This is a genomic window from Pseudomonas sp. 22490 (assembly GCF_052044465.1).
Taxonomy (GTDB): Bacteria; Pseudomonadota; Gammaproteobacteria; order Pseudomonadales; family Pseudomonadaceae; genus Pseudomonas; species Pseudomonas aeruginosa.
In genome coordinates this window covers 1-45,261 of record NZ_JBQENS010000048.1, presented here as the reverse complement: position 1 = coordinate 45,261, position 45,261 = coordinate 1, and the positions used below count along the sequence as shown (strand labels likewise).

At 67.0% G+C, this 45,261-nt stretch carries 43 protein-coding genes; 27 read left to right on the top strand and 16 right to left on the bottom strand.

Annotated elements, in window-relative coordinates; all coding sequences use genetic code 11:
- Nucleotides 1-222, bottom strand: a 222-nt coding sequence (locus ACTJJX_RS32370; RefSeq protein ID WP_440782048.1) for a hypothetical protein, incomplete at its 3' end; no start/stop codon positions are given.
- Here ACTJJX_RS32370 and ACTJJX_RS32365 point away from each other — a divergent pair.
- Both ACTJJX_RS32365 and ACTJJX_RS32360 read left to right on the top strand, forming a co-directional pair.
- Nucleotides 211-771 carry a recombinase family protein gene (locus ACTJJX_RS32365; RefSeq protein ID WP_023082279.1) on the top strand — a complete coding sequence of 187 codons (561 nt, stop codon included), beginning with the start codon at nt 211-213 and terminating at the stop codon, nt 769-771. The genes ACTJJX_RS32370 and ACTJJX_RS32365 overlap by 12 nt on opposite strands.
- Nucleotides 772-774: 3 nt before the next feature.
- The gene (locus tag ACTJJX_RS32360; protein WP_023082280.1) at nt 775-3,741 is read left to right on the top strand and encodes a Tn3-like element TnAs1 family transposase; all 2,967 of its coding nucleotides are present in this window, start codon (nt 775-777) and stop codon (nt 3,739-3,741) included.
- 250 nt (nt 3,742-3,991) lie between these two features.
- On the opposite strand, the gene ACTJJX_RS32355 is transcribed toward ACTJJX_RS32360, so the two are convergent.
- Both ACTJJX_RS32355 and ACTJJX_RS32350 read right to left on the bottom strand, forming a co-directional pair.
- A complete protein-coding gene (locus ACTJJX_RS32355; protein WP_003088982.1) occupies nt 3,992-4,339 on the bottom strand; it encodes a hypothetical protein in 348 nt (115 codons plus the stop codon).
- Between the two features lie 12 nt (nt 4,340-4,351).
- On the bottom strand, nt 4,352-4,942 hold the full coding sequence (locus ACTJJX_RS32350) for a hypothetical protein (RefSeq protein ID WP_003088985.1): 591 nt from the start codon (nt 4,940-4,942) through the stop codon (nt 4,352-4,354).
- A 229-nt stretch (nt 4,943-5,171) separates the two neighbouring features.
- Here ACTJJX_RS32350 and ACTJJX_RS32345 point away from each other — a divergent pair, with 229 nt between their 5' ends.
- Nucleotides 5,172-7,124 (top strand): hybrid sensor histidine kinase/response regulator, encoded by a 1,953-nt coding sequence (locus ACTJJX_RS32345; RefSeq protein ID WP_003088988.1) that lies wholly within the window; start codon nt 5,172-5,174, stop codon nt 7,122-7,124.
- A 3-nt stretch (nt 7,125-7,127) separates the two neighbouring features.
- Here ACTJJX_RS32345 and ACTJJX_RS32340 read toward each other — a convergent pair whose 3' ends face one another.
- Nucleotides 7,128-7,736, bottom strand: coding sequence for a Yip1 family protein (locus ACTJJX_RS32340; RefSeq protein ID WP_003123473.1), 609 nt, complete (start codon nt 7,734-7,736; stop codon nt 7,128-7,130).
- Between the two features lie 147 nt (nt 7,737-7,883).
- Between ACTJJX_RS32340 and ACTJJX_RS32335 the strand changes: the two genes are divergently transcribed.
- The gene (locus tag ACTJJX_RS32335; protein ID WP_016851660.1) at nt 7,884-8,114 is read left to right on the top strand and encodes a hypothetical protein; all 231 of its coding nucleotides are present in this window, start codon (nt 7,884-7,886) and stop codon (nt 8,112-8,114) included.
- On the opposite strand, the gene ACTJJX_RS32330 is transcribed toward ACTJJX_RS32335, so the two are convergent.
- Together ACTJJX_RS32330 and ACTJJX_RS32325 are read right to left on the bottom strand one after the other, a co-directional pair.
- Nucleotides 8,098-9,048 (bottom strand): methyltransferase, encoded by a 951-nt coding sequence (locus tag ACTJJX_RS32330; RefSeq protein WP_016851659.1) that lies wholly within the window; start codon nt 9,046-9,048, stop codon nt 8,098-8,100. The two genes, ACTJJX_RS32335 and ACTJJX_RS32330, sit on opposite strands and share 17 nt — an antisense overlap.
- Nucleotides 9,032-10,408 (bottom strand): iron-containing redox enzyme family protein, encoded by a 1,377-nt coding sequence (locus ACTJJX_RS32325; protein WP_016851698.1) that lies wholly within the window; start codon nt 10,406-10,408, stop codon nt 9,032-9,034. Before ACTJJX_RS32325 ends, ACTJJX_RS32330 begins: the two co-directional genes overlap by 17 nt.
- Before the next feature lie 185 nt (nt 10,409-10,593).
- On the opposite strand from ACTJJX_RS32325, the gene ACTJJX_RS32320 reads away from it, so the two are divergent.
- From ACTJJX_RS32320 to ACTJJX_RS32310, 3 genes are all read left to right on the top strand, one after another.
- Nucleotides 10,594-11,808, top strand: a complete 1,215-nt coding sequence (locus ACTJJX_RS32320) for a carboxylate-amine ligase (protein WP_016851658.1) — start codon at nt 10,594-10,596, stop codon at nt 11,806-11,808.
- Nucleotides 11,809-11,835: 27 nt separating this feature from the next.
- Nucleotides 11,836-12,258, top strand: coding sequence for a low affinity iron permease family protein (locus ACTJJX_RS32315; protein WP_003089012.1), 423 nt, complete (start codon nt 11,836-11,838; stop codon nt 12,256-12,258).
- A gap of 156 nt (nt 12,259-12,414) precedes the next feature.
- Nucleotides 12,415-12,969, top strand: a complete 555-nt coding sequence (locus ACTJJX_RS32310; RefSeq protein WP_003113679.1) for a ClpP family protease — start codon at nt 12,415-12,417, stop codon at nt 12,967-12,969.
- A gap of 104 nt (nt 12,970-13,073) precedes the next feature.
- Here ACTJJX_RS32310 and exoY read toward each other — a convergent pair whose 3' ends face one another.
- Entirely contained in the window at nt 13,074-14,210 is a 1,137-nt protein-coding gene (gene exoY, locus ACTJJX_RS32305; RefSeq protein ID WP_016263503.1) for a type III secretion system adenylate cyclase effector ExoY, read from the bottom strand.
- A gap of 228 nt (nt 14,211-14,438) precedes the next feature.
- Between exoY and ACTJJX_RS32300 the strand changes: the two genes are divergently transcribed.
- The gene (locus ACTJJX_RS32300) at nt 14,439-14,852 is read left to right on the top strand and encodes a CBS domain-containing protein (protein ID WP_003158711.1); all 414 of its coding nucleotides are present in this window, start codon (nt 14,439-14,441) and stop codon (nt 14,850-14,852) included.
- Here the strand turns inward: ACTJJX_RS32300 and ACTJJX_RS32295 are convergent.
- Complete coding sequence (locus tag ACTJJX_RS32295) at nt 14,812-15,078, bottom strand: alpha-amylase family glycosyl hydrolase (protein ID WP_003147575.1); 267 nt, start codon at nt 15,076-15,078, stop codon at nt 14,812-14,814. The two genes, ACTJJX_RS32300 and ACTJJX_RS32295, sit on opposite strands and share 41 nt — an antisense overlap.
- 197 nt (nt 15,079-15,275) lie before the next feature.
- Between ACTJJX_RS32295 and hcnA the strand changes: the two genes are divergently transcribed.
- From hcnA to ACTJJX_RS32250, 9 genes are all read left to right on the top strand, one after another.
- Entirely contained in the window at nt 15,276-15,590 is a 315-nt protein-coding gene (gene hcnA, locus ACTJJX_RS32290; RefSeq protein ID WP_003113684.1) for a cyanide-forming glycine dehydrogenase subunit HcnA, read from the top strand.
- On the top strand, nt 15,587-16,981 hold the full coding sequence (gene hcnB / locus ACTJJX_RS32285; RefSeq protein ID WP_016851656.1) for a cyanide-forming glycine dehydrogenase subunit HcnB: 1,395 nt from the start codon (nt 15,587-15,589) through the stop codon (nt 16,979-16,981). The genes hcnA and hcnB overlap by 4 nt, the downstream gene beginning before the upstream one ends.
- A 2-nt stretch (nt 16,982-16,983) precedes the next feature.
- Nucleotides 16,984-18,237 (top strand): cyanide-forming glycine dehydrogenase subunit HcnC, encoded by a 1,254-nt coding sequence (gene hcnC, locus ACTJJX_RS32280; RefSeq protein WP_003113686.1) that lies wholly within the window; start codon nt 16,984-16,986, stop codon nt 18,235-18,237.
- Nucleotides 18,238-18,390: 153 nt separating this feature from the next.
- Complete coding sequence (locus ACTJJX_RS32275) at nt 18,391-18,975, top strand: TetR/AcrR family transcriptional regulator (RefSeq protein ID WP_003113688.1); 585 nt, start codon at nt 18,391-18,393, stop codon at nt 18,973-18,975.
- A 130-nt stretch (nt 18,976-19,105) separates the two neighbouring features.
- Nucleotides 19,106-20,143, top strand: a complete 1,038-nt coding sequence (locus ACTJJX_RS32270) for an NADP-dependent oxidoreductase (protein ID WP_016851655.1) — start codon at nt 19,106-19,108, stop codon at nt 20,141-20,143.
- Nucleotides 20,140-20,484 (top strand): putative quinol monooxygenase, encoded by a 345-nt coding sequence (locus ACTJJX_RS32265; RefSeq protein ID WP_016851654.1) that lies wholly within the window; start codon nt 20,140-20,142, stop codon nt 20,482-20,484. Before ACTJJX_RS32270 ends, ACTJJX_RS32265 begins: the two co-directional genes overlap by 4 nt.
- Before the next feature lie 5 nt (nt 20,485-20,489).
- Complete coding sequence (locus tag ACTJJX_RS32260; RefSeq protein ID WP_003113691.1) at nt 20,490-21,365, top strand: NAD(P)-dependent oxidoreductase; 876 nt, start codon at nt 20,490-20,492, stop codon at nt 21,363-21,365.
- 87 nt (nt 21,366-21,452) lie between these two features.
- Nucleotides 21,453-23,048, top strand: a complete 1,596-nt coding sequence (locus ACTJJX_RS32255; protein WP_016851653.1) for an EAL domain-containing protein — start codon at nt 21,453-21,455, stop codon at nt 23,046-23,048.
- A gap of 124 nt (nt 23,049-23,172) precedes the next feature.
- The gene (locus tag ACTJJX_RS32250; RefSeq protein ID WP_003113693.1) at nt 23,173-24,057 is read left to right on the top strand and encodes a DUF1911 domain-containing protein; all 885 of its coding nucleotides are present in this window, start codon (nt 23,173-23,175) and stop codon (nt 24,055-24,057) included.
- 15 nt (nt 24,058-24,072) lie between these two features.
- On the opposite strand, the gene ACTJJX_RS32245 is transcribed toward ACTJJX_RS32250, so the two are convergent.
- The 8 genes from ACTJJX_RS32245 to ACTJJX_RS32210 all read right to left on the bottom strand — a co-directional run bounded on the left by ACTJJX_RS32245 (nt 24,073) and on the right by ACTJJX_RS32210 (nt 31,315).
- A complete protein-coding gene (locus tag ACTJJX_RS32245; RefSeq protein WP_003113694.1) occupies nt 24,073-24,750 on the bottom strand; it encodes an amino acid ABC transporter permease in 678 nt (225 codons plus the stop codon).
- A gap of 1 nt (nt 24,751) precedes the next feature.
- On the bottom strand, nt 24,752-25,468 hold the full coding sequence (locus tag ACTJJX_RS32240; protein ID WP_016851652.1) for an amino acid ABC transporter permease: 717 nt from the start codon (nt 25,466-25,468) through the stop codon (nt 24,752-24,754).
- An 80-nt stretch (nt 25,469-25,548) separates the two neighbouring features.
- Nucleotides 25,549-26,355, bottom strand: coding sequence for an ABC transporter substrate-binding protein (locus tag ACTJJX_RS32235; RefSeq protein WP_003089047.1), 807 nt, complete (start codon nt 26,353-26,355; stop codon nt 25,549-25,551).
- 298 nt (nt 26,356-26,653) lie between these two features.
- Nucleotides 26,654-27,130 (bottom strand): hypothetical protein, encoded by a 477-nt coding sequence (locus tag ACTJJX_RS32230; protein ID WP_003089049.1) that lies wholly within the window; start codon nt 27,128-27,130, stop codon nt 26,654-26,656.
- An 81-nt stretch (nt 27,131-27,211) separates the two neighbouring features.
- Complete coding sequence (locus ACTJJX_RS32225) at nt 27,212-28,159, bottom strand: LysR family transcriptional regulator (protein ID WP_003089050.1); 948 nt, start codon at nt 28,157-28,159, stop codon at nt 27,212-27,214.
- A 67-nt stretch (nt 28,160-28,226) separates the two neighbouring features.
- Complete coding sequence (locus ACTJJX_RS32220; protein WP_003144247.1) at nt 28,227-29,747, bottom strand: tripartite tricarboxylate transporter permease; 1,521 nt, start codon at nt 29,745-29,747, stop codon at nt 28,227-28,229.
- A complete protein-coding gene (locus ACTJJX_RS32215) occupies nt 29,744-30,274 on the bottom strand; it encodes a tripartite tricarboxylate transporter TctB family protein (RefSeq protein ID WP_003113696.1) in 531 nt (176 codons plus the stop codon). The genes ACTJJX_RS32220 and ACTJJX_RS32215 overlap by 4 nt, the downstream gene beginning before the upstream one ends.
- A gap of 27 nt (nt 30,275-30,301) precedes the next feature.
- Nucleotides 30,302-31,315 carry a Bug family tripartite tricarboxylate transporter substrate binding protein gene (locus ACTJJX_RS32210; protein ID WP_003089055.1) on the bottom strand — a complete coding sequence of 338 codons (1,014 nt, stop codon included), beginning with the start codon at nt 31,313-31,315 and terminating at the stop codon, nt 30,302-30,304.
- A gap of 266 nt (nt 31,316-31,581) precedes the next feature.
- Between ACTJJX_RS32210 and ACTJJX_RS32205 the strand changes: the two genes are divergently transcribed.
- The 10 genes from ACTJJX_RS32205 to ACTJJX_RS32160 all read left to right on the top strand — a co-directional run.
- Nucleotides 31,582-32,907: an MFS transporter gene (locus ACTJJX_RS32205; RefSeq protein ID WP_003117133.1), complete on the top strand. Its 1,326-nt coding sequence runs from the start codon at nt 31,582-31,584 to the stop codon at nt 32,905-32,907.
- Nucleotides 32,900-33,859, top strand: a complete 960-nt coding sequence (locus tag ACTJJX_RS32200) for an amidohydrolase family protein (protein ID WP_003113699.1) — start codon at nt 32,900-32,902, stop codon at nt 33,857-33,859. Before ACTJJX_RS32205 ends, ACTJJX_RS32200 begins: the two co-directional genes overlap by 8 nt.
- Nucleotides 33,856-34,869 carry a 4-hydroxythreonine-4-phosphate dehydrogenase PdxA gene (locus tag ACTJJX_RS32195; RefSeq protein ID WP_003123450.1) on the top strand — a complete coding sequence of 338 codons (1,014 nt, stop codon included), beginning with the start codon at nt 33,856-33,858 and terminating at the stop codon, nt 34,867-34,869. The genes ACTJJX_RS32200 and ACTJJX_RS32195 overlap by 4 nt, the downstream gene beginning before the upstream one ends.
- 172 nt (nt 34,870-35,041) lie before the next feature.
- Entirely contained in the window at nt 35,042-36,292 is a 1,251-nt protein-coding gene (locus ACTJJX_RS32190) for an OprD family porin (RefSeq protein WP_016851650.1), read from the top strand.
- Nucleotides 36,293-36,477: 185 nt separating this feature from the next.
- Nucleotides 36,478-37,800, top strand: a complete 1,323-nt coding sequence (locus ACTJJX_RS32185; RefSeq protein WP_016851649.1) for an MFS transporter — start codon at nt 36,478-36,480, stop codon at nt 37,798-37,800.
- Between the two features lie 30 nt (nt 37,801-37,830).
- Nucleotides 37,831-39,006 carry an L-lyxonate dehydratase gene (locus ACTJJX_RS32180; protein WP_003113703.1) on the top strand — a complete coding sequence of 392 codons (1,176 nt, stop codon included), beginning with the start codon at nt 37,831-37,833 and terminating at the stop codon, nt 39,004-39,006.
- A 27-nt stretch (nt 39,007-39,033) separates the two neighbouring features.
- Nucleotides 39,034-40,029, top strand: coding sequence for an AraD1 family protein (araD1, locus tag ACTJJX_RS32175; RefSeq protein WP_003123447.1), 996 nt, complete (start codon nt 39,034-39,036; stop codon nt 40,027-40,029).
- Between the two features lie 128 nt (nt 40,030-40,157).
- Nucleotides 40,158-41,741 (top strand): aldehyde dehydrogenase (NADP(+)), encoded by a 1,584-nt coding sequence (locus ACTJJX_RS32170; RefSeq protein WP_016851648.1) that lies wholly within the window; start codon nt 40,158-40,160, stop codon nt 41,739-41,741.
- A 648-nt stretch (nt 41,742-42,389) separates the two neighbouring features.
- Nucleotides 42,390-43,010 (top strand): paraquat-inducible protein A, encoded by a 621-nt coding sequence (locus ACTJJX_RS32165; RefSeq protein ID WP_003089139.1) that lies wholly within the window; start codon nt 42,390-42,392, stop codon nt 43,008-43,010.
- Nucleotides 43,003-45,261 (top strand): PqiB family protein (locus ACTJJX_RS32160; RefSeq protein ID WP_134232227.1); only part of this gene is annotated, 2,259 nt, incomplete at its 3' end. The genes ACTJJX_RS32165 and ACTJJX_RS32160, both read left to right, overlap by 8 nt.

Below are 45,261 nucleotides of genomic sequence, written 5' to 3'. Positions count from 1 at the left end.
TCCGCTGCTATAGTGCAGTCGGCTTCTGACGTTCAGTGCAGCCGTCTTCTGAAAACGACAAAGGCCGCGCCGCTTCGTCAGAATAGAGTCATCTTTCGCATTGTTTGACACATGCCCGCGAAGGTTATAGATTTCAGCCTGACAGAAACGGGGTTTGAGGCGCAACGGAACAGAAAGTGCACATAAGCCGCCTTCAACCAAGGAGACATCGTGCAGGGGCACCGCATCGGCTACGTCCGGGTCAGCAGCTTCGACCAGAACCCGGAACGCCAACTGGAACAGACCCAGGTGAGCAAGGTGTTCACCGACAAGGCATCCGGCAAGGACACCCAGCGCCCCCAGCTCGAAGCGCTGCTGAGCTTCGTCCGCGAGGGCGACACGGTGGTGGTGCACAGCATGGATCGCCTGGCCCGCAACCTCGACGACCTGCGCCGCTTGGTGCAGAAGCTGACCCAGCGCGGCGTACGCATCGAGTTCTTGAAGGAGGGGCTGGTATTCACCGGCGAGGACTCGCCGATGGCCAACCTGATGCTGTCGGTAATGGGGGCCTTCGCTGAGTTCGAGCGCGCTCTGATCCGTGAGCGGCAGCGCGAGGGTATCGCCCTGGCCAAGCAGCGCGGCGCGTACCGGGGCCGCAAGAAGGCCCTGTCCGACGAGCAGACTGTTACCCTGCGGCAGCGGGCGGCGGCAGGTGAGTCCAAGGCGCAGCTCGCCCGCGAGTTCAACATCAGCCGCGAAACTCTCTACCAGTACCTCCGCACGGACGACTGACACATGCCGCGTCGCTTGATCCTCTCGGCCACGGAGCGGGACACCCTGCTCGCGCTGCCGGAAAGCCAGGATGACCTGATCCGCTACTACACCTTCAACGATTCCGACCTGTCACTGATCCGCCAGCGGCGCGGCGACGCCAACCGTCTGGGCTTTGCGGTGCAACTCTGCCTGCTGCGCTACCCCGGCTATGCGTTGGGCACTGACAGCGAGCTGCCCGAACCGGTCATCCTGTGGGTGGCCAAGCAAGTCCAGACCGATCCGGCGAGTTGGACGAAGTACGGCGAGCGCGATGTGACCCGTCGCGAGCACGCCCAGGAACTGCGCACCTACCTTCAACTGGCCCCGTTCGGCCTGTCCGACTTCCGCGCCCTGGTGCGCGAGCTGACCGAACTGGCCCAGCAGACCGACAAGGGCTTGCTGCTGGCCGGCCAGGCGCTGGAGAGCCTGCGGCAGAAGCGACGCATCCTGCCGGCGTTGAGCGTGATCGACCGGGCTTGCTCGGAGGCCATTGCACGGGCCAATCGGCGGGTCTACCGCGCCCTGGTCGAACCTCTCACCGACTCGCATCGGGCCAAGCTGGACAAGTTGCTTAAGCTCAAGGCCGGCAGCAGCATCACCTGGTTGACCTGGCTGCGGCAGGCACCGCTGAAACCCAACTCCCGCCACATGCTTGAGCACATCGAACGGCTGAAGACATTTCAGCTGGTGGACTTGCCCGAAGGCCTTGGCCGGCACATCCACCAGAACCGCCTGCTCAAGCTGGCCCGCGAGGGTGGGCAGATGACGCCCAAAGACCTTGGCAAGTTCGAGCCGCAGCGACGTTATGCGACCCTGGCCGCCGTGGTACTGGAGAGCACTGCAACCGTGATTGATGAGCTGGTGGATCTGCACGACCGCATCCTGGTCAAGCTGTTCAGCGGCGCGAAACACAAGCATCAGCAGCAGTTCCAGAAGCAGGGCAAGGCGATCAATGACAAAGTGCGCCTGTACTCCAAGATCGGCCAGGCGCTGCTGGAAGCAAAGGAAAGCGGCAGCGATCCCTACGCCGCCATCGAGGCGGTGATTCCCTGGGACGAGTTCACCGAGAGCGTCAGTGAGGCCGAGCTGCTGGCCCGGCCGGAGGGCTTCGACCACCTGCACCTGGTCGGCGAGAACTTCGCCACCCTGCGCCGCTACACGCCGGCCCTGCTGGAGGTACTGGAGCTGCGCGCCGCCCCGGCCGCGCAAGGCGTGCTGGCAGCCGTGCAGACCCTGCGCGAGATGAACGCCGACAACCTGCGCAAGGTGCCGGCCGATGCCCCCACTGCCTTCATCAAGCCGCGCTGGAAGCCGCTGGTGATCACCCCGGAAGGCCTCGACCGGCGCTTCTACGAAATCTGCGCGCTGTCCGAGCTGAAGAACGCCCTGCGCTCCGGCGACATCTGGGTCAAGGGCTCGCGGCAGTTCCGCGACTTCGACGACTACCTGTTGCCGGCCGAGAAGTTCGCCGCGCTCAAGCGGGAACAGGCCCTGCCGAAGGCGATCAACCCGAACAGCGACCAGTACCTGGAAGAGCGCTTGCAGCTGCTGGACGAGCAGTTGGCCACTGTCGCCCGCCTGGCCAAGGACAACGAGCTGCCCGATGCCATCCTCACCGAGTCCGGCCTGAAAATCACCCCGCTAGATGCGGCGGTGCCGGATCGGGCGCAGGCGCTGATCGACCAGACCAGTCAGTTACTGCCGCGCATCAAGATCACCGAACTGCTGATGGACGTGGACGATTGGACGGGCTTCAGCCGCCACTTCACCCACTTGAAGGACGGGGCCGAGGCCAAAGACCGGACGTTGCTGCTGTCCGCGATCCTCGGTGATGCAATCAACCTCGGACTGACCAAGATGGCCGAGTCGAGCCCCGGCCTGACCTACGCCAAGCTGTCCTGGCTACAAGCCTGGCATATCCGCGATGAAACCTATTCGGCGGCCTTGGCCGAGCTGGTCAATCACCAGTACCGCCATGCCTTCGCTGCCCATTGGGGCGACGGCACCACCTCATCCTCCGATGGCCAGCGCTTCCGCGCTGGCGGCCGGGGTGAGAGCACCGGGCACGTCAACCCGAAGTACGGCAGCGAGCCAGGACGGCTGTTCTACACCCACATCTCCGACCAATACGCGCCGTTCAGCACACGCGTGGTGAATGTCGGCGTCCGAGATTCCACCTATGTGCTCGACGGCCTGCTGTATCACGAGTCCGACCTGCGGATCGAGGAGCACTACACCGACACGGCCGGTTTCACCGATCACGTCTTCGCCCTGATGCACCTGCTGGGCTTCCGCTTCGCGCCACGCATCCGCGACCTCGGCGAAACCAAACTGTACGTGCCGCAGGGCGTGCAGGCCTACCCGACGCTGCGCCCGCTGATCGGTGGCACCCTGAACATCAAGCACGTGCGCGCTCATTGGGACGACATCCTGCGCCTGGCCAGCTCGATCAAGCAGGGCACCGTTACCGCCTCGCTGATGCTGCGCAAGCTCGGCAGCTATCCGCGTCAGAACGGCCTGGCTGTCGCCCTGCGCGAACTGGGCCGGATCGAACGCACGCTGTTCATCCTGGACTGGCTGCAAAGTGTTGAACTGCGCCGCCGCGTGCATGCCGGCCTGAACAAAGGTGAGGCGCGCAACTCGCTGGCCAGGGCGGTGTTCTTCAACCGCCTTGGGGAAATCAGGGATCGGAGCTTCGAGCAGCAGCGCTACCGGGCCAGCGGCCTCAACCTGGTGACGGCGGCTATCGTGCTGTGGAACACGGTGTACCTGGAGCGCGCCATCCAGGGGTTGGTCGAGGCCGGCAAGCCGGTGGACGGCGAGCTGCTGCAATTCCTGTCGCCGCTGGGCTGGGAGCACATCAACCTAACCGGCGATTACGTCTGGCGGCAGAGCCGCAGACTGGAAGACGGGAAGTTTCGGCCCCTACGGATGCCCGGAAAACCTTAGCGTACGATTTTTTCCGAATTCTGCGGGCTCCCCACTATAGGCGCCGCGCCGATGAAATACCGGCCACATCCAGAATCTGCGGGATAAGCTGTATCCCGCATGAGGCGCGGGATGCAGAATGCAAGAAGTCGTGCAGAACGCTCATGTCGGAGTGCGATCATGACGGGCGAAAAGCCCGTTCGGCGCTCCTTATGGGCATTCGAAAGAACTTTTCGCCCATATGGTTATATGGATTTTCTTGATATTTCCTCTAGGAACCTCGCCGGCTCGTTGGCGAAGAAGCCGATCTTTTTTGCCGGGTTTCCCGCATCGCCCGCCGCAATCCCCTTGCCACCCCGTAGCCAAGCAGGCAGCCGAGCAGGGTAGCGCCGACCTGCAAGACCAACCCCAGGGCATTGGCCAGGCTCGGCGAGCGTGCGAGTACGCCGGCTTCGGGCCAGAACGCCAGCCATACCGCGACGAAGGCGAGCACCAGGTCGTACCAGGCGCCGCTGACCCCGCCCGGGCGGTAGCCGCGAACGAAAACGATGAAGGCGCTGAAGGCCAGGGCCAGCAGCAGGGTGCCGAAGGCCTGGCTGAGGGTATCGGGGCCGGACATGGTGGGTACTCCTCAGGGCGCCAGGCGCAGGCACTGGCGCTTGTGCAGGCCGAGACGGACTTCGTCGAGCAGCGCTTCGGCGCAGGCGAACACCCTGGCGGCCTCCACTTCCGCGACGTCGCCGGCGCGACTGAAATCGTCGATGCGCAGGCCGGCGGGCAGGCTCGGGACCTCCACCAGCGTCCAGTCCAGGCCGCTGACCGTGAGGCTGCGCTCGAGCCCGGCACCCAATTGCTCCTCGCCGGCATCGCGCGGCGCCACCAGCCATTGCCAATGGCCAAGCAGGAACAGGCGCGGTACCTCGGCGCGCAGGGCGCCATCGATCAGCGCGGCGCAGATCGGCGGCAAGGCTTCGGCGGCGTAGTCGGACAACGGCGCGAACAGCAGGTCGAGACCGGCCGCCGCCTGGCTGACCTCGATCGACGACGCCAGGCTGGCTGGCTTGCAGCGCAGCCCGGGGCGCGCCTGCAGGCTGTTGAGGTCGGCTTGCAAGGCGCTGACTTCGATCTGCCGCTGCAGGGCGGCGGCGATCAGCGCCTGGCTCAGGCTGTCGTGGGGATGGAATATCCCCAGCTTCAGGGTTGCGGTTTCCAGATTGCGCATGGGAACTCCGGGGTCGGTGCGGTGGAAAGGAGATGTCCCTACCTGCATATCGAAAGCCATACTCCGGACAAGGTTCCGGCGAATGGAATTCGCCGGCCGCGCCGGGGTCTTCCGAAAGGTCGGCCAAGTTCCTGGGGCGAGCCAGCGAGCGGCCGGAAGACGTTCTTCGTACTACCTTGCTGGGTGTGCCTTGCAGCCCGGGTCGAGCAGCCGACGAGTGAACACGTCCATGAAAACCACAAGAAAACCGAAAGTCCCCTTGAACCAGGCCACGCGCAACCGCCTGCTCGACGAAGCGGTCGACGACTACGCGATCCACACCCTGGACAGCGCTGGCCGTATCGCCAGCTGGAGCGCCGGCGCGGCGCGCCTGTTCGGCCACGACGCGAGCGAGATCCTCGGCCGCGACTACGCCTGCTTTCATACCCGCAAGGACCGCGACGCCGGCGTTCCGCAACAGGCGCTGCGCCAGGCGGATGCCGAGGGCCGCTTCGAGACCGAGGGCTGGCGGGTGCGCAGCAACGGCAAGCGCTTCTGGGCGCAGGTGGTGATCGACGCCATCCGCGACAGCCAGGGCCAGTTGCTCGGCTTCGCCCAGCTGATCCACGACCTCAGCGAAGGGCGCGCAGCCAAGGAGGCGCTGCGGCGCAGCCAGGAGCAGTTCCGCCTGCTGGTGCAGAGCGTTACCGACTACGCCATCTACATGCTCGACCACCGCGGGCGGATCACCAACTGGAACCTCGGCGCCCAGCGGATCAAGGGCTACCTGCCGGAAGAGGTGATCGGCCGGCACTTCTCCTGCTTCTACACCCCCGAAGACCGCGAGGCCGGCGAGCCGGCCCGCGGCCTGGCCGCCGCCGAACGCGAAGGGCGTTTCGAGAAGGAAGGCTGGCGGGTGCGCAAGGACGGCAGTCGCTTCTGGGCCAACGTGGTGATCGATCCGATCCGCGACAGCGATGGCCGGCTGATCGGCTTCGCCAAGGTAACCCGTGACATCACCCACCGGATCGAAGCCGAACGCGAACTGGAACGGGCCCGCCAGGAGCTGTTCCAGGCCCAGAAGATGGAGTCCCTGGGGCACCTCACCGGCGGCGTGGCCCACGACTTCAACAACCTGCTGACGGTGATCATCGGCAGCCTCGGGCTGCTGAAGAAACGCCTGCCCGGCGACCAGCGCACCGCCGACCTCTTGCAGAACGCCCTGGAGGCCGCCCAGCGCGGCGCCAACCTGACCCAGCGGATGCTTTCCTTCGCCCGCAAGCAACGTCTCGATCCGCAGCCCTGCGCGATCCCCGACCTGTTGCGCGGGATGACCGACCTGCTGATCCATTCCCTGGGACCGAGCGTATCGATCGAGACGCGCTTTCCCCTGGATCTCGACCTCGGCCTGACCGACGCCAACCAGCTCGAACTGTCCATCATCAACCTTGCCACCAACGCCCGCGACGCCATGCCCAACGGCGGGCGCATCGTCTTTTCCGCGAGCAACCAGCGGGTGCCGGCGGACAATCCCCATCGCCTCGCACCGGGCAACTATATCTGCCTGAGCATCAGCGACACCGGCAGCGGCATGGACGAGGAAACCCTGCGCCGTGCGGTGGAACCCTTCTACACCACCAAGGGAATTGGGCGTGGCACCGGGCTGGGCCTGTCGATCGTCGACGGCCTCGCCGAGCAGCTCGGCGGCCGGCTCACCCTGGAGAGCCAGCCGGGCGTCGGCACCACCGCGAACATCTGGATACCCGCCGTCCCGCGAACCCCGGAAAGCGCCCGTACGGGCAATGGCGCGACGCCGCAGCCGCCCAGCGAAAGCGAGCGGGTGCGCTTGTCCTGTCGGGTACTGGTGGTGGACGACGACCCGCTGGTGTTGAACAACACCGCGGCGATGCTGGAGGACCTCGGTTGCTCGGTACTCAAGGCCGACTCCGGCAGCCTGGCCCTGGAGATTCTCACGGCGACGCCGGAGCTGGACATCCTCCTGACCGACCAGGCGATGCCACGGATGAACGGCAGCCAGTTGGTGGAGCGGGTCATGGCCCAGGGCAGGCCGCTGAAGATGGCCCTGGCCACCGGCTTCGCGGAAAAGATCGAAGGCGCGGCGGCACAGTTGCCCAAGCTGGCCAAGCCGTTCGGCCAGGAAGAGTTGTACCTGTTCCTGACCGGCACGCTGAAGGCCGGCTGAGCCTCAGCGCAGGTACTCGCCGCTGCCGGCCAGGCTTTGCCCCCAGAACTCGATGAAGATGAAGGCGGTGGTCAGCAGGGTCAGGAAGCCGACGCCGAGGATGCAGAAGGCGTAGAACAATGTCTGCCGCTCCTGCATGCGCATGAACAGCGGCAGGCCGGTGAACAGCAGGCGTACCGAGTAGGCGCAGGCAGCCGCCGCGGCCAGCAGCAGGAGGATCCGCCAGGGCACCAGGGCGACGATCCCGGCGAGCATCAAGGGCACGGCGATCGCCGTGGTGAAGGTCAGGCTGCCCGGTACGCTGGGGCGCGACGGCGTGCGGAACAGCACCCAGCGTACGAAGAAGCCCATGATCACCACGCCGGCGACGAAGCCCAGGTAACACATCGTCGCCAGCAGCAGGGCGCTGCCGCTGGAGAGGTGTTGCACGCTGTCGTTGCCCGGCAGCGACCAGCCGACCTGGGTAGTGCCGATGAACAGGCAGGCCGCCGGCAGTAGCGGCAATAGCAACAGCGGAACGAGGAAGGCGAAAGGGTGATGGTCGTAGTCCTGGCGCAGACGAGGCCAGGCATTGGAGGGACTGATCAGTAGCCGAGCCATTTCGCGGGTCATGACGGGCACCTCTTTTCTGTGGCGTTCAGGAGTCTGGACCGGCCCGGCGCGAGGGGGTTCAGGTGGCGTGCCNGCCCATCCAGGGCCTTGAACCGGAAGACGCGGGGAGCGCCGAAAGACAAACGTCCCTGTCTTCCGGAGGAGCCCATGACCACCTACGAAATCCAGCACATGCGCGGCTGGCGGCGTTTCGCCCGCACCGTGCGCGCCGCCAGCCGGGCCGAGGCGGAACGCCTGTGCCTGCCCTGGGAGTGGGTGGATGGCGAGGTCCTCGCGGTGATTCCGGCCGAGGCCGAGGTGGCCGAGCGCTGGCAGCGCCTGAACGAGGATCTGGTGGGGAGCCTGGAAGGCCTGGAGCGCCTCAGGCGGGACGAGTGACCCGCAGGCCGACCACGGCGATCCGCTCGGCTTCGCGGTAGGCGGGGCTGTCCAACTCTTCGGCGAACACGTCCGGGTCCAGTTCCTGGTAGTCCCAGCCCCACTCCCGAGACGCCAGGCGTTCGCGGATGCGGGCGAGGAACGGATCGCCGCCTTCGACCATCGCCACCCCGGTATACAACAGCAGGCTGCCGCCGGCTTCCAGGCGCTCGAGGGCGGCATCGACGATTGCCAGCGAGAGCCCGGCGCCGAGCATCCCGCCACCATGCCGGTAGGCGCGCTCCGAGGCATCCAGGAGATAGGGCGGGTTGGCCACGATCAGGTCGAAGCGACCGGGCGCCTGGCTCAGCAGGTCGCTACGCGCCAGGGTCAGGTTACCGACCCCCGCCAGCGCCGCGTTGACCCGCGCCAGGTCGAGCGCCGCCGGATTGATATCCAGCCCGTGTACTTCGGCGTCCGGGCAGGCCATGGCGATGCGGATCGCGCCGGGGCCGGCGCCGCAGCCGATATCCGCCGCACGGCGGATGCGTGCCGGATCGGACGATGCCAGGTGGCTGCGGATCAGCCGGTCGAAGCGGTAGGTGTCGGGGCCGAAGAACACCGCGTCGGCGGCCAGGGTAGGGAAGGCCGAATGGACGAACAGTTGCTCGCCGAGGCTGGAGACGCGCACCTGGCTGCGCCAGCCGTCCGCCTCGCGGCGGATCAGGTCGGCGCCGGCAAGAAGGGTCAGCCAGTCGGCCGGCAGGCTTTCCCCGGCGAATGCCCGGCTCCAGCCGAAGATGCCGGCCAGGTCCCGGGCCATGCGGTTTTCCGGGCGGGCGTTGACGCGCTCATGGGTAGCCGGGGTGACGGTGACGAAACGGTAGTCCTGGCCTCGCAACCAGTTGCCGAGGCTGACCAGGACGTCCAGGCGCGGATCATTCAGGCTGGGCATGGGCGGCCCTCCAGCGCTGGCTGAACATCCGCGTGGCAAGGAGACCGGCGGGTCCGTGGTGGCGGTGCGGGGCCATCAGTTCGAGAAGGCGTGCCACGCCCTGCTCGGGGGATAGCCGCAGCAGCTCGCGCCGCAGCGCGACCTGCTCGGCATCCACGTCTCCGCCCGCCGTCGCCGGCTCCGCCAGCGGCGCAAGCGGGTCCCTGTCCGCCGGAGCGGGTGCTTGCCAGTCGCCAGCGATCCAGTCGTACAGCAACTGCTGCTCGTAGGGAGTGAAGACTCCGAACATTGCCGCCCGGTCGCCCTCGATCAGGTTCCAGAAGCGGCTGCCGCGCGGATCGGCATGGCGCCGGATCCAGCCCTCTTCCTCCAGGCAGGCGAGAAACGCCGGGAACCGCCCGGGCACCGCCAGCCACTGGTTCACCGTGCGCCCGCCGATCCGGCAACGATCCGAATGCATACCGGCGGCGTAGGGGCGCTTGCGCTCGAACATGGCCAGCAATTCTTCCTCGAGATCGAAGCCGTCGATTACCTGCGTAGTGCTCAGGCCGACCTCGTTCAGGCGGTAGCCGTTCCTCACCCGTTCGAGGAAGGCCGCGCGCCCGCCAAGCTGCGGCAGGTTGTCGTAGAGCGCGCGCAGGGCCTTGCGCGCATGCCCGCTGGCGGCGTTGTCGATGGTCACGTGCAACTGGAAATAGTAGGAGTCGAAGCCCAGCTCGCGCAGCTCCTGAGTGGTGATCAACAGGTGCAGCGGCGGTTGCTCGTAGCCGAGGTTGTAGCCGATCACTTCGGGCAGGTAGTCCGCGGCGAGGTGGCCGAGGGCGAGTTGCTGGGTGCCCTGCAGGTAGTGGAGATCGCTGAGGCCTTCGACTTCCTCGCTGCCGATGCTGGCCAGCAGGCGCCGGTAGAGCAGGACGTGGTTGCGTGCCGGGACGCCGTCGCCGAGTTCTTCGAGGAAGGTCTCCAGCAGCGGCCGCAGGCGTTCCTCGCCATGATGCGGCAACAGCCCATAGAGCCAGGCGCCGTCGACCAGCTTGGTCGGGGCCACGCTGCGAATGAAGTGCATCGCCTGGGAGGGAACCTGGAAGTAGCGTGGCCCTTCGCCGCGCCGACGTGCCCGGAGGTATTCGGCATGCGCCTCGGCGGTGCGCCGGGCACCGGCATCGAGCCAGGCCGGCCAATCGGCGGGGTCCTCCGGCAGGTCGTCGTCATGGGTGGCGGCCAGGCTCAATTGCTGGTCGAGGAACTCGCCGGCGGCTTCGAGGTGCTCGCGGGGCTCGTCGAGCAGGGCGTGGTACAGGTCGCGGACCCTGGGCGAAGGGCTTGCACTGGAGGCAGGGAGGGGCGAAGACAGGCTCATGTCGCGTTCCTTGTCGTGGGTTTGCGGGGGCGGCCGGGGCGACCACACATATGGGTGCGAGTGACACCAGGGGAAAAAGGTTTCACTGGCAGGATCGGCGGCGCGCCGGGGAACCTCACGGCGGAAAAAACGAACCTCGACGGCACTCCGGCGTCTTCCCGAGACAATCCCCGGGAGCTGCGCCGATGACCCACGACCTGGCCGCCAGCGGCCTTCGCTTCGGCATCGAGGAAGAATTCTTCCTGCTCGATGCCTCCGACCTGGACATCGTCCGCTCCGCCCCCGCCGGATTCGTCGCGGCCTGCCGTGACACGCTCGGCGAGCATTTCGCCGAGGAGATGTTCGAATGCCAGGTCGAGGTGGCCAGCCCGGTGTTCTCCACCCTGGCCGAGGCCGCGCGCTTCCACGGTCAGGCCCGGCAACGCCTGGCGCATCTGGCCATGGACTTCGGCCTGCGTTCGCTCTGCGTCGGCACCCATCCCTTCGCCGACTGGCGTCGGGCGCGAAGCAACCCGGCGGCGCACTTCGCCCGCCTGTTCGAGGACCAGGGGCGGGTGGCCCGGCGCAGCCTGGTCTGCGGCCTGCACGTGCATGTGGAGATACCGCCGAGCCACGACCGCATGGCTGTGCTCCAGCGCGTGTTGCCGTGGCTGCCGCTGCTGCTGGCGTTGAGCGCATCCTCGCCGTTCCGCGGCGGCCGGCGCAGCGGTCTGGCGAGTTATCGACGGGCACTCTGCGGCGAGTGGCCGAGGATGAACATTCCTCCTGCCTTGCCCGACGAGGACGCCTATCGCCGCCACCTGGCGCTGCTGCGCGAGACCGGCTGCATCCGCGAGGATGGCCAGGTCTGGTGGATGATCCGGCCGTCATCCCATGTGCCGACCCTGGAGCTGCGTATCTGCGACGCCTGCCCGCGCCTGGCCGACGCGCTGAGCCTGGCCGGGCTGTTCAGAGCGCTGGTGGGCGAAGCGCTGGACGCGGACCCGCGTGCGTTGCCGGTCGCGCGCGACGCCTGCCTGGAGGAAAACTACTGGCAGGCGCTGCGTTACGGTTGCGCCGGCCGCTATCTCGTCGAAGGCCGCTGCGTAGGTGCCGGGGACTGGCTGGAAATGGCCTGGCGACAGTGCCGGCCGCAGGCCCGCCAGGGCAACGAATGGGCCTACGAGCATGCCCGTGGATTGCTCGGAGAGACCTCCGCCAGTCGCCAGTTGCAGCGCTACCAGACACTGCGCGCAGCGGGCCAGGAACGGCATGTGGCGCTGCGCCGGCTGGTGGAAGAACTGCTGGAGGAGAATCTCCAGCCGGCCTTGGCCAGTCCGGCCGGCAAGCGCGCCAACGAAGGCGGCCGGTCATTCCGTCCGGCCGCTGGAGCACCGATGCCAATCCGTGGTCAGGAGTAGGGAGAACGTCACAGGGGGTTCGCCACCATGAGCTTTTCCCGATTCGCCCAACGCCTGTCCAACTGGAGTGGCCGGCCGCCGACCTTCGTCATCGCCCTCGGATTGATCCTGGCATGGGCGATCAGCGGGCCGTTCTTCGACTTCAACGATACCTGGCAACTGGTGATCAATACCTCGACCACCATCGTTACCTTCCTCATGGTCTTCCTCATCCAGAACACTCAGAACCGCGATACCGATGCGCTGCACATCAAGATCGACGAACTGCTGCGCAGCACCCGGCGCGCCCACAACGCGCTGCTCGGACTCGACGACCTGGACGCCGACACCTTGCGCGAACTGCGTGAGCGCTACCAGCGGATGGGTGAGCGGGATGGAGATACGCCGCAAGGCGTAGCCAGCGAAGAAGCCCGCGAATGCGCCTGCGAGGAACGACAGCGCGACGCCTGAAGCCTCCCTGCGTAAGGCAGTCGCGTGCTCATCGTGCCTGGTTCCTGGCCGGCACTGCCATTCGTCGCGCCGATGGCTCGCGGCGCAGGCGCGACAATCCTCTGTAGGGAAACCCGTGCAGACCGTCGAGGAACCGATACGGAAAGAGAGGCGAGCATGTCCAAGCAGCACATCATCCATTTCACCGGGCCGATCAATTCGTCCACCTGCGGCAATCTGATCAACACTTGCGCCAAGGTCCTGCAACAGGAGGCCGAGGAGTTGCGGATCAACATCGCCACCATGGGCGGGGAATGCAGCTACGGCTTTACCCTGTACAACTTCCTGCGCGCGCTGCCGGTGCCGATACATACCCACAACCTGGGTACCGTCGAGTCGATGGGCAACATCCTGTTCCTCGCCGGCGAGCGACGCAGCGCCAGTGCCCACAGCAAGTTCCTGTTCCATCCTTTCCACTGGACCCTGCATGGCGCGGTGGACCATGCGCGGATGGCGGAATATGCGATGAGCCTCGACTACGACCTGGAGCTTTACGCCCGGATCGTCGCCGAGAACACCCGTGATGCGCCGGAACGCCTGGACATCCCGCGCTACCTGATGGCCTATCCGCGCATCCTTGGTCCGGAAGACGCCCTGGCTTGCGGACTGATCCATACGGTGGACGATTCGCCTATACCCGCTGCCGCCTGCCAGTGGAGTATCCATTCTTAGTTTCCCGCGTCGCCCAGCATATTCCGGCAAGCGGAAGGCCTTGGACAGGCGGCAGGATGCCCATGCCGCCGGGGAAAGCGGGCTTTGCCAACGACCTTTGCGCATCAGACCTTACGTTGGAAAAAGTCGAGCGCCTCCTGGAAGCCGGGCCGCAGCGGCACGTTCCAGTCGGGATGGGCGGTGAAGTGATAGCCGTTGCCCTTGATGCACTCGACCAGCAAGGAAAAGCTCTTCCGATCCGCCACCACGCAGACCTCGTCGAAGCGAACGGACTCTTCTCCGACCCGATGCTCCATGGCCCGGGGAAGGTAGAAGGTGGCCGGGAAGTTGTCACCCATATGGGAGCCTGGGTTGCCCGCATCGTCGCTGTGGTGAAACATCTCCCTGTGCTCCCCCCGGCCCAGGCAGTCATTGAGGGCGTCCACCAGTTGCCGCGTGCGCGGAGTGATGTTTCCCCTGGCCATATCCTCCCTGCCATAGAATCCGTCCTCGCTCAGGGGATCCTTTGCACCGAGGGGGGTGTATCTGACCGCGGTATTCCTTCTTGCATCGAGACCACCACTGCCATGCGCCTCGATCGAGGGCGCTACCAGGAAGAGGTCATAATCGGCGGTCATCGCCAGCCCGCAAGCCGGGCTGGCCAGTACCTGCACCGCTTCCGACCGCCCCAGGCGGCTGATCCTGTAGAGACCGTCCGCCTCCTGGCGGGCCTCGAACTCATAGCGTTTGCCGCTGGGGCCCTGCGCGGTCAGGAGGCGAACCGGCCCGACACCGTCTGCCACCAGGCCGAAATTCCGCACCAGCTCCGCAAGGCGTTGCCGAGAGATCCGCAGGTCGGTCTGGGTATAGGCTCCGCCATCCATTCCCTTCGCCACAGCCAGGTTCAGCTTGCGTATTTCCGCCGTGTCGCGGTCTTCCCGCTTGCTGAGATGCTGGTCGACACAGATGAACCCCGCCTGCGGACCCCAGTTCGAGCTTTTCCCCTTCACCGAGAAGCCCTTGGTCGGGAAACCCTCTTCGATCAGCGTGGTGACGATTCTTTCAACCGGGCGAATGCCAAAGACGGTATTCGTCTGCCTGGCCACCGCCTGCATGCGCAAGGCATGTTCGACGGGAACCCCCACCCCCTGCGCATCGAACAGGTCCTGTAGAGCCCGTGCCTGCATATCCGCAGGGCGCAGTAGCGGTCCGGGCTGTGCCGTTGCGTTAGAAACCACCTGACGATGACCGTCGATACGCATGGTTCGTTTTCCCGCATATGCCAAAGAAGGAGTCGAGAATAAGAATCCGGGCAGCGGCGAGATATCAGAAAACGCGGGCAAATTTTTTGTTTTCCGCACGCTGCCCGCGCGAGCGCTAGGTAGATGGCTGCGACGCCGGGAAGAAACTTCGAACTCCCCGTATGCGGGCGATTCACAAGCAGGGAGAGCCGCGCCGAAAACGGCGCGCCGGAAGAAGGAGACAGAACGATGAAAGTCCGGGAAATCATGAGTCGCGAAGTACGTACCGTCACCCCCCAGACCACCCTCGGCGAGGCGGCGCTGCTGATGCGCCAAGCCGATATCGGCGCCTTGCTGGTCAACGAGGGCGAGCGCCTGACCGGCGTGGTCACCGACCGCGACCTGGCGGTGCGCGGCCTCGCCGATGGACTCGGAGCCGACCGCCCGGTGCGCGAGGTGATGAGCGGGGAACTGCGCTACTGCTTCGAGGACGAGGAAGTGGACCATGTGGCGAAGAACATGGCGCAACTGGAGAAGCGCCGCTTGCCGGTAATGGATCGCAACAAGCGCCTGGTAGGCATCGTCTCGCTGGCCAACATCGCGACCTGCAACACCGACAAGCTCAGCGCCAACCTCTTGCGCGGCGTGGCCCGCGCGCACTGAGTCGGACATGACGGAACGACGGGTGGTGGCGATCTGCGGCGGCAGCGCCGGGGTCGGGCGAGCGATACACCGGTGACGGCCAGAGGGCGTCGCCGCCAAGGCGGCGCAGGTGGTCCAGGCGCGCGACCAGGCCGGGCAGGTCACCGTCGCTGTCGGTGAACGAACGCGGGTAGACCTGGTAGATCACCGCGCGTTTCCACCAGGGCGGCTGGAAGGATTGCAGCATGGGGCCTCCACGGGTGAGCCGGCTTTGCTGCTTGGCACCCTGGGGTAGGCGCGGGTTCGACTTTTCCGCGCGAACGCCTGCACCCCACCTACCAGAATTGGCAGGGGAAGATACCCACCTGTCATGGATCAATGTCCGCGCCCGGCCCGACTCCTAGTGTCGCCGGCTCCCGACTCTCTCTCACGGATGAAAGGGCAATGCACCTTCTTGAACGTCAACACGATATCCAGCCCCTCTCGCGGGCAGACATGACCATCCACCTCAATGGCCAGCCCGTCGCGGCGGCTGCCGGTGAGACCGTGCTCAACGTGCTCAATGCCGTGGGCCTGCGCCGGCTCGCGCGCAACGACCATGGCCAGGCCAGCGGCGCCTTCTGCGGCATGGGCGTATGCCACTGCTGCCTGGTCGCCATCGACGGCCGGCCCAAGCGCCGCGCCTGCCAGACCGTCGTCCGGCCGGGCATGCGGGTGGAAACCGAAAGCAACCGCTTCGACCAGGAGGAACGGCCATGAACCTGCGCCCGGTGATCGTCGGCGGCGGCTCGGCCGGCATGGCCGCAGCCATCGAGCTGGCCAGGCGCGGGGTCCCCTGCGTCCTCTTCGACGAGGCCTCGCGTCCCGGCGGGGTGGTCTATCGCGGCCCCTTGCGGGCCGGCGTCGATCCGGCCTACCTCGGCGCGCGCTACACCCGGATGCTGGAAAAACTGCGGCGCGATTTCTCCGCCTGCGCCGGGCACATCGACCTGCGCCTGAACAGCCGCGTGGTCGGTGGCGACGGCCAGCACCTGATGGTCCTCGACGAGGCGGAACGGCTGCACGAGGTGGAGTATTCGCACCTGCTCCTGGCCACCGGCTGCCATGAGCGCAGCGTGCCGTTCCCCGGCTGGACCCTGCCCGGGGTGATGCTCCTCGGCGGCCTGCAATTGCAGATCAAGAGCGGCGTGGTGAAGCCCCTGGGCGATACCCTGATCACCGGCAGCGGCCCGCTGCTGCCACTGGTGGCCTGCCAGCTGCATGCGGCCGGGGTACGTGTCGCCGGGGTCTACGAGGCCTGCGCGTTCGGCCGCATGGCCAGGGAAAGCCTGGCGCTGCTGAACAAGCCGCAACTGTTCCTCGACGGCCTGAGCATGCTCGGCTATCTCAAGCTCAACGGCATTCCGCTGCACTATGGCTGGGGCGTGGTGGAGGCCAGCGGCGAGGGGGAACTGACGGAAGTGACGGTGGCGCCCTACGACGAAGAGTGGCGGCCCGACCTGGAAAACGCGCGACCGGTGAAGGCCAGCACCCTGGCGGTCGGCTATGGCTTCATCCCACGCACCCAGCTCAGCCAGCAGTTGGGTCTGGAGCACGGCTTCAGCGACGACGGATACCTGCGCGCGGAATGCAACGTCTGGCAGCAGAGCAGCCAACCGCACATCCACCTGGCCGGCGACATGGCGGGTATCCGCGGCGGCGAGGCGGCGATGATCGGCGGGCGCATCGCGGCCTTGTCGATCCTCCTGCAACGCGAGGCCATCGCGCCCGCCGAGGCCATCGAACGCCGAGAATCCCATCTTGCCCGCCTGGAGGCGATCAAGCGCTTCCGCGCCGGAGTCGAGCGCTACACCCAGCGCGGCGCCCGCCAGGTCGAACTGGCGCGGGCCGATACGGTGATCTGCCGCTGCGAACAGGTCACCCGTGGCGACATCGAGCGCGCGCTCGAACAGGGCGTGCAGGACATCGCCGGGCTGAAGATGCGCACCCGCGCCGGCATGGGCGACTGCCAGGGGCGGATGTGCATCGGCTACTGCAGCGATCGCCTGCGCCGCGCCACCGGACGCCACGACGTCGGCTGGCTGCGGCCGCGTTTCCCGATCGATCCGATCCCGTTTTCCGCATTCCAGAACCTCGGTACGGAAGCCTGAACATGAACAGAACCTATGACATCGTGATTGCCGGCGGCGGCGTGATCGGCGCGTCCTGCGCCTACCAACTGTCCAGGCGCGGCAACCTGCGCATCGCCGTGGTCGACGACAAGCGACCGGGCAACGCCACCCGCGCCTCGGCCGGCGGCCTCTGGGCCATCGGCGAATCGGTGGGACTGGGCTGCGGGGTGATCTTCTTCCGCATGATGTCCTCCCGCAACCGGCGCGAGGCCCAGGGCGCGGCGGTGGCGGTGGACGCGAGCACGCCGCACATCCTGCCGCCGGCGTTCTTCGACCTCGCCCTGCAATCCAACGCGCTGTACCCGGAACTGCACCGAGAACTGATCGAACGCCACGGGATGGACTTCAAGTTCGAGCGCACCGGGCTGAAATACGTGATCCAGGACGACGAGGATCGCCAGTACGCCGAGCACATCGTGGCGCAGATCCCGCATCTGGCCGAGCAGGTGCGCTGGCTGGACCGCGAGGAACTGCGTCGTGCCGAGCCGGCGGTCAGCCACGCGGCCCACGGCGCGCTGGAATTCCTCTGCGACCACCAGGTCAGCCCGTTCCGCCTGGCCGACGCCTACCTGGAGGCGGCGCGCCAGAACGGCGTCGAGCTGTTGCCGGGAACCAACGTCACCGGCGTGCTGCGCCAGGGCCGGCGGATCAGCGGGGTGCGCACGGACAATGCCGGGGTGCTGCATTGCCGGACCCTGATCAACGCCGCCGGCGCCTGGGCCGCGGAACTCAGCGAAATGGCCACCGGCCGGCGCATCCCGGTGAAGCCGGTGAAGGGCCAGATCGTCCTCACCGAGCGCATGCCACGACTGCTGAACGGTTGCCTGACCACCAGCGACTGCTACATGGCGCAGAAGGACAATGGCGAGATCCTGATCGGCAGCACCACCGAGGACAAGGGCTTCGACGTCAGCAACACCTTCCCGGAAATCGCCGGCCTGGTGCAGGGCGCGGTGCGTTGCGTGCCGGAGCTGCAACAGGTCAACCTCAAGCGCACCTGGGCCGGCCTGCGCCCGGGCTCGCCGGACGAACTGCCGATTCTCGGTCCGGTGGCTGAAGTGGAGGGCTACCTGAATGCCTGCGGGCATTTCCGCACCGGCATCCTCACGTCGGCGATCACCGGGGTGCTGCTCGACCGGCTGGTCCACGAAGAGACGCTGCCGCTGGACATCGCGCCGTTCCTCGCCGCGCGCTTCCAGCCGGAGCCTGCCGCCGTGGCGGTCGCGGCCTGCTAGGTCCGCGAGGGGTAAATCCGCGGAGCGGGGCGGGCGCCGGACCGGCGTCCGTTCCGCACGGTTCCCGACAGCGGCGCAGTTGCCGTCGGCGCTATACTCATGGCTTCGAATTATTTCTAGACGACTGGTCTAATTCAAGCTACCGTGCGCCCCATGAAAACCAGCTACGACGACACCCGCCAGCATCTGCTCGATACCGGATACCGGATCATGGCGGTCAAAGGCTTCTCCGGAGTCGGCCTCAACGAAATCCTGCAGAGCGCGGGCGTTCCCAAGGGCTCGTTCTACCATTACTTCAAATCCAAGGAACAGTTCGGCCAGGCCCTGCTGGAGGACTACTTCCGCGTCTACCTGGCGGACATGGACCAACGCTTCTCCGCGCCAGGGCTGAATGCCCGCGAACGACTGATGAGCTACTGGCAGAAGTGGCTGGACAACGCCTGCCCGCCCTGCGACGAGCAGCGCTGCCTGGTGGTCAAGCTCAGCGCCGAGGTCGCGGACCTTTCGGAAAGCATGCGCATCACCCTGCGCGACGGATCCGACGGGATCATCGAACGCCTGGTCGGCTGCCTCGGGCAGGGCCGCGACGACGGCTCCCTCGCGCCCTGCGATGCCCGGCACATGGCCAGCGCGCTGTACCAGTTGTGGCTCGGCGCGAGCCTGCTGAGCAAGCTGCACCGCAGCCCGGGACCGCTGGAGACAGCCATGCAGACCACCCGCAGCCTGCTGGAAATCTGAGGTACCGCCAGGAAATACCCGCCCCGCGAGAGGCGGGTATTTTTTCGACCCGTCAGTAGTTGACTGGTCTAATTTGCCCGGCGCACGGTATGAGCCGTTCGCCACATTCGTCAGACAGAGGAGTCTGGAAATGTCCCAATCCACGCAGGTCAACCGCCGCATCGTCCTCGCCTCGCGCCCCCACGGCGCCCCGACCCGGGATAACTTCCGCATCGAGCAGGTTCCGCTTCCTGAGCCCGGCGCGGGCCAGGTGCTGCTGCGCACCGTCTACCTGTCGCTCGATCCCTACATGCGCGGACGGATGAGCGACGCGCCGTCCTACGCGCCGCCGGTGGAACTCGGCGCGGTCATGGTCGGCGGCACGGTCAGCCGGGTGGAAGCCTCGAACCATCCCGGGTTCAAGGTCGGCGACTGGGTGCTCTCGGCCAACGGCTGGCAGGACTACGCGCTATCCGACGGCAGCGGCCTGGCGCGCCTGGGCGAGTCGCCGGAGCATCCGTCCTACGCCCTGGGCCTGCTCGGCATGCCCGGCTTCACCGCCTACATGGGCCTGCTCGACATCGGCAAGCCCCAGGCCGGCGAGACCCTGGTGGTGGCCGCCGCCACCGGGCCGGTCGGCGCCACCGTCGGACAGATCGGCAAGCTCAAGGGCTGCCGAGTGGTCGGCGTCGCCGGCGGTGCGGAAAAATGCCGCCACGCCGTGCAGGTGCTCGGCTTCGATGCCTGCCTCGACCACCATGCCGCGGACTTCGCCGAACGACTGGCCGAGGCCTGCCCGGACGGCATCGACATCTATTACGAGAACGTCGGCGGCAAGGTCTTCGACGCCGTCTTCCCGCTGCTCAACGCCAAGGCCCGGATCCCGGTCTGCGGCATCGTCGCCCACTACAACGACACCGAGCTGCCACCCGGGCCGGACCGCTTGCCGGCGCTGATGGGCACGATCCTGCGCAAGCGCATCAAGGTGCAGGGCTTCATCATCTTCGACGACTACGGCCATCGCTACGCTGAATTCCAGCGCGACATGTCGAAGTGGTTCGCCGACGGCCTCATCCAGTACCGCGAAGAGCGGGTCGACGGCCTGGAGAATGCCCCCGAGGCCTTCTTCGGCCTGCTCCAGGGACGCAATTTCGGCAAGCTGGTGGTGCGCGTCGGAGCCGACGCATGAACCAGGCGGTCCGTGTGGTAGCGCTGTTGCAGGCGCGCGAGGGCAGGGCGGCGGAGGTCGAGCGGCTGCTGCTGGCCTGCGTGCAGCCGTCGCGGGCCGAGGACGGCTGCCTGTCCTATGTCCTGCACCGGAGCCTCGACGAGGCCGGGCGCTTCGTCTTCGTCGAGCGCTGGGCCCACCGCGACGCCATCGAGCGGCACCGACGGATGCCGCACTACAGGGCGATGGCCGATGCCGTCGCCGATCTCCTGGCGGACCGCCAGGTGTTCCTCCTCGAGGAACTGCCAGCGGCCAGCCTGTCTCCGGTAGATCCGGAACCTACAAGCCCCCATGAGGAGTGAAACGGATGAAAGTCGGATTTCTGGGCCTGGGCGGCATGGGCGCCGCCATGGCCACCCGCCTGGTGCAGGCGGGACTCGAAGTGACGGTGTGGAACCGTTCCGCGGCGGCCTGCGAGCCCCTGGTGGCGCTGGGCGCTGCCAGGGCGGAGGAGGTCGGCGAGCTGTTCGGCCTCGACGTGGTCATCAGCATGCTGGCGGACGACCAGGCGATTCGCGGCGTGCTGCTCGACAGCGGCGCGCTCGAACGGGCGAGGCCGGGTCTCATCCACCTGAGCATGTCGACCCTGTCGCTCGATTGCGTCGAGGCGCTCGACCAGGCGCACCAGCGCCAGGGCCTCGCGTTCGTCGCCGCGCCGGTGTTCGGCCGCACCGACGTGGCGGAGGCCGGCAAGCTGAACATCGTCGTCGGCGGTCCGGAGGAAGCCATCGAGCAAGTCAAGGCGCTGCTGGAAATTATGGGACAGAAGACATGGTTTTTCGGAAAAGACCCGCGCGGGGCAATGGCGGTGAAGATCTCTGGTAACTTCATGATCGCCAGCGCCATCGAAAGCATGGGCGAAAGCGTCGCCCTGGTGAAGCGCCTGGGCGTCGAGCCCGGCCGGTTCATGGAGCTCATGTCCTCGACGCTTTTCGATGCGCCTGTCTATCGCAACTACGGCCCGCAGATCGTCGAGCAGCGTTTCACCCCGGCCAGGTTCCGCCTGGTCCTCGGGTTGAAGGATGTCGATCTGGCGCTGTCCGCCGGCAAGCGCCACAACGTGCCGCTGCCGCTGGCCAGCCTGTTGCACGACGTGTTGCTCGAAGCCATCGCCCATGGCGACGGGGAATCGGACTGGACGGCGCTGGCGAAGGTAGCGTTGTCACGATCGGGACAAATCTGAAAAGGTTCTGCGCACGGCCCGGCAGGGCCCGTGAAGCTGTTCGGCAATCTGGCGTGCTTTCCATGGATTCATTAGGCGGAAGAAGGTATGTCCGAGCGTGGAACGGCTGCAGAAGGCCGGATCAACTGGCGACGCATCCTGCCGATACTGCTCACCACCACCCTGGTGGGCGGTGTCTGTGGGATCTTCGTCATCAACGAACTGGATCGCCAGCACGACGGCGCGCACCTGCGCTCGTACACCGAGAGGGCGCTGGAGCGGGCACTGGAGATTTCCTCCGCGGCGGACCAGATGCTCCGCGAGATGAACGCCGGCAGCGCGCCGGCCTGCAGCGACCAGGACCTGGAAATGCTGCGTTCCATCGTGCTCGAGTCGCGCTTCATGAGCGACGTTGGCAGGATCAGCGGCGACCGGGTCATGTGCACGGGCGTCCGGGGCCGGCTGCGCGCGCCCTGGGGATTGTCCGCGCCCGACCGGGTAGATGCCGCCGGCACCCGCTTCTGGTCGGAGGGCATGCCCCTGCCGTTGCAGGCGCTGCCCACCGGGCTGGTCAGTCGCGGCAACGCCGTCGTATTCATTGCCCCGCACGCCTATTTCGATGTCGACCACCCGGCCCCGGGCATCTCGGCGGCGGCCGTCAGCAGTGGCGGCGACTACATCTACCACCGTTTCGCCTGGGACGACGATCAGCCCCTCGAGGCGCTCGGCCGGCCCGGCTGGCCGCGCTTCATCGGCGCCCGGCAGATAAGCCTGTGCGACCCGACGCAGGACATCTGCGTGGTCTCCCTTCTCCGCGAACGCGGCCTGCTTGGCACCGAGCCCGGACGCGCGGCCATGGCCGCGGCGATCGGCGGCGGGCTGTTGTTCGGCGTCATGCTGCTGCTCAGCTACCTGTTCGGCTTCCTCAACGACGAAAAACTGCCGGCCAGGCTGCTGCGCGCGTTGAAGCGCGAGGCCCTGGAGGTGCACTACCAGCCCATCGTGCGCCTGGCCAGCGGCCGCTGCGCCGGGGTCGAGGCCCTGGCGCGCTGGACCGATAGCAGCCTGGGGCGGGTTTCCCCGGATGTATTCATCGGCGCCCTGGAGGAGAGCGGCGACATCGAACTGCTGACCCGTTTCGTCTTCCGCCGCGCCCTGAAGCAGCTCGGGCCGTTGCTGAGGGAACAGCGGAGCTTCTACGTCAGCGTCAACGTCACCGGCAAGGACATCGCCGACCCCGGTTTCATCGATTTCGCCATGCGCCAGATGGCCAGGGAAAGCGTGCGCCCGGAACAGGTCGCGCTGGAACTGACCGAGCGCACCACCGAGGCCCAGGGCTGCCTGCTGGCCGGGATGAACCGCCTGCGCGAACTCGGCCTGAAGATCTACGTGGACGATTTCGGCACCGGTCATTCGAACCTGGTCTACCTGGCCAACCTGCCGGTAGACGCGATCAAGATCGACAAGGTCTTCACTCAGTCCATCGGCGACAGCAGCGCCGTCGAACTGATCTTCGACAAGCTCTGCTCGATGGCCGAGCACCTGGAGATCGGCGTGGTCGTCGAAGGGATCGAGACACAGGCCCAGGCCGACCACGTGCTGCGCCGCTCGCCCGAGGCCCTCGGCCAGGGCTGGCATTTCGGCAAGGCACTGCCGCTGGAGGCCTTCCTCGACTACTACCGGAACCAGCCGGCGGGCCGCTAGAACGGACCTTCCGCGGGGCACCACGCTGCGCTAGCATCGGCCGTCCATACCGGATGCGGCCTGGACGGCCGCACTCCGGATCGCACGGAACGGCCGGAAACGGCCGCGATCACCACAGGCCGCCATGCACGCATTCCCCCTCACCCTGGACAACCGACTCGCCGAAGCCCTGCCGCTATGGCGCAACCTGGCCCGCACCGACCGGGCGCCGCGAAGGAACATCGACCTCGCCGACTGGAAAGCCGACTGGCGCGAACTGATCGCCGCGCTCGACAGGTTTTCCCGGAGCCACGGCTATCGCCAGCCGTTCGCCGCGCAAGGGCACGCAGCCCTGGAAAACGCCTGGGCCTGGGGCCAGGCCGCGGAAAACGCCAGTACGCTGCTGCTCAAGGCCATCGACCGGGGCCTGGCCGGCGCCGAACTGCGCTCCATCTACCTGGAGACCGCCGCGCTGTGGCTGGACTACAGCCGGCTGCTCGGCGCCGCCCGCGACAGCCTGCGCGAGCAGGGCGAGGTCGACTTCGAGACGGCGCCGGCCCTGGCGCCGCGCACAGGCCAGTATCCGTTCGCGCTGCAACTGCTCGCCATGGGCGTGCTGCTCGATGCCCAGGAGCTCATCCCGGCGCTGGTCGAGGAGGTCCTGCAGTTCGATACCGACCGCCTGCTCGACTATCTCGGCGCGGCCGCCCTCGGCCTGACTTCCGCCAGCGAGGAAACCTTCCATCCACGGCCGTTCGGGCAGTTGCGGGCGTTCTTCGAAGAGGCGGACGGCAGCGACGCCCAGGCGCTGGCGCCTTACCTGCAAAGCCAGTACCGGGAGTTCTTCCAGCTTTCCCCCAAGGCGCAGAAGAAGACCCGCCGCCTGACCGGCCCCTACGCCTGGGGCTGGTGGGCCATGGAGGTGTCGGCGCTGGGCGTGCTCTACGGCTGGGACGATGGCGTCCTGCGCGCCTCGCCGCATTACCTCGGCGACCTGGTCGACTACGCGCGGGCGCGCGGCGACGCCTGAGCCACCGGCCGCCGCTCAGGCCCGCCGGCGGCGGGCGAGGAACGCGGCGGCCAGGTCGAGGCTGGTGCAGAGCAGGAAGTAGAGCAGGGCGACGAACAGGAAGATCTCCGTCGGGTGGACCATCACCCGGTTGCTCACCTGGGTGGCGACGAAGGACAGCTCGCCGACGCCGATCACGTAGGCCAGGGAAGTGTCCTTGATCAGCGACACCCACTGGTTGAGGAAGGATGGCAGCATCACCGGCAGCGCCTGCGGCAGGATCACCAGGCGCAATACCTGCCACGGCCGCAGTCCGAGCGCGCGGGCGGCCGCCCACTGCCCGGCGGGGAGGCTGTGGATGCCGGCGTACACCGAGTGGGCGAGGTAGGCGCCGCCGATCAGCGACAGCGCGCAGACCACGGTGGCCAGCGCCGGTACGTCGACATGGAAGACGATCGGCAGCAGGAAGTAGGTCCAGAAGATCAGCATCAGCACCGGGATCGCGCGGAAGAAGCCGAGCAGCGCCACCAGCAGCAGGCGCGGCTTGCCGGGCAGCACCGCGAGGGCCACGCCGAGGACCAGGCCGAGCACCGCCGAAGCCAGTCCGGAGAGCGACGCCAGCAGCAGGGTCAGCGCCGCTCCGCCGAGCGGGCCGTCCGGGTAGGCGCCGAGCAGCAGGTAGGACAGGTTGTCCGAGATGACCGAGAAATCCATCTCAGGCACCTCCCTGGCGGTAGCGGCGGGTCTGCTGCAACGCCTGGCCGAAAGCTTCGATCAGGGCGATGGCGCCGATGTAGAGAAGGGTGGCGATACCGAAGGCCTGGAAGGTCTTGAAGGTCTCGGTTTCCACCTGGCGCGAAGCGTAGGACAGCTCGGCCAGGCCGATGGCCATCGCCAGCGAGGAGTTCTTCAGCGCATTCATGTACTGCCCGAGCAGCGGCGGCAGAGCCGTGCGCAGGGCCTGCGGCAGCACCACCTCGCGCCATACCTGGCGCTGGGTCAGCCCCAGGGCGAGGCCGGCGGCGCGCTGCTCGGGGCGTACCGAGGCGATGCCGGCGCGGAACTCCTCGGCGACGAAAGCCGAGGTATAGAGGGTCAGCCCCCAGGCACCGGCGAGGAACTCGAAGGACGGCCAGTCGAGCAAGGGCGTCTCGTGCGGCGTGTTCAGCCAGCTCACCAGCGCCTCCGGCAGCAGCGCGGGAACGCCGAAGTACCAGAAGAACAGCTGCACCAGCAGCGGGGTATTGCGGAACAGCGCCAGGTAGGCGCGCGCCGGCCAGGACAGCAGGCGCCGGCGCGACAGCCGGGCGATGGCCAGGGGGGCGCCGATCAGGGTGGCGAGCAGGCAACTGAGCAGGGCAAGACCGAGGGTCAGCAGGAAGCCGTCGAGCAACCAGCGCAGGTACTGCGGGGCGAGAAGTTCGCCGAACATGTGCGGGATTCCGTCGGGTAGAACGAAAAACGCGCCTCAGCGAAGTGAGGCGCGCGGGTCGTGCGGGCGAAGCGGGCCGCTCAGCTCTTGTCGCCGATCTTGTACAGGCGCGCCAGCGGGGTCTTGGTCTGCGGACCGAACCAGGTGTCGTAGATCTTCTGCGCCTGGCCGTCCTGCTCCAGCTCGCGCAGGCTCTTGTCGACGAACTCGGTCAGGGCCTTCTCGCCCTTGGGAATACCGACGCCGATCAGGTCGTTGGAAATGGTGAAGGGCGGCACTTCGTACTTGTCGCGGTCGGGCACGTTGGCCAGCAGGCCGATCAGCTTCGGACCGTCCTGGGTGATGGCCTGGACCTGGCCGTTGCGCAGGGCGGTGAAAGCGAAGGGCGTGTCGTCGTAGGCGATGACCTTGGCGCCGGGGAACTTCTCGCGCAGCACGCCTTCGTTGACCGTGCCCTTGTCCACGCCGACCCGCCACTTGTTGAGGACTTCCGGCGAGGTCAGGGTGCCTTTCTTGACGATGAACTGCTGGCCGGAGGAGAAGTAGGGGATGCTGAAGTCCACCTGCTGCGCACGCTCCGGGGTGATGGTGAAGTTGGCCAGGACCAGGTCGACCTTGTTCGCCGTCAGCAGCGGGATGCGGTTGGCCGGGTTGGTCGGCAGCACTTGCAGCCGGACGCCCAGCTTGTCGGCCAGGGCCTTGGCATAGTCGACGTCGAGGCCTTCGATCTGCTTGCTCTTGGCGTCGACGAAGCCGAACGGCGGGTTGCTGTCGAAGGACGCGACGCGCAATACGCCGGCCTTGCGGATGTCCTCCAGGCGGTCGGCCTGGGCCAGGCCGGAGATCAGGGCGAGGGCGAGGGCGGTGATGGCGGGGAGTTTCTTCATGAAAGTTCCAGCTCCTTGTCGGCCGCGATCGACGATCAGGGCCTTGCAATGTGGGGCGGACATTCCGGATGGGAATGCCGCCATGTCGGCGCGGGGGTATCCCGTGGCGAAGGGAGTTTGGCAGGGGCCGAGGGTCGGGAGAAAAGAATGAATCGATCTATCTTATTTCCAGACGAAATAAGAGGTATGAAAACAAGGATTCAAGGAAATAAAAAACGATAGCGTAACGCCATTGTCCGCAGGGCTTCCGCGTTGGGGGTTCGTCGTCGAGAAGGAAGGCCGGGGCCCGGCGGCCCCGTCAGCGGCTGTCCCGGCAGTCGATCACGCTGGCGTTGGTGATGATGTCCCGGCTGTCGGTGTACAGGGTGATGCTGCAGAAATAGTCGAGGATGGTCTCGTTCTCGTAGTAGCCGGTCTTGCGATAGACCGCCTCGCTACTCACCGGCGCCATGCCGGCGACCCCCTGGCCACCGACGCCGACCCAGGTCTCGCGCTGGCCGACGTACTCGGTGCCGGTCTGTATGAAGACCTTGTCCGGCCCCATGTGGGTCCGCACGCGGTTCCAGGCGTAGAAGCCGCCGCTACCGTAGGACGAAGGGCCGAGGCCCTGGTCGGGCTTGCCGAACAGTTCGAAGGCCTTGCCGGCGGGCTGGCCGATGAGCTTCTGCGCGGCGACCTTGACCTCGTTGTCGCGATTCCCCGACTGACCGAGGGAGGCGCAGGCGCTGAGACCGAGGACGAGCAGGGCGAGACCGAAGGGCTTGATCGAGGGCATGGCATTCACTCCGTTGAAATGCCGCAGGATGTTAGAGGTCCAGCCGGCTCGCGGCTATTAGCTCATTTGTGCTAGTGCCGCTCACTTCGCCAGGTGCCGCGCCTGTTCGGCATGTACGCTGGCCATGAAGGTCTGCATGGCCGAGGAGTGGACCCGGTTGCGTCGGGTGATCAGGCCGTAGGGCGGCAGGCGCGGCTCCAGCTGGATCGGCAGGATCGCCAGCAGGTGCTTGCCCGGGTAGTCCTCGATCACCGAGCGTGGAGTGATGCCGATCATGTCGGTCTGTTGCAGCAGGGAGAGCAGGGTCATGATCGAGGTGGTCTCGACGATACTGCTCGGCAGGTCGATGCGCGCATTGTGGAAGGCCTGGTTGACGATCCCGCGCATCGGGCTGGGGTGCTGCTGCAACACCCAGGTCAGCTCCTGCAACTCGCCCCAGTCCAGCTTGCGTGCCTGCGACAACGGGTTCTGCGCGCCGACCACCACGCAGAGTTCTTCCTCGCCGAGGCTGTCGAACACCAGGTCGTCGGTGCGCGCGCCGCTGGGGATGCGTCCGAGCACCACGTCCAGCTGGTCCTGTTGCAGGGCCTGGACCAGCACGTCGCTGGTGTCCACCTGGATGCTCATCGACAGCCGTGGATGACTCTGCTTCAGGGTGGCGATGGTGCGCGTCAGCAGGCTCGAGGCCAGCGCCGGGATCGCTCCGACGGTGACCCGGCCGAGGTTGCCGGATTCCAGCGCGACCAGTTCCTCGCGCATCCCGGACAGCTCGGCGAAGATCATCCGCGAGTAGTAGATCAGCGTCTCGCCGAAAGGCGTCGCGCGCATGCCGCGCGGCAAACGCTCGAACAACTCGACGCCGAGCAGGTCTTCGGCCTCGTGGAGCATCTTGGTCGCCGCCGGCTGGGTCATGCCGATCTCGTCGGCAGCGCGGCGCAGCGAGCCGAGTTCCTCCAGGGCCAGCATCAGGCGCAACTGGCGCAGGCGCAGGCGGCTGTGGATGATGCTGGCGTCGGGAATCCGGGACATGGCGTATCTCGCTGGCGGCGGGGAGACCCAGGGTGACAAGAAATCCACCCCGCCGCCAGACGCAGGCTCAGGCGGCATGCCGGAGACTCCGCCGGCCACGCCGGAACAGCGCCCCGGCGCACCGCGCCAGCAACGGCCAGAGCAGCATCGCCAGCGCCGCGCCGGTCAGGCTGGCCACCAGCGGGTTGGACCAGAACACCGAGAGTTGCCCGTCGGAGAACAGCATCGACTGGCGGAACGCGTCCTCGGCCTTGTCGCCGAGCACCGCGGCGAGCACCAGCGGGGCGATGGGGTAGCCGAGTTTCTTGAACAGGTAGCCGAGCGCGCCGAACAGCAGCATCAGGACCACGTCGAGCATGGCGTTGTGCACCGAGTAGGCGCCGATGGCGCAGACCATGACGATGATCGGTGCGACGATGGCGAACGGAATCCGCAGGATCGAGGCGAACAGCGGCACGGTCGCCAGTACCACGATCAGGCTGACCACGTTGCCCAGGTACATGCTGGCGATCAGGCCCCAGACGAAGTCGTGCTGTTCGACGAACAGCGTCGGCCCGGGATGCAGCCCCCAGATCATCAGGCCACCGAGCATCACCGCGGCGGTCGCCGAGCCGGGGATGCCGAGCGTCAGCATCGGCAGCAGGGCGCTGGTGCCGGCGCTGTGGTCGGCTGTCTCCGGAGCGATCACGCCTTCCACCTCGCCGTTGCCGAAGTTCTCGCGGTTCTTCGAGAAGCGCCGCGCCAGGCTGTAGCTCATGAACGAGGCGGCGGTGGGGCCGCCCGGAGTGACGCCCATCCAGCAGCCGACCAGCGCGCTGCGCAGCCAGGTCAGCCAGTAGCGCGGCAGCCTGGCCCAGGTACGCAGGATCACCATCGGCGTGATGCGTGCGCGCTCGCCGCGAAACACCAGGCCTTCCTCCACCGTGCAGAGGATCTCGCCGATGCCGAACAGGCCGATCACCGCCACCTCGAAACTCAGCCCGGAAAGCAGCCAGGGCTGGTCGAAGGTCAGGCGCAGGTCGCCGGACACGGTATCCATGCCCACGGCGGCCATGGCGAAGCCGATGGTCATCGCCACCAGGGTCTTCAATGGCGGGTTGCGGCTCATGCCGATGAAGGTGCAGAACGCCAGCAGGTAGACGGCGAAGAACTCGGGCGAGCTGAACGCCAGGGCGAAGCGAGCGATATGGGTGGACAGGAAGGTCAGCAGCAGCACGCCGACCAGCGCCCCGAGGAGCGCCGAGGTGAAGGCGGCGGTCAGCGCTTCGCCGGCCTGGCCGTTGCGCGCCATCGGGTAGCCGTCGAAGGTGGTGGCCACCGACGACGGCTCGCCGGGGATGTTGAACAGGATCGAGGTGATCGAGCCGCCGAACAACGCGCCCCAGTACATGCAGGAAAGCAGGATGATCGCCGACACCGGCGACATGCTGAAGGTCAGCGGCAGCAGCAGCGCCACCCCGTTCGGCGCACCGAGGCCCGGCAGCACGCCGACCAGGATGCCGAGCAGCACGCCGATCACCATCAGGCCGAGGTGATGGGCGCTGAGGACCAGGCTCATGCCCTGCATCAGGGAATCGAATTCGCTCATGGCCTGGCGCTCCCGACGAAGGCCGCAAGGTCGACCAGTATTCCGGCATCCAGCGGCACCTTGAACCAGACGGCGAAGACCAGGTAGCTGGCCAGCGCCGCGCCGCAGGACAGCGTGACGATCAGCGGCACGCCGTAGGGTTTGTCGCGGCTACGGTCGCGCCACATGAACCAGGCGATGAACAACGCGGAGGCGAGGTAGATCCCGGCGAACGGCATGGCCGCCACGTAGGCGGCGATCGGCAGGAACACCGCAAGCACCCGGCGAAAGGCCGTGCGGGCGACGAACGAGGTACCCAGCGCCCGCCAGCGGCACAGGGCCAAGAGCAGGTTGCCGAGGCTGGCGGCACTCAGCAGCAGGCCGATGTAGAAGGGGAAATAGCCGGCCTCGGGGCCGCTGTCGCCCCAGCCGATGCCGATATCCTGGCTGCCGTACATGACGATCGCGCCGAGCGCGGCGGTGAACAGCGCCAGGCCGATCTCCACCCAGCGGGTGGCGACCAGCGGCGCATCGGATGAGCTGGACATGTTCGTCTCCTGGTCGCGCTACGCGGGTTACTGGCGAAGCCAGCCGGCTTCCTGGAACAGCGGGATGACGCGCTGGCGGTCCTTCTCGATGTAGCTCACCAGGTCCTCGCCTGCGAGGAAGGTCGGCGCCAGCGCCGAGCGTTCGACATAGTCCCTGAACTCGGCGGTCTGGCTGACCTTGCGCATCAACTCGACGTAGAAGGCGCGCTGCTCGTCGCTGACTCCGCCGGGCAGGAACACGGTGCGCGGGAAGCGGTACTGGTCGATGCCCAGGCCCTGCTCGTGGCAGGTGGGGATGTCCGCCCAGGACTGCTCGGCAGCGACCTTGGCGGTGTAGATCATGCGCTCGTGGCTGAACACGCAGAGCGGCCGGACCTGGCCGCCGCGCCACTGGCTGAGGCTTTCCGCCGGGTTGTTGAGGTTGGCGGCGATGTGCCTGCCGGCCAACTGGATGGACGCCTCGCTGCCGCTCTTGAAGGGGATGTAGGTCAGCTTGCCGCCGACCTGCTTGCCGAGCAGCAGGCTTAGAGTCTGGTCGACGTCCTTCGACTGGCTGCCGCCGAAGCGCATGCCTGTCGCGTCCTTCTTCAGATCGGCGAGGAACGCCGCGGCGTCCGCCCACGGCGCCGCCTGGTAGGTCCAGAGGATGAAGTCGTCCTCGGCCACCGCCGCCACCGGCGTCAGGTCGGTCCATTGGTAGCCCAGCCGGGCCACCAGCGGCAGCAGGTAGACATTGTTGGTGCCGATCACCAGCTTGTGCGCGTTGCCCTTGGCCAGCTTCAGGTCGAGGAAGGCTTCGGCGCCGTTGCCGCCGCCCTTGTTCAGCACCACGGTGTTGACGTCGAGCAGCTTGTTCTGGCTGATCGCCGACTGGACCAGGCGGGCGAGTTGGTCGGTGCCGCCACCGGGACCGCCGGCGACGACGATCTCCAGGTTCTCTTCGGGTTTCCAGGCAGCCGCCAGGGCGGGCAGGGCGGTGCAGCAGAGCAGGGCGCAAGCGGCCAGGAAGGAGGGGACGGAGCGCGCATATGCGGTACGCATGGAGGACCTCTGGTTGTCATTGTTGTTATGGGTAGAGCGGAGTGTGCGAAGCGCACCGATAAGCGTCCACTCAAAATAAGGCATACACCGATAGCCTGGGGTTATGAGTGGAAGCGGATGTCGGATACCTGGAGCGATAACCGTAGGAAATGGCCGTATGAGCAGCTTTGATTAGACGGTTATCGATGGAAAGCCGGATAGTGGGCCTGCCGGACCTGCCAACCCAGTTCCGCAGCACAAGAACAACAATAAAAGAGGTACGACCCATGGCTCAGGCACAGACCGCCGTGCTCCAGGCTGATCCTGCCCAGGACAAGGCCACTGCCGCAAAACCCAGCAACGTCCGCTGGCGCATCTTCGCCATCGTCTTCGCCCTGACGGTGATCAACCTGGTCGACCGGGTCTCGCTGTCCATCGCCATGCCCACCATCGCCGGTGAATTCCAGCTCACGCCGAGCATGCAGGGGCTGATCCTCAGCAGCTTCTTCTGGGCCTACGCGCTGTTGCAGATTCCCGGCGGCTGGCTGATCGACCGCTACGGCCCGCGCCGGGTGATCGGCTGGTCCACCGGTCTCTGGGGAGCCTTCCAGACCCTCGCGGCCTTCGCCAGCGGCGGCCTGTCGCTGATGTTCGCCCGGGTCGCCCTGGGCGCGGCGGAAGCGCCGCTGTTCCCCTCCGGCGGCAAGCTCAACTCGCTGTGGCTGGGCTCCAGCGAACGCAGCCGCGGCGCCGTGCTGATGGACTGCGGAGGGCCGCTGGGCGTCGCTCTCGGCGGACTGGTCATCGCCTACCTGATCGCCGTGCTCGGCTCCTGGCGCAGCGCCTTCTTCATCGCCGGCATCGCCACCCTGGCCATGGCCTGGCTGGCCTGGCACTACCTGCGCGACGACCCGGCCGAGCATCCCGGGGTCAACGCCGCCGAGCTGGGCCGGATCAACGCCGACCGCACCACCCCGCTCGCCGAAGCGGACTGCCAGGCCGGCGGAAGACTGGGCATCGCCGGCCGCTCCCTGGTCGGTATCGTCCTCGGCCGCGCCAGTTGGGCCATGGTGTTCTTCGGCCTGCTGACCTGGGGTCCTAGCTACCTGGCGCAGGCGCGCGGCTTCGATATCAAGGGTATCGGCGCCGCGACCTTCGTCATCTTCCTCTGTGGCGCCGTCGGTTCCCTGGTCGGCGGCTTCCTCTGCGACCTGCTGATCCGCAAGGGCGTGCGCCGCGGCCTGGCGGCCAAGGGCCTGCTGACGGTCTCGGGCCTCGCGGCGCTGGTCGCCTTCCTGCTGTTGCCGAGCCTGGAAGATGCCTATGCCGCCGTGACCCTGCTGGCGCTGACCGCCTTCTTCCTGATGTGGGGCAGCCTGTACTGGAGCTTTCCGGCCTTGCTCGCCGCTCCGGCCCGGGTCGGCCTGGTCGGCGGGGTGATGAACATGGCCGGCAGCCTCGGCGGCATCGCCGTGCCGATCCTGGTCGGGCTGCTGCTGCAACACCTGGGCGGATATGCCGCGGTGCTGGGCTTCTTCGCCCTCTGCTCGGCAGCCTTCATCGCCGGCACCCTGCTGATTTCCCTGGACAAGACCGAGGCAAAGCATGGCTGAGCTGTACGACGGGCCGATCGTCGACGCCCATCATCATTTCTGGGACCCGCAGGCGAACTACCACCCCTGGCTCGCGGAGGACGCCAAGATTCCGTTCCGCTACGGCGACTACAGCGCGATCAAGCGCCGCTACCTGCCGGCGGACTACTTCGGCGACGTCGGCGCACACCGGGTGGTCGAGACGGTCTACGTGGAAACCGAGTGGGACCCGCGCGATCCGCTCGGCGAAACCCGCTTCGTGCATCACCTCGCCGAACGCCATGGCGCGCCCCACGCAGTGGTGGCGCAGGCCTGGCTGGACGCGCCGGACGCCGCCGAGGTGCTGGCGGCGCAGGCGGGCTTCGCACGGGTCCGCAGCGTCCGCCACAAGCCCGGCGGTCCGCAACGCCCGCAACAGGTCGGCGAGCTGCGCAGCCTGATGAGCGACGAGCGCTGGCGTCGCGGCTATGCCGAGCTGGCCCGGCACGGCCTGCACTTCGACCTGCAGACACCCTGGTGGAACCTCGCCGAGGCCGCATGCCTGGCGCGCGACTTCCCCGATACGCTGATCGTGCTCAACCACGCCGGCCTGCCGTCCGATCGCAGCGAGGAGGGGCTGGCCGCCTGGCAACGGGCCATGGCGCGCTTCGCCGAATGCCCCAACGTGGCGTTGAAGATCTCCGGCATCGGCCAGGCCGGCCGGCGCTGGAGCGTCGAGGACAACGCCTGGATCGTCCGCGAAAGCATCGCCCTGTTCGGCGTCGAGCGGGCGATGTTCGCCAGCAACTTCCCGGTGGACAGCCTGTGCGGCTCGTTCGACGACATCTATGGCGGTTTCAAACGCATCGTCGCCGACCTGCCGTACGCCGACCAGGAACGGCTTTTCCATAGCAACGCGCGGCGCATCTACCGCACCGTACCCGACACCGTGCGCCTGCAGCAGGCGTCGCCCGACCCGAGGACTTCCCCATGAACGCTCCATCCCTACCGCGACTGGCCATGGTCCTGGGCGATCCGGCCGGCATCGGCCCGGAACTGATCGCCCGCCTGCTGGCCGACACCGAGGTGCGCGAGAAGGCGCACATCGTGCTGATCGCCGACGAAGCGGAAATGCGCCGCGGCATGCGCATCGCCGGCTGCGAATTCCCCTACCGGCGCATCGACGCGCTGGAAACCCTGGATTTCGCCGACGCCACGCCACTGCTGCATCCCTGGCTCAGCCAGGGCGGGGACGAGTTCCCACGCAGCGAAGCGAGCGCCGTCGGTGGCCGCTACAGCCTGGAAACCCTCGCGCTGGCCCTCGAACTGACCCGCAGCGGCAGGACCGACGCGATCCTCTTCGGCCCGCTGAACAAGACCTCGCTGCACATGGCCGGCATGGACCACAGCGACGAGTTGCACTGGTTCGCCGAGCGCCTGGGGTTCGGCGGCCCGTTCTGCGAGTTCAACGTCCTCGACGACCTCTGGACCTCGCGGGTGACCTCCCACGTAGCCCTGGCCGAGGTGCCGGGCCTGCTCAGCCAGGAGCGGGTAGGGGAGGCGATCCGCCTGATCGACGACGCGCTGCGCCGCAGCGGCCTGGCGCGGCCGCGCATCGGCGTCTGCGGACTGAACCCGCACAACGGCGACAACGGCAGCTTCGGCCGCGAGGAGCTGGACATCATCGCTCCGGCGGTGCAGAAGGCGCGCGAACAGGGGATCGCCGCCGACGGCCCGTATCCCGCCGACACCATTTTCCTCAAGGTGCAGGGCGACGCCCGTGCCTTCGACGCGGTGGTGACCATGTACCACGACCAGGGGCAGATCGCGATCAAGCTGATGGGCTTCTCCCGCGGCGTAACCGTCCAGGGCGGCCTGCCGATCCCCATCGCTACGCCGGCCCACGGTACCGCCTTCGATATCGCCGGGCAGGGAAGGGCCGACGTCGGCGCCACCCGCCAGGCGTTCGAGATCGCCTGCCGGATGGGCAGGCGCAAAGCCTGATCGCCTGCATGCGACGCGACAACCAGAGCGCCGCCCCTTCGTAACGCGCTCCCTGGCGCCTCCCTGTACCGTCGCGGCGGGGCAGGAGGCGTCGCACCTTCGACGAGAGACACATCGCCTGGAGCCGCAGCGCTCCACGGCTCGCTTCGGCCTGGGAAAAGGAAAAACAACAATGACCCGTTCCGCTCCGAACCTGCTGAAATCCGCCTCGCTCGCTCCGGTCCTGCTGGCCGGCCTGCCGTCGCTCGCCGGCGCCGAGGGCTTTATCGAAGACGCCAGCGTCAGCCTCGGCCTGCGCAATCTCTATTTCAATCGCGACTTCCGCCAGCCCGGCGCGGCGCAGTCGAAGCAGGAGGAGTGGGCCCAAGGCTTTCTCCTACAGGCGAAGTCCGGCTATACCCAGGGCACCCTGGGCCTCGGCGTCGAGCTGCTCGGCCAGCTCGGCCTGAAGCTCGACAGCAGCCCTGATCGTGCCGGCTCCGGGCTGCTGCCACGCCACGCCGACGGACGCGCAGCGGACGACTACGCGCGACTGGGCGTGGCGCCGAAGCTGAAGCTGTCGAATACCGAGCTGAAGCTCGGCGAACTGCTGCCGGAACTGCCAATCCTCCTGCGCAACGACGGCCGCCTGCTGCCACAGACCTTCCAGGGCGGCATGCTGACCTCCAGGGAAATCGCCGGCCTGACCCTGCACGGCGGGCAGATGCGTTCGCTCAGCCAGCGCAACTCCAGCGACCACCAGGACCTCTCGGTGGATGGGCGCGGCGGGGCGTTCTCCGACCGTTTCGACTACCTGGGCGCGGAGTACCGCTTCAATGCCGAGCGCAGCCAGGTCGGGCTGTGGCAGGCGCGACTGCAAGACATCTACCGGCAGGACTACTACAGCTTGAGCCACAAGCAGAGCTTCGGCGGCTGGCGCCTGGGCGCCAGCGTCGGGCTCTTCGACACGCGCGACGAAGGTGCCGCGAAGCTCGGGGAACTGGAGAATCGCGCGCTGACCGGTTTCTTCAGCGCGACCCGCGGCGGCCACAGCCTCGGCGCCGGCTACCAGCGCATGTACGGCGACGACGGGATGCTCTACATCGCCGGCACCAGCACGCCGTTGGTCAACGACATCCAGGTGCGCAACTTCACCAGCGCCGGCGAGCGCTCCTGGCAACTGCGCTACGACTACGACTTCGTCGCCCTGGGCATTCCCGGGCTGACCGCCATGGCCCGCTACGCCAACGGCGCCCATGCCCGGACGAAGGCGATGGACGACGGCCGCGCCTGGGAACGCGACGTGGACGTCGCCTACGTGATCCAGAGCGGCCCGCTGAAGAACCTCGGCCTGCGTTGGCGCAACGCCATGCTGCGGTCCAACCATGCCGCCGATGTCGACGAGAACCGCCTGATCCTCTCGTATTCCCTGCCGCTGCTCTGAGCGCAGGGCCGTTCTCGCTGCTGCCCGATAACCGGCGATTGGCTGATTGGTTAAAAGGTATTGCCTGGGGTTATCGATGAATGCGCAGAAGTGATTATCCGCGCGGGAGCGGCCTGGCTACAGTCGGCCCAACGCAAGCGGCCATGCCGCCTCCGCGTCGAACAACAACAAGAAGGAAGCCCTCCATGAGCGCCATGAACGACCACGCCAGGCTGCTGTCCTCGGCGATCGCCACCAGCCGCCTGCGGCTCCTGCCTTTCCTGGTCCTGATGTATGTACTGGCTTTCATCGACCGGGCCAACGTCGGTTACGCGCGGGCCTTCCTGCAAGCCGACACCGGCCTCGGCGATGCCGCCTTCGCGTTCGGCGCGAGCATCTTCTTCATCGGCTATGCCTGCTTCGAGGTACCCAGCAACCTGATGCTGCACCGCCTCGGCGCCAGGGTCTGGCTGTGCAGGATCATGGTCACCTGGGGCCTGGTCTCGGCGGCGATGATGTTCGCCGACGACGCCATGACTTTCTATGTCCTGCGCTTCCTGCTGGGCGTCGCCGAGGCGGGCTTCTTCCCCGGCATCATCCTCTACCTCACCTACTGGTTCCCGCAGCGCAGCCGTGCCCAGGCGCTCGGCCTGTTCTATTTCGGCCTGCCGCTGGCGCTGGTGCTGGGCGGTCCGCTGTCCGGCTGGCTGCTGGAGTTCCACGGCATCTTCGGCCTGGCCAACTGGCAGTGGCTGTTCGTCACCGAGGGCCTGCTGGCCTCGCTGGTCGGCATTGCCGCCTACTTCTACCTGGTCGACCGCCCGCGCGATGCCGGCTGGCTGAGCGACGAGCAGAAGCGGGCGCTGGAAGGCGAGCTGGCCGAAGAAGACACCCGCAAACAGGCACGCGGCCCGCACGGCTTCCTCAGCGCCCTGCGCAGCGGCCAGGTGCTGAAGTTCTGCCTGGTCTACTTCACCATCCAGATGAGCGTGTACGGCGTGGTGTTCTACCTGCCGACCCGCATCGCCAGCTTCCTCGACGGCCAGGTCGGCCTGAACGTCGGCCTGATCACCGCGATTCCCTGGGTCTGCGCCCTGGCGGTAACGCGCCTGGTGACCCGCCAGGCCGACCGCAGCGGCCAGCATCGCCAGCTCGCGGTGGCCATGCTGGGCATGGCCGCAGCCGGTATCGCCGCCTCGGCGCTGGCCGGCAACCTGGGCCTGGCGGTGATCGCCTTCTGCTTCGCCGCGTCCGGCTTCGTCTCGGTGCAGCCGCTGTTCTGGACCCTTCCCACCGGCTACCTGAGCGGTGCGGCCGCGGCCAGCGGCATCGCCCTGATCAACTCCCTGGGCAACCTCGGCGGCTTCGTCGCGCCGAACCTCAAGACCCTCATGGAAAGCCAGTTCGCCGACCCGCGCGCCGGCATGTTCGCCCTGGCCGCCGTCGGCCTGCTCGGCGCCTGTCTGCTGGCCCGGCTGAAGACTTCCGGATCGTCGTCCGTCCCGCTGCGAGCGCGGCAGGCCGGCTGACCCACACTACGCACCGATAGGAGCTGCGACATGAAAATCAAATCCGTCCGTACCCGCGTCTTCGAATGGAAGGGCAAGGTCGTCCCGCCGCAGGCGCACTTCTGCACCAATGCCAGCGACATCCTGTTCGAGAAGGGAGACGCCATGGGTTCGTTCCGCTTCCACGGCTGGCTGGTGGTGGAGATCGAGACCGACGACGGCCTCGTCGGCATCGGCAACTGCGCCCTGGCGCCGCGCGTGGCGAAGGAAATCGTCGACCTCTACCTGGCGCCGATCTGCATCGGCGAAGACCCGTTCGACAACGAGTACATCTGGCAGAAGATGTATCGCCGCACCCACGCCTGGGGCCGCAAGGGCATCGGCATGGCAGCCATCTCGGCGGTGGACCTGGCGATCTGGGACATCATGGGCAAGGCGGTGAACAAGCCGGTGTTCAAGCTGCTCGGCGGCCGCACCAAGGAGAAGATCTGGACCTACGCCTCGAAGCTCTACGCCAACGACAACCTCGACGCCTTCCTCGAAGAGGCCCAGGGCTACCTGAACCAGGGCTTCACCGCGCTGAAGATGCGCTTCGGCTATGGCCCCAAGGACGGCCCGACGGGCATGCGCAGGAACATCGAGCAGGTCCGCGCGCTACGCGAACTGGCCGGGCCGGACATCGACATCATGCTCGAATGCTACATGGGCTGGACCCTGGAATACGCCCGGCGGATGCTGCCGAAGCTCGCCGAGTTCGAACCGCGCTGGCTGGAGGAACCGGTGATCGCCGATGACATCGAGGGCTACGTCGAGCTGAAGAAGATGGGGATCATGCCGATCTCCGGCGGCGAGCACGAATTCACCGGCCACGGCTTCAAGGACCTGCTGGAGCGCCGCGCGGTGGACGTCATCCAGTACGACACCAACCGCGTAGGCGGGATCACCGCCGCGCGCAAGATCAACGCCATGGCCGAGGCCTGGTCAGTGCCGGTGATCCCGCACGCCGGACAGTTGCACAACTATCACCTGACCATGGCCAGCACCGCCTCGCCGATGGCCGAGTTCTTCCCGGTGTTCGACGTCGAGGTCGGCAACGAGCTGTTCTACTACGTGTTCAAGGGCGAGCCGCAGCCGGTCGACGGCTATATCCAGCTGGACGACCACAAGCCCGGCCTGGGCCTGGAGATATCCGAAGAGCACCTCAAGGATTTCATCATCATCGAGTGATAGTCGGAGCCCACAGGAGGAGCCGAGATGCGGCTGATTCAATTCGAGGACCGGGCAGGGCAGCGCCGGGTCGGCGTCGTCGAAGGCGCCGGGATACAGGTGCTGCGCGGCGTGCGCAGCACGCGCGAACTGGGGCTGGCGGCGATTCGCGCGGGCAGCGGCCTGCAAGACGAGGTGCTGCGCCGAGGCAGCGAGCCAGGCCCGGACTATGCCGGGTTGCTGGAGGAGGGAAGGGTGCTGCCGCCGCTGGATCATGACGACCCGGCCCATTGCCTGGTCAGCGGCACCGGCCTGACCCACCTGGGCAGCGCCGCGACGCGCGACCGCATGCACCAGCAGAACCAGGGCGACGAGACCGCGCTGACCGACACCATGCGCATCTTCAGGTGGGGCCTGGAGGGCGGCAAGCCACCGGCGGGCCAGGTCGGCGCGCAGCCCGAATGGTTCTACAAGGGCGACGGCGGCATCGTCGTGCGCCCCGGCGCGGACTTCCCGCTACCGGCCTTCGCCGAGGACGCCGGCGAGGAACCGGAGCTGGTCGGGCTCTACCTGATCGGCGATGACCGCCGGCCTTACCGGCTCGGCTACGCCCTGGGCAACGAGTTCTCCGACCACCTGATGGAGCGCCGCAACTACCTGTACCTGGCGCATTCCAAGCTACGCGCCTGCTGCTACGGGCCGGAGCTGCGGGTCGGCGAACTGCCGCGCCACCTGCAGGGCGAGAGCCGGATCCTGCGCGACGGCGAAGTGCTCTGGCAGCAGGCGTTCCTTTCCGGCGAGGACAACATGTGCCACAGCCTGGAGAACCTCGAGTACCACCATTTCAAGTACGCGCAGTTCCTCCGTCCGGGCGACGTCCACGTGCATTACTTCGGTACCGCCACGCTGTCCTTCGCCGACGGGATCAAGGCTGCTCCGGGGGATGTCTTCGAGATCGCCATGGCCGAGTTCGGCGCGCCGCTGCGCAATGGCATCGCCGCCGTCGAGACCGCACTGACGCCGGGGCGGGTGGTAGCGCTCTGAAGCCCCACCGCCGTGCATAGGCCGGAGCTCCACGAGAGACCCGCGGCACGGTTTCCTTCATTCCTGCGGAGCCTTGGCTCCAACCCCGCCGGCCATCCCCGGCGGGGCTTCCCCTGTATGAGGTCGACATGACAGCCATCCTCGGACACAACTTCATCGGCGGCGCCCGCAGCGCGGCCGGCACGCTCTTCCTGCAAAGCCTCGACGCCGCCAGCGGTGAGGCGCTGCCGTACCGCTTCGTGCAAGCCACCCCGGAAGAAGTGGACGCCGCCGCCGAAGCCGCCGCCAGCGCCTACCCGCACTACCGGCAACTGCCGGCCAGCCGCCGCGCGGAATTCCTCGATACCATCGCCGCCGAACTCGACGCGCTGGACGACGATTTCGTCGCCATCGTCTGCCGTGAAACCGCGCTACCGGCCACGCGCATCCAGGGCGAACGCAGCCGCACCAGCGGCCAGCTGCGCCTGTTCGCCGAAGTCCTGCGGCGCGGCGACTTCCATGGCGCGCGCATCGATCGCGCCCGGCCCGAACGCAAGCCGCTGCCACGCGTCGACCTGCGCCAGTGCCGGATCGGCCTCGGCCCGGTGGCGGTGTTCGGCGCGAGCAACTTCCCCCTGGCGTTCTCCACCGCCGGCGGCGATACCGCCGCGGCCCTGGCCGCCGGCTGCCCGGTGGTGTTCAAGGCGCACAGCGGACACATGGCCACCGCCGAACGGGTCGCTGCGGCGATCCTCCGCGCGGCCGAGCGCACCGGCATGCCGGCGGGCGTGTTCAACATGATCTACGGCGGCGGAGTAGGGGAGCGGCTGGTACGCCACCCCGCGATCCAGGCGGTCGGCTTCACCGGTTCGCTGAAGGGCGGCCGCGCCCTCTGCGACATGGCGGCCGCCCGGGCGCAGCCGATCCCGGTGTTCGCCGAGATGAGCAGCATCAACCCGGTGGTGCTGCTGCCGGCGGCGCTGAAGAAGCGCGGCGAGGCCGTGGCCGACGAACTGAGTGCCTCGGTGGTGCTCGGCTGCGGCCAGTTCTGTACCAATCCCGGGCTGGTCATCGGCATCCGCTCTGCGCAATTCTCGGCGTTCCTCGAACGCTTCGCCGCCCGCATGGACGACCAGCCGGCGCAGACCATGCTCAACGCCGGCACGCTGGCCAGCTATGAAAAAGGCCTGGCGGCGCTGCACGCCCACCCGCGCGTCCGCCATCTCGCCGGGCAACCGCAGGAGGGCCGCCAGGCCCGGCCGCAACTGTTCCAGGCGGACGTCAGCCTGCTGCTGGAGGGCGACGAGTTGCTGCAGGAAGAAGTCTTCGGCCCGGCCAGCGTGGTCGTCGAGGTCGCCGACCACGCCGAACTGAAGCGCGCGCTGCATGGGCTGCACGGGCAGCTCACCGCGACCCTGATCGCCGAAGCGGAAGACCTGGCGTCCTTCGCCGACCTGGTACCGCTCCTGGAACAGAAGGCAGGACGCCTGCTGCTCAACGGCTACCCGACCGGCGTGGAAGTCTGCGACGCGATGGTCCACGGCGGCCCGTACCCGGCCACTTCGGACGCCCGCGGCACCTCGGTGGGCACCCTGGCCATCGACCGTTTCCTGCGCCCGGTGTGCTACCAGAACTACCCGGACGCGTGGCTGCCGGAAGCGCTGAAGGATGGCAACCCATTGGGGATTGCGCGGTTGGTGGACGGGGTTGGGACGCGGGCGGCGATTGACTGAAAGAGGAACCGGGCAAAGACGAGGTTCGGAGGATATCGGAGCCTCAGAGGTGTGCAGCAGGACACTGGAGGAGCCCCGGAAGAGGCCCGCCAGTGTTCCTGCCTGTAAAGCGAGTATCGATCCAGGGCTACCCGAGTGCTCCTATCGTCCCATGCCTGGACGCGGAAAAGCCGCTTCTCGGTGTCGAGGGATTCTCGGCCGATACCGCCACTTGCATCGGCATGAGACAGGAGGCGCGCCACAATCTCTTCGGGGGTCCTTCCTTCCGTGGCGAATGCCATGATGCCTCCCTGGCAGGATCGCCGCTTGGCTCCGTATAGCGCGATGGAGAAAAACACATGAGACAATATTGACTCATGTGAACTATATAAGCATCATGCGATCCCAGCGCTCGATCATCGTCCAAGCGGCATGAATAGCGAGTCCGGCCCAGCCTGGCCAGATCGAGCCGAGCGGACAACTGATGCGCGTGAGTGGCCGAACCCATGCCATCGCTGTAACGCCCCGGACAGAATCGTCTTCCGACGGCAGCCTCCCCCGACAGGTGGTTTCCCCGTGCCCATTCCCTGCCGGGCAAGGCACAGGTTGGCCGCCGCGCTGGACGACGACAAACCATCACCGTCCCGGCAGAGATCCTGGAGAACGACAATGCGTGCGATCGATGCCGGCATTCTGGTCTGCGGCGAGTGCCACCAGTTGAATCGCGCCGACGGGAACGAGCATCCGCGTTGCAGTCGCTGCGGCGCGAAGCTGCATCCTCGGCGGCCGAACAGCATTGCCCGTACCTGGGCGTTGCTGATCTCGGCGATGATTCTCTACGTTCCCGCCAACCTGTTGCCGATCATGACCGTCAACATGCTCGGCAAGGGCTCCCCGGCGACCATCATGGGCGGGGTCGTGACCCTGATCCAGGCCGACATGTTTCCCATCGCCCTGGTGGTGTTCGTCGCCAGTATCGTCGTCCCCACCTTCAAGCTGGTCGGCATCGCCCTGCTGCTCTATTCGGTGCAGCGGCACCAGCCGATGTCGGCCCGCCAGCGAATCATGATGTACCGCTTCATCGAATGGGTCGGGCGCTGGTCGATGCTCGATATCTTCGTCATCGCCATCCTCGTGGCGCTGGTCAATTTCGGCAACCTGGCGAGCATCGAGGCCAATCTCGGCGCCGCCGCCTTCGCCAGCGTGGTGGTGCTCACCATGCTCGCCGCCGTGACGTTCGACCCCCGGCTTATCTGGGACAACACCAATCTGGACGACGAGAATGAGTGATTTGCCAAGCCCGAAGAAACACAAGACCTCGAACTGGTCGGCGATCTGGGTGCTGCCGCTGGTGGCCCTGGCTATCGGGGCCTGGCTGGGCTGGCGCGCCTACGACCAGGCAGGGGTGCTGATCCAGGTGCGCTTCGAGAGCAGCGATGGCATCCAGGCGAAGAAGACCGAGGTGCTGTACAAGGGCATCGCGGTCGGCAAGGTCGTCGCGCTGGATGTCAGCGAAGATATCAAGGGCGTGGTGGCCACCATCGAAATGGACAAGGAGGCGCGCCAGTACCTGAGCAAGGGTACTCGCTTCTGGCTGGTCAAGCCGCGGGTTTCCCTGGCTGGCGTCACCGGCCTGGAAACCCTGGTCTCCGGCGTCTACATCGCGGTCGATCCGGTGAAGGGCGAGAAGGAAGAACGCTACTTCACCGCGTTGAAGGAGCCGCCACCCCTTTCCGACAAGCTGCCCGGCCTGCACCTGACCCTCAAGGCCGATCGCCTGGGCTCCCTGGAGCAGGGCAGCCCGGTGTTCTACCGGCAGATCCAGGTCGGCCAGGTGAAGAGCTTCCAGCTGGGCGATGACCAGAGGACCATCGAGATCAAGGTGCACATCGAGCCGGCCTACGCCGACCTGGTGCGCAAGCACACGCGATTCTGGAACGCCAGCGGCATCTCCATTTCCGGCGGCCTGTCCGGCTTCAAGGTGCACAGCGAGTCGCTGCTGACCCTGGTCGCCGGCGGTATCGCCTTCTCTACCCCGGAGAACCGCACCGACAGCCCGCCGACCGATCCGAGCAAGCCGTTCCGCCTGTACGACGACTACGACGCGGCCCAGGCCGGTCTGCGCGTGAAGCTGAAGATGAACGACGTCAGTGGTATCGATCCGGGCCGCACCCCGGTGATGTTCAACGGCGTGCAGGTCGGCCTGGTCAAGTCGATCGACATGGGCAAGGACTACAGCAGCGCCACTGCCGACCTGGCGATGGATCCGCGGGTCGAGGACATGCTGCTGGAAGGCACCGAATTCTGGACCGTCAAGCCAAGCATCTCCCTGGCCGGCATCACCGGCCTCGAGGCTCTGGTGAAAGGTAACTATATCGACGTGCGCTTCGCCAAGAGCGGCGCGCCGAGTCGCGAGTTCACCATCCGCCCGAAAGCGCCGCCGCTGAACACCGACGCGCCCGGCCTGCACCTGGTGCTGACCAGCGACAAGCTCGGCTCGATCGATATCGGCGCGCCGATCCTCTACCGCCAGGTCCGCGTCGGCAGCGTGCAGAGCTACCAGCTGTCGCGCGACCGCCAGCGAGTGGTGGTGGGTGTGCACATCGAGCCGGAGTACGCGCACCTGGTGAATACCTCGACGCGCTTCTGGAACTCCAGCGGGATCACCCTGACCGGCAACCTCAGCGGCGTGCAGGTGAAGAGCGAGTCGCTGCAGACCCTGATCACCGGCGGGATTTCCTTCGACACCCTCGATCCGAAGGCGCCGACCGTGACCAAGGTGCGTCGCTTCACCCTCTTCGACAGCGAGGAGGCGGCGATGGCCCGTGGCGTGGAAATCCAGCTGAGCATCGACAATGCCGACGGCCTGCGCGAAGGCACGCCGATCCGCTTCAAGGGCCTGGACATCGGCAAGATCGAAAGCGTCGAGCTGAACCCGGACCTCTCCGGGGTACTGATGAAGGCCCGCCTGACTTCCGCCGGCGAGCGCGTCGCCCGCAGCGGAACCCGCTTCTGGGTGGTGCGTCCGGCGCTCGGCCTGCTGCGTACCGAGAACCTCGGAACCCTGGTCAGCGGCCCCTATATCGAGGCGCTGCCGTCGAGCACGCCGGGCGAGCGCCAGGCACGCTTCCAGACTCTCGCCGAAGCACCCAACCTGCTGGGTCGGGAAAACGGCCTGCGGCTGACCCTCAGTGCGCCGCGCAAGGGCTCGATCAAGCCGGGCAACCTGGTGACCTACCGGCAGATCCCGGTGGGCAAGGTCGTCGACCTGGCCTTGGGCGAACAGGCCGACCGGGTGCTGATCAGCATCCTCATCGAACCGCGCTACGTACCGCTGGTGCGTACCGGCAGCCGTTTCTGGAATGCCAGCGGCTTCGGCGTCGACGCCAGCCTGTTCAAGGGCCTGTCGCTACGCACCGAGTCGATGGAGGCGCTGATGGAGGGCGGCATTGCCTTCGCCACCCCGAACAATGCGCAGATGGGCGAGCCCGCCAAGCCGGGGCAGACCTTCGCCCTGTTCGATTCGGCCAATGACGAATGG

Bases quoted from the DNA above. Each gene is read 5' to 3' on its own strand.
- ACTJJX_RS32360 (WP_023082280.1), top strand. From the start codon at position 775: ATGCCGCGTCGCTTGATCCTCTCGGCCACGGAGCGGGACACCCTGCTC.
- ACTJJX_RS32355 (WP_003088982.1), bottom strand. From the start codon at position 4,339: ATGTCCGGCCCCGATACCCTCAGCCAGGCCTTCGGCACCCTGCTGCTG.
- ACTJJX_RS32350 (WP_003088985.1), bottom strand. From the start codon at position 4,942: ATGCGCAATCTGGAAACCGCAACCCTGAAGCTGGGGATATTCCATCCC.
- ACTJJX_RS32345 (WP_003088988.1), top strand. From the start codon at position 5,172: ATGAAAACCACAAGAAAACCGAAAGTCCCCTTGAACCAGGCCACGCGC.
- ACTJJX_RS32340 (WP_003123473.1), bottom strand. From the start codon at position 7,736: ATGACCCGCGAAATGGCTCGGCTACTGATCAGTCCCTCCAATGCCTGG.
- ACTJJX_RS32335 (WP_016851660.1), top strand. From the start codon at position 7,884: ATGACCACCTACGAAATCCAGCACATGCGCGGCTGGCGGCGTTTCGCC.
- ACTJJX_RS32330 (WP_016851659.1), bottom strand. From the start codon at position 9,048: ATGCCCAGCCTGAATGATCCGCGCCTGGACGTCCTGGTCAGCCTCGGC.
- ACTJJX_RS32325 (WP_016851698.1), bottom strand. From the start codon at position 10,408: ATGAGCCTGTCTTCGCCCCTCCCTGCCTCCAGTGCAAGCCCTTCGCCC.
- ACTJJX_RS32320 (WP_016851658.1), top strand. From the start codon at position 10,594: ATGACCCACGACCTGGCCGCCAGCGGCCTTCGCTTCGGCATCGAGGAA.
- ACTJJX_RS32315 (WP_003089012.1), top strand. From the start codon at position 11,836: ATGAGCTTTTCCCGATTCGCCCAACGCCTGTCCAACTGGAGTGGCCGG.
- ACTJJX_RS32310 (WP_003113679.1), top strand. From the start codon at position 12,415: ATGTCCAAGCAGCACATCATCCATTTCACCGGGCCGATCAATTCGTCC.
- exoY (WP_016263503.1), bottom strand. From the start codon at position 14,210: ATGCGTATCGACGGTCATCGTCAGGTGGTTTCTAACGCAACGGCACAG.
- ACTJJX_RS32300 (WP_003158711.1), top strand. From the start codon at position 14,439: ATGAAAGTCCGGGAAATCATGAGTCGCGAAGTACGTACCGTCACCCCC.
- ACTJJX_RS32295 (WP_003147575.1), bottom strand. From the start codon at position 15,078: ATGCTGCAATCCTTCCAGCCGCCCTGGTGGAAACGCGCGGTGATCTAC.
- hcnA (WP_003113684.1), top strand. From the start codon at position 15,276: ATGCACCTTCTTGAACGTCAACACGATATCCAGCCCCTCTCGCGGGCA.
- hcnB (WP_016851656.1), top strand. From the start codon at position 15,587: ATGAACCTGCGCCCGGTGATCGTCGGCGGCGGCTCGGCCGGCATGGCC.
- hcnC (WP_003113686.1), top strand. From the start codon at position 16,984: ATGAACAGAACCTATGACATCGTGATTGCCGGCGGCGGCGTGATCGGC.
- ACTJJX_RS32275 (WP_003113688.1), top strand. From the start codon at position 18,391: ATGAAAACCAGCTACGACGACACCCGCCAGCATCTGCTCGATACCGGA.
- ACTJJX_RS32270 (WP_016851655.1), top strand. From the start codon at position 19,106: ATGTCCCAATCCACGCAGGTCAACCGCCGCATCGTCCTCGCCTCGCGC.
- ACTJJX_RS32265 (WP_016851654.1), top strand. From the start codon at position 20,140: ATGAACCAGGCGGTCCGTGTGGTAGCGCTGTTGCAGGCGCGCGAGGGC.
- ACTJJX_RS32260 (WP_003113691.1), top strand. From the start codon at position 20,490: ATGAAAGTCGGATTTCTGGGCCTGGGCGGCATGGGCGCCGCCATGGCC.
- ACTJJX_RS32255 (WP_016851653.1), top strand. From the start codon at position 21,453: ATGTCCGAGCGTGGAACGGCTGCAGAAGGCCGGATCAACTGGCGACGC.
- ACTJJX_RS32250 (WP_003113693.1), top strand. From the start codon at position 23,173: ATGCACGCATTCCCCCTCACCCTGGACAACCGACTCGCCGAAGCCCTG.
- ACTJJX_RS32245 (WP_003113694.1), bottom strand. From the start codon at position 24,750: ATGGATTTCTCGGTCATCTCGGACAACCTGTCCTACCTGCTGCTCGGC.
- ACTJJX_RS32240 (WP_016851652.1), bottom strand. From the start codon at position 25,468: ATGTTCGGCGAACTTCTCGCCCCGCAGTACCTGCGCTGGTTGCTCGAC.
- ACTJJX_RS32235 (WP_003089047.1), bottom strand. From the start codon at position 26,355: ATGAAGAAACTCCCCGCCATCACCGCCCTCGCCCTCGCCCTGATCTCC.
- ACTJJX_RS32230 (WP_003089049.1), bottom strand. From the start codon at position 27,130: ATGCCCTCGATCAAGCCCTTCGGTCTCGCCCTGCTCGTCCTCGGTCTC.
- ACTJJX_RS32225 (WP_003089050.1), bottom strand. From the start codon at position 28,159: ATGTCCCGGATTCCCGACGCCAGCATCATCCACAGCCGCCTGCGCCTG.
- ACTJJX_RS32220 (WP_003144247.1), bottom strand. From the start codon at position 29,747: ATGAGCGAATTCGATTCCCTGATGCAGGGCATGAGCCTGGTCCTCAGC.
- ACTJJX_RS32215 (WP_003113696.1), bottom strand. From the start codon at position 30,274: ATGTCCAGCTCATCCGATGCGCCGCTGGTCGCCACCCGCTGGGTGGAG.
- ACTJJX_RS32210 (WP_003089055.1), bottom strand. From the start codon at position 31,315: ATGCGTACCGCATATGCGCGCTCCGTCCCCTCCTTCCTGGCCGCTTGC.
- ACTJJX_RS32205 (WP_003117133.1), top strand. From the start codon at position 31,582: ATGGCTCAGGCACAGACCGCCGTGCTCCAGGCTGATCCTGCCCAGGAC.
- ACTJJX_RS32200 (WP_003113699.1), top strand. From the start codon at position 32,900: ATGGCTGAGCTGTACGACGGGCCGATCGTCGACGCCCATCATCATTTC.
- ACTJJX_RS32195 (WP_003123450.1), top strand. From the start codon at position 33,856: ATGAACGCTCCATCCCTACCGCGACTGGCCATGGTCCTGGGCGATCCG.
- ACTJJX_RS32190 (WP_016851650.1), top strand. From the start codon at position 35,042: ATGACCCGTTCCGCTCCGAACCTGCTGAAATCCGCCTCGCTCGCTCCG.
- ACTJJX_RS32185 (WP_016851649.1), top strand. From the start codon at position 36,478: ATGAGCGCCATGAACGACCACGCCAGGCTGCTGTCCTCGGCGATCGCC.
- ACTJJX_RS32180 (WP_003113703.1), top strand. From the start codon at position 37,831: ATGAAAATCAAATCCGTCCGTACCCGCGTCTTCGAATGGAAGGGCAAG.
- araD1 (WP_003123447.1), top strand. From the start codon at position 39,034: ATGCGGCTGATTCAATTCGAGGACCGGGCAGGGCAGCGCCGGGTCGGC.
- ACTJJX_RS32170 (WP_016851648.1), top strand. From the start codon at position 40,158: ATGACAGCCATCCTCGGACACAACTTCATCGGCGGCGCCCGCAGCGCG.
- ACTJJX_RS32165 (WP_003089139.1), top strand. From the start codon at position 42,390: ATGCGTGCGATCGATGCCGGCATTCTGGTCTGCGGCGAGTGCCACCAG.